49 protein-coding genes are annotated in these 54,367 nt (G+C 69.8%); 25 read left to right on the plus strand and 24 right to left on the minus strand.

The genetic code is table 11. The features are described from left to right. Positions 1-650 precede the first annotated feature (650 nt). The gene (locus tag ABT297_RS30105) at positions 651-992 is read left to right on the plus strand and encodes a PadR family transcriptional regulator (protein ID WP_350555740.1); all 342 of its coding nucleotides are present in this window, start codon (positions 651-653) and stop codon (positions 990-992) included. Between the two features lie 55 nt (positions 993-1,047). Further along, positions 1,048-2,121 (plus strand): hypothetical protein, encoded by a 1,074-nt coding sequence (locus ABT297_RS30110; protein ID WP_350555742.1) that lies wholly within the window; start codon positions 1,048-1,050, stop codon positions 2,119-2,121. A gap of 1 nt (position 2,122) precedes the next feature. Here ABT297_RS30110 and ABT297_RS30115 read toward each other — a convergent pair whose 3' ends face one another. The 3 genes from ABT297_RS30115 to ABT297_RS30125 all read right to left on the minus strand — a co-directional run bounded on the left by ABT297_RS30115 (position 2,123) and on the right by ABT297_RS30125 (position 4,358). Next, positions 2,123-2,449 (minus strand): alpha/beta fold hydrolase, encoded by a 327-nt coding sequence (locus ABT297_RS30115; protein ID WP_350555812.1) that lies wholly within the window; start codon positions 2,447-2,449, stop codon positions 2,123-2,125. Between the two features lie 603 nt (positions 2,450-3,052). Continuing rightward, entirely contained in the window at positions 3,053-3,664 is a 612-nt protein-coding gene (locus ABT297_RS30120) for a hypothetical protein (RefSeq protein WP_350555744.1), read from the minus strand. 58 nt (positions 3,665-3,722) lie between these two features. Beyond that, a complete protein-coding gene (locus ABT297_RS30125) occupies positions 3,723-4,358 on the minus strand; it encodes a C40 family peptidase (protein ID WP_350555746.1) in 636 nt (211 codons plus the stop codon). Positions 4,359-4,906: 548 nt separating this feature from the next. Between ABT297_RS30125 and ABT297_RS30130 the strand changes: the two genes are divergently transcribed. The 3 genes from ABT297_RS30130 (at position 4,907) to ABT297_RS30140 (ending at position 6,533) form a co-directional block, all read left to right on the plus strand. Next, on the plus strand, positions 4,907-5,617 hold the full coding sequence (locus tag ABT297_RS30130) for a histidine phosphatase family protein (protein WP_350555748.1): 711 nt from the start codon (positions 4,907-4,909) through the stop codon (positions 5,615-5,617). Positions 5,618-5,663: 46 nt separating this feature from the next. Then, on the plus strand, positions 5,664-5,984 hold the full coding sequence (locus ABT297_RS30135) for a hypothetical protein (RefSeq protein ID WP_350555750.1): 321 nt from the start codon (positions 5,664-5,666) through the stop codon (positions 5,982-5,984). A 183-nt stretch (positions 5,985-6,167) separates the two neighbouring features. After that, complete coding sequence (locus ABT297_RS30140; protein ID WP_350555752.1) at positions 6,168-6,533, plus strand: M23 family metallopeptidase; 366 nt, start codon at positions 6,168-6,170, stop codon at positions 6,531-6,533. Between the two features lie 39 nt (positions 6,534-6,572). Here the strand turns inward: ABT297_RS30140 and ABT297_RS30145 are convergent, their stop codons facing one another. After that, positions 6,573-7,577 carry a hydroxyacid dehydrogenase gene (locus tag ABT297_RS30145; RefSeq protein ID WP_350555754.1) on the minus strand — a complete coding sequence of 335 codons (1,005 nt, stop codon included), beginning with the start codon at positions 7,575-7,577 and terminating at the stop codon, positions 6,573-6,575. Positions 7,578-7,788: 211 nt separating this feature from the next. Between ABT297_RS30145 and ABT297_RS30150 the strand changes: the two genes are divergently transcribed. The 3 genes from ABT297_RS30150 (at position 7,789) to ABT297_RS30160 (ending at position 11,418) form a co-directional block, all read left to right on the plus strand. Further along, a complete protein-coding gene (locus ABT297_RS30150; protein ID WP_350555756.1) occupies positions 7,789-8,787 on the plus strand; it encodes an ABC transporter permease in 999 nt (332 codons plus the stop codon). Then, positions 8,784-9,701, plus strand: a complete 918-nt coding sequence (locus ABT297_RS30155; protein WP_350555758.1) for a carbohydrate ABC transporter permease — start codon at positions 8,784-8,786, stop codon at positions 9,699-9,701. The genes ABT297_RS30150 and ABT297_RS30155 overlap by 4 nt, the downstream gene beginning before the upstream one ends. A gap of 61 nt (positions 9,702-9,762) precedes the next feature. After that, on the plus strand, positions 9,763-11,418 hold the full coding sequence (locus ABT297_RS30160) for a type 2 periplasmic-binding domain-containing protein (RefSeq protein ID WP_350555760.1): 1,656 nt from the start codon (positions 9,763-9,765) through the stop codon (positions 11,416-11,418). 63 nt (positions 11,419-11,481) lie between these two features. On the opposite strand, the gene ABT297_RS30165 is transcribed toward ABT297_RS30160, so the two are convergent. Then, positions 11,482-12,522 carry a LacI family DNA-binding transcriptional regulator gene (locus ABT297_RS30165; protein WP_350555762.1) on the minus strand — a complete coding sequence of 347 codons (1,041 nt, stop codon included), beginning with the start codon at positions 12,520-12,522 and terminating at the stop codon, positions 11,482-11,484. Between the two features lie 73 nt (positions 12,523-12,595). Here ABT297_RS30165 and ABT297_RS30170 point away from each other — a divergent pair, with 73 nt between their 5' ends. The 3 genes from ABT297_RS30170 (at position 12,596) to ABT297_RS30180 (ending at position 15,717) form a co-directional block, all read left to right on the plus strand. Then, complete coding sequence (locus tag ABT297_RS30170; RefSeq protein WP_350555764.1) at positions 12,596-14,431, plus strand: DUF2264 domain-containing protein; 1,836 nt, start codon at positions 12,596-12,598, stop codon at positions 14,429-14,431. A 285-nt stretch (positions 14,432-14,716) separates the two neighbouring features. Continuing rightward, on the plus strand, positions 14,717-15,397 hold the full coding sequence (locus tag ABT297_RS30175) for an FMN-dependent NADH-azoreductase (RefSeq protein ID WP_350555766.1): 681 nt from the start codon (positions 14,717-14,719) through the stop codon (positions 15,395-15,397). Then, a complete protein-coding gene (locus ABT297_RS30180; protein ID WP_350555768.1) occupies positions 15,394-15,717 on the plus strand; it encodes a DMT family transporter in 324 nt (107 codons plus the stop codon). Before ABT297_RS30175 ends, ABT297_RS30180 begins: the two co-directional genes overlap by 4 nt. A gap of 331 nt (positions 15,718-16,048) precedes the next feature. Here ABT297_RS30180 and ABT297_RS30185 read toward each other — a convergent pair whose 3' ends face one another. The 3 genes from ABT297_RS30185 to ABT297_RS30195 form a co-directional block, all read right to left on the minus strand. Continuing rightward, on the minus strand, positions 16,049-16,675 hold the full coding sequence (locus ABT297_RS30185) for a TetR/AcrR family transcriptional regulator (RefSeq protein ID WP_350555770.1): 627 nt from the start codon (positions 16,673-16,675) through the stop codon (positions 16,049-16,051). A gap of 78 nt (positions 16,676-16,753) precedes the next feature. Further along, positions 16,754-17,611 (minus strand): MBL fold metallo-hydrolase, encoded by an 858-nt coding sequence (locus ABT297_RS30190; RefSeq protein ID WP_350555772.1) that lies wholly within the window; start codon positions 17,609-17,611, stop codon positions 16,754-16,756. Positions 17,612-17,632: 21 nt separating this feature from the next. Further along, complete coding sequence (locus tag ABT297_RS30195; protein ID WP_350555774.1) at positions 17,633-18,085, minus strand: hypothetical protein; 453 nt, start codon at positions 18,083-18,085, stop codon at positions 17,633-17,635. Between the two features lie 84 nt (positions 18,086-18,169). Here ABT297_RS30195 and ABT297_RS30200 point away from each other — a divergent pair, with 84 nt between their 5' ends. Continuing rightward, positions 18,170-18,727, plus strand: a complete 558-nt coding sequence (locus tag ABT297_RS30200; RefSeq protein WP_350555776.1) for a TetR/AcrR family transcriptional regulator — start codon at positions 18,170-18,172, stop codon at positions 18,725-18,727. A gap of 92 nt (positions 18,728-18,819) precedes the next feature. Beyond that, positions 18,820-19,797, plus strand: a complete 978-nt coding sequence (locus ABT297_RS30205) for an RNA polymerase sigma factor (RefSeq protein WP_350555778.1) — start codon at positions 18,820-18,822, stop codon at positions 19,795-19,797. Between the two features lie 14 nt (positions 19,798-19,811). On the opposite strand, the gene ABT297_RS30210 is transcribed toward ABT297_RS30205, so the two are convergent. From ABT297_RS30210 to ABT297_RS30230, 5 genes are all read right to left on the minus strand, one after another. Beyond that, positions 19,812-20,612 (minus strand): sugar phosphate isomerase/epimerase family protein, encoded by an 801-nt coding sequence (locus ABT297_RS30210; RefSeq protein WP_350555780.1) that lies wholly within the window; start codon positions 20,610-20,612, stop codon positions 19,812-19,814. Between the two features lie 32 nt (positions 20,613-20,644). Then, positions 20,645-21,922: a hypothetical protein gene (locus tag ABT297_RS30215; protein WP_350555782.1), complete on the minus strand. Its 1,278-nt coding sequence runs from the start codon at positions 21,920-21,922 to the stop codon at positions 20,645-20,647. A gap of 139 nt (positions 21,923-22,061) precedes the next feature. Next, positions 22,062-27,086 carry a DNA repair ATPase gene (locus tag ABT297_RS30220; RefSeq protein WP_350555784.1) on the minus strand — a complete coding sequence of 1,675 codons (5,025 nt, stop codon included), beginning with the start codon at positions 27,084-27,086 and terminating at the stop codon, positions 22,062-22,064. Next, positions 27,083-29,158 carry a flotillin family protein gene (locus ABT297_RS30225; RefSeq protein WP_350555786.1) on the minus strand — a complete coding sequence of 692 codons (2,076 nt, stop codon included), beginning with the start codon at positions 29,156-29,158 and terminating at the stop codon, positions 27,083-27,085. The genes ABT297_RS30220 and ABT297_RS30225 overlap by 4 nt, the downstream gene beginning before the upstream one ends. Next, complete coding sequence (locus ABT297_RS30230; RefSeq protein ID WP_350555788.1) at positions 29,155-29,781, minus strand: hypothetical protein; 627 nt, start codon at positions 29,779-29,781, stop codon at positions 29,155-29,157. Before ABT297_RS30230 ends, ABT297_RS30225 begins: the two co-directional genes overlap by 4 nt. Positions 29,782-30,174: 393 nt before the next feature. Here ABT297_RS30230 and ABT297_RS30235 point away from each other — a divergent pair, with 393 nt between their 5' ends. From ABT297_RS30235 to ABT297_RS30260, 6 genes are all read left to right on the plus strand, one after another. After that, a complete protein-coding gene (locus tag ABT297_RS30235) occupies positions 30,175-32,055 on the plus strand; it encodes a pectate lyase-like domain-containing protein (RefSeq protein WP_350555789.1) in 1,881 nt (626 codons plus the stop codon). Between the two features lie 780 nt (positions 32,056-32,835). Continuing rightward, positions 32,836-33,552, plus strand: a complete 717-nt coding sequence (locus ABT297_RS30240; protein WP_350555790.1) for an ABC transporter ATP-binding protein — start codon at positions 32,836-32,838, stop codon at positions 33,550-33,552. A 596-nt stretch (positions 33,553-34,148) separates the two neighbouring features. Then, a complete protein-coding gene (locus ABT297_RS30245) occupies positions 34,149-36,278 on the plus strand; it encodes an FtsX-like permease family protein (RefSeq protein ID WP_350555791.1) in 2,130 nt (709 codons plus the stop codon). 196 nt (positions 36,279-36,474) lie between these two features. After that, positions 36,475-36,888, plus strand: a complete 414-nt coding sequence (locus ABT297_RS30250) for a twin-arginine translocase TatA/TatE family subunit (protein WP_350555792.1) — start codon at positions 36,475-36,477, stop codon at positions 36,886-36,888. A gap of 168 nt (positions 36,889-37,056) precedes the next feature. Beyond that, positions 37,057-37,896 carry an undecaprenyl-diphosphate phosphatase gene (locus ABT297_RS30255; RefSeq protein ID WP_350555793.1) on the plus strand — a complete coding sequence of 280 codons (840 nt, stop codon included), beginning with the start codon at positions 37,057-37,059 and terminating at the stop codon, positions 37,894-37,896. Between the two features lie 157 nt (positions 37,897-38,053). Continuing rightward, complete coding sequence (locus ABT297_RS30260; protein WP_350555794.1) at positions 38,054-39,136, plus strand: ParB-like protein; 1,083 nt, start codon at positions 38,054-38,056, stop codon at positions 39,134-39,136. 149 nt (positions 39,137-39,285) lie between these two features. On the opposite strand, the gene ABT297_RS30265 is transcribed toward ABT297_RS30260, so the two are convergent. Both ABT297_RS30265 and ABT297_RS30270 read right to left on the minus strand, forming a co-directional pair. Further along, on the minus strand, positions 39,286-40,692 hold the full coding sequence (locus ABT297_RS30265) for a DEAD/DEAH box helicase (RefSeq protein ID WP_350555795.1): 1,407 nt from the start codon (positions 40,690-40,692) through the stop codon (positions 39,286-39,288). Positions 40,693-40,875: 183 nt separating this feature from the next. Continuing rightward, entirely contained in the window at positions 40,876-41,088 is a 213-nt protein-coding gene (locus ABT297_RS30270; protein WP_350555796.1) for a hypothetical protein, read from the minus strand. A 210-nt stretch (positions 41,089-41,298) separates the two neighbouring features. Between ABT297_RS30270 and ABT297_RS30275 the strand changes: the two genes are divergently transcribed. Then, positions 41,299-41,448: a hypothetical protein gene (locus ABT297_RS30275; protein WP_350555797.1), complete on the plus strand. Its 150-nt coding sequence runs from the start codon at positions 41,299-41,301 to the stop codon at positions 41,446-41,448. Positions 41,449-41,559: 111 nt separating this feature from the next. Here the strand turns inward: ABT297_RS30275 and ABT297_RS30280 are convergent, their stop codons facing one another. The 3 genes from ABT297_RS30280 to ABT297_RS30290 form a co-directional block, all read right to left on the minus strand. Beyond that, positions 41,560-42,291 carry an SRPBCC family protein gene (locus tag ABT297_RS30280; RefSeq protein ID WP_350555798.1) on the minus strand — a complete coding sequence of 244 codons (732 nt, stop codon included), beginning with the start codon at positions 42,289-42,291 and terminating at the stop codon, positions 41,560-41,562. Next, positions 42,288-42,878, minus strand: a complete 591-nt coding sequence (locus ABT297_RS30285) for an ArsR/SmtB family transcription factor (RefSeq protein ID WP_350555799.1) — start codon at positions 42,876-42,878, stop codon at positions 42,288-42,290. Before ABT297_RS30285 ends, ABT297_RS30280 begins: the two co-directional genes overlap by 4 nt. Before the next feature lie 66 nt (positions 42,879-42,944). Next, positions 42,945-44,210, minus strand: a complete 1,266-nt coding sequence (locus tag ABT297_RS30290; RefSeq protein ID WP_350555800.1) for an MFS transporter — start codon at positions 44,208-44,210, stop codon at positions 42,945-42,947. Between the two features lie 148 nt (positions 44,211-44,358). Between ABT297_RS30290 and ABT297_RS30295 the strand changes: the two genes are divergently transcribed. Then, a complete protein-coding gene (locus ABT297_RS30295) occupies positions 44,359-44,847 on the plus strand; it encodes a hypothetical protein (RefSeq protein ID WP_350555801.1) in 489 nt (162 codons plus the stop codon). 21 nt (positions 44,848-44,868) lie between these two features. Here the strand turns inward: ABT297_RS30295 and ABT297_RS30300 are convergent, their stop codons facing one another. After that, positions 44,869-46,089, minus strand: coding sequence for an MFS transporter (locus tag ABT297_RS30300; protein ID WP_350555802.1), 1,221 nt, complete (start codon positions 46,087-46,089; stop codon positions 44,869-44,871). A gap of 83 nt (positions 46,090-46,172) precedes the next feature. Between ABT297_RS30300 and ABT297_RS30305 the strand changes: the two genes are divergently transcribed. Next, entirely contained in the window at positions 46,173-47,054 is an 882-nt protein-coding gene (locus ABT297_RS30305) for a LysR family transcriptional regulator (RefSeq protein WP_350555803.1), read from the plus strand. A 25-nt stretch (positions 47,055-47,079) separates the two neighbouring features. Here ABT297_RS30305 and ABT297_RS30310 read toward each other — a convergent pair whose 3' ends face one another. Further along, entirely contained in the window at positions 47,080-47,562 is a 483-nt protein-coding gene (locus tag ABT297_RS30310; protein ID WP_350555804.1) for an NUDIX domain-containing protein, read from the minus strand. A 104-nt stretch (positions 47,563-47,666) separates the two neighbouring features. On the opposite strand from ABT297_RS30310, the gene ABT297_RS30315 reads away from it, so the two are divergent. After that, positions 47,667-48,176, plus strand: coding sequence for a DUF6221 family protein (locus ABT297_RS30315; RefSeq protein ID WP_350555805.1), 510 nt, complete (start codon positions 47,667-47,669; stop codon positions 48,174-48,176). 213 nt (positions 48,177-48,389) lie between these two features. Beyond that, on the plus strand, positions 48,390-49,040 hold the full coding sequence (locus ABT297_RS30320) for a CBS domain-containing protein (protein ID WP_350555806.1): 651 nt from the start codon (positions 48,390-48,392) through the stop codon (positions 49,038-49,040). A gap of 157 nt (positions 49,041-49,197) precedes the next feature. Here ABT297_RS30320 and ABT297_RS30325 read toward each other — a convergent pair whose 3' ends face one another. The 3 genes from ABT297_RS30325 to ABT297_RS30335 all read right to left on the minus strand — a co-directional run bounded on the left by ABT297_RS30325 (position 49,198) and on the right by ABT297_RS30335 (position 51,737). Next, positions 49,198-49,587 carry a hypothetical protein gene (locus ABT297_RS30325; protein WP_350555807.1) on the minus strand — a complete coding sequence of 130 codons (390 nt, stop codon included), beginning with the start codon at positions 49,585-49,587 and terminating at the stop codon, positions 49,198-49,200. A 17-nt stretch (positions 49,588-49,604) separates the two neighbouring features. After that, the gene (gene glnA, locus ABT297_RS30330; protein ID WP_350555808.1) at positions 49,605-51,029 is read right to left on the minus strand and encodes a type I glutamate--ammonia ligase; all 1,425 of its coding nucleotides are present in this window, start codon (positions 51,027-51,029) and stop codon (positions 49,605-49,607) included. Between the two features lie 93 nt (positions 51,030-51,122). Beyond that, complete coding sequence (locus ABT297_RS30335; protein WP_350555809.1) at positions 51,123-51,737, minus strand: endonuclease III domain-containing protein; 615 nt, start codon at positions 51,735-51,737, stop codon at positions 51,123-51,125. A 6-nt stretch (positions 51,738-51,743) separates the two neighbouring features. Here ABT297_RS30335 and ABT297_RS30340 point away from each other — a divergent pair, with 6 nt between their 5' ends. After that, the gene (locus tag ABT297_RS30340) at positions 51,744-52,121 is read left to right on the plus strand and encodes a hypothetical protein (RefSeq protein WP_350555810.1); all 378 of its coding nucleotides are present in this window, start codon (positions 51,744-51,746) and stop codon (positions 52,119-52,121) included. Between the two features lie 84 nt (positions 52,122-52,205). Here ABT297_RS30340 and ABT297_RS30345 read toward each other — a convergent pair whose 3' ends face one another. Then, on the minus strand, positions 52,206-53,765 hold the full coding sequence (locus ABT297_RS30345) for a protein kinase domain-containing protein (RefSeq protein WP_350555811.1): 1,560 nt from the start codon (positions 53,763-53,765) through the stop codon (positions 52,206-52,208). Positions 53,766-54,367 lie beyond the last annotated feature (602 nt).

The following is a 54,367-nucleotide window of genomic DNA, read 5'->3' on the forward strand; positions in this document are numbered from 1 at the left end:
TCGAGTACTGGAACGACCACTCGTGGGGGTTGTCGATGTAGCCGTCGAGGGTGGCGTAGGTCGAGGCGATGATCTTGCGCACGGAACTCTCCTGCGGGTATCTGTCCGGTCTGACCGGGGTCGCGGGGCTCGCTTCCGTACAGACTTCGAACAGGACAGGGCGACTTCGACAACCGGCCAACAAATTTTTTTCAAGAGCTCTACACCGCGCTGTACTTCCTGCGTGACCTCGCCGGCGTCCGGCCCGGACAGCGGGTCCTGGTCAACGGAGCGGCCGGCAGCGTCGGCGGCTATGCGGTACAGCTGGCCAAGCACCTCGGCGCACATGTCACCGGCGTTTGCGGCGCACGCAACGTGGAGCTGGTGGCGCCGACCGGGTCGTCGACAACGGCGCCGAGGACTTCACCTCGGGGGGAGGGGCGCTACGACGTGGTGTTCGACGCGGTCGGCAAGAGCTCGTTCCGCAAGACCCGGCGGGTGCTCACCCCGATCGGCCCGGGCCGCGGGTGCGCGCCGGCATGTCGGTGCGCAAGCACGAGGCGCACAGATACGTCGAGACGGGACACAGGCGGGGCAACGTCGTCGTGACGGTGTGAGGGGCCGTGTGAGCACGGCTTGTCGATAGTACGATGAACTGTATATTGGTCGCCATGGCAAGCATGCGGCGACCGAGTTTCCTGATCCTGTCGGCGCTCGCCGTGGTCCCGCTGCACGGGTATGCGGTGATCAAGGAGGTGTCGCGGCTGTCGGACGACACGGTGCGCCTCGCCGCCGGCACCCTGTATGCGGCGCTCGACCGGCTGAGCGACGAGGGTCTGGTCGAGGTCGACCGCGAGGAGACCGTCGACGGCAGGCTCCGTCGGTACTACCGGCTCACCGAGCCGGGCGCCTCCGCACTGGCGGCCGAGGCCGAGCAGATGCGCCGCGACGCCCAGATGGTCGCCCAGCGGCTGCGCAGGGCCGGCCCCGCCAGTGCCCCCAGCCCCGCCTGACCGGCCCGGGCGCCTCCGCACCGGCCGACCCTCGACCCCTCGCGAAGGGACCACCATGCCCGAGGACACCCGCACCGCGCGCCTGGCCCGCAGGTACCGTTGGTTGCTGTTGGCCTACCCCCGGACATATCGCCGCGAACGTAGTCCGGAGATCCTCGCGACGCTGCTCGACGCCGCCGGTCCCAGCCAGTCGCGGCCGGCCGCCCGCGAGGCCGCCCAACTGCTCCGGCACGGCCTCGGCCGACGCGTCGCCGAGTTCGGGCGCCGGGCGTTCGTCGTCGCGGCATTCGCCGCCGTGCTCGGCGGGCTGAGCGGTATCGCGCTCGGCTCCTGGCTGGCCTGGCGGAACGTGGATCTGATGGCGCCCGACGGGACCACGGCGATCAGCCTCGCGCGCACGGCCCTGCCCGGCCCCATCGACGACAAAGGCGACTACTCCGCGCGGGAGAACACCTTCTGGAACCCGTACAGCAACAAGACCCTGCACGGCGGCACCGGCGTACGGGTCGGCAGGACCCGCGTCGACGGCACCATGCCCCCGAACGCCGGCTTCGAGCAGGTCGCCGCCGCCGTCCAGGAGCAGATGCGCGCACAGGGCTGGCACGACGTTCACACCACGATCGAACGGTACGAGCCGAACTCTTCGCCCTGGGCGATGGCCGAGGTGACCGGCACGCGTGACGGGTACTTCGCCGGGGTGCAGGTCACCCCGGAAGACGGCAACCCAGCCACCCTGACTTTCGACCTGATGTGGGCCGAGCCGCCCGGCCACCTGCGCGACACCATCCTCGGCGGCCTGGCCGGTGCCCTGCTCGGCGCCCTGCTCGGGCTGTACAGCTCGAAGCGCATGCGCCGCTACGGCCGGGGTATGCAGCGGGCGTACTCGGGGCTCTGCCTGGCCACGCTGCTGATGCTCACCCCGGCCTGCCTGGGCAACATCCCAACCTCGAGCGGCTCCCTGCTGGCCAACACCAATCGCAACGGCGCCGGCCCCTCGGTGTACTGGGGCGGCTTCGTGATCTACGGGGCCGAGCCGCTCGCCATCCTGTCCCTGGTACCGATCCTGGCCGTCCTCGTCGGCTGCGTCTGGCCACGCCCCGCGACCGCCCGCACCACCACCACGGCCTGAATCAGGCGAGGAACGCGTCGATGTGGGCGAGGGTTTCTTTCGGATGCGTGCGGGTGGTGATGTGACCGGCGCCGGGAATGGTCTCGAAGCGGGAGTTCGGGAAGGCGTCGGCGTATGCCCGGCCGAAGGTGGGTGGGACGACGTGGTCGTCTTCGCCCCAGACCAGCAGGGTGGGTGTCGGCACGTGGTGCAGCCGGCGTAGGAGCTGAGGGTCGGCCATGGCGCTGGTGGTGTAGGCCAGCATGGTGGCGACCTGCCCGGGAGGCGGCCCCTGCCGGGGCGGTTCGTGCCCGGTAGGAGCGTCGGGCCGGTGGGCCGGGGGTTCCAGGCACGGCGACGGTGTGGCCGGCGATCTCGGGGCCGATCGCGTCGAGCAGGACGAGCTGCTGGATGGTGCGGGCGCGGTCGCGTACGGCCATTTCCACGGCGACCCAGCCGCCGAACGAGCTGCCGATGACGATGACGGGGTCGAGCTTTTCGCTTGCGATCAGGTCCAGGTAGGTGATGGCGAGGTTGTCGATGCCGGTGAACCAGTCGGGTCGTGCCGTTCCGGCGAATCCTGGGACGGTGGGCGCGACGACGAGGTGGGTGTCGGCGTAGCGAGCCCTGTTCCCACGCAGCGCCCAGGCCGCGCAGGAAGCCGCCACGAACCTCTCCCTCTCCTTCAACGAGACCGCCCCGCAGAGCCTGCTCGCCCAATTCGCTCAAAGCCAGTGAGGGTTGTGCAGCAGGAGTCGCACGCCGCCGCAGCCGCCGAGTGGCGCCGACTTCCGCGCCGGCGCAGCAGCTTCCACCGGTTCAGCGAACCGTTCACGATCCCCGCGGGCGGTGAGCCGCCGGGATCCTCCTCGACGAGGTCGAGCGTGTAGGAACGTGCAGGAACGGCGGCCGGTCGAACCTGCCGACCGGCCGTCGTTCGTCCCTGGGTCGCCTACACCACGATGCCACCCTTCTTGTACGTGAACTTGGCCCAGTCGGGGTGGCTGCTCCACGTGCCGGTCACCTTGATGAGGTTCGGCAGCTGGACGTTCTTGCTCTTGCCACCGTCCTTCTGATGCTGGACCGTGAAGGTGATGGCCAGCGTGATGGAGCGCAGCGACACCGGGGCGACCGGCACCAGCGGCACGTTCGGCGTCTTCTGGGTCAGCTTGGCCACGCCCTTGTACCGAGCGGACGCGGACCTCTTATTGTTTTGCCCGACGCCCTCCAGGCGGACGTCCATGCCTTGCAGCACCCAGCCGATGTTGTCGCCGTTCGCGTTGGTCGTGGCGCCGCCGACCGCGGAGGCCCACGAGCCGGGGCTGTCGTTGCTGCACGGCCTGACCCGGAACGGGACGGAGGCGATCTTGGTCCGTTGGCTCTCGATGTAGGCGACCAGGAGGACGTCCTTGCAGGTCTGCTTGGCCGAAGCGGCGTGCGCGGCGGCGCCGGCGCCGGTGAGGACGAGCCCGATCACCGCTGCCGCGGCGGCGAGCTGCTTGAGCGGCGTGAACCGCGTCTTACGGGCAGTCGGTTCGCCGGACCGGTTTCGTTTGAACAACACGAATGTCTCCTTCAGGTGAGGGATTGGTACGGACCTGCCGAGGGTGGTTCCTCGGCCGTTACGGGCCGATATTGGTGATGATCACGATCGGGTCGGACGCTGCCGAACCCTTGTTGTCGGTGCTCGACTTGTCGTCCTTCTTGGCACCCGTGCTGGGCTTGTTGTCCTCGTTGGCTGGTGGCCGGATGGCCGAGCCGAGCATGTGGCTGGTGTAGTACGAGGTGAGCTTCGTCGTGGTGACCTTGCCCGCGGTCGACGACGCGGCGATCATTTTGCCTTTGCCGGCGTAGATCCCGGTGTGGTCGATGTCGCCGTCGCCGTCCCAGTCGAAGTACAAAAGGTCGCCGGGCTTGAGGTGCGCGGTGGACACCTTCCAGCCCTTCTGCGCCCCGTACTGGTACTGGCCGGCCGCGGTCATGTCACCCCACTGCACGCCGGCCTTCTTGTAGCTGTAGTAGACGAGGCCGGAGCAGTCGAACGACGTCGGGCCGTTGCCGCCCCAGACGTACGGGTCGTCCTGTTGCTGGCCGGCGATGCAGAGCGCCCGCTCGGCCGTGGTGCCAGTGCACTTTCCCGGCCCGGCGCTGACCGGACCGGCCAGACCGAGTGTCAGCCCGCCGATGACGGCCGCGGCCAGGCCCAGCGCGGCGAGCTGGAGGACGGAGAGCCGGCGGAGCGTTGCCAGTAATCGCATCTCGATGACCCCTTTCCCGGTTCGGGACCGGGACCACTCCCGGCGTGGATCTCAGTTGAGCCGTTCGCGTCGAGGTCAGGAAGGGGTAGCAGCGTACGAGACTGATCCGTTGAGATGGCACACGCGCAACCGAGGCAGCAGCTCGCGCGAGGAGGACGTGACGATGCGGTGGGCGACGCGGCCGAGACAGTCCCGACCCGGCCGTGCCACTGGCCGAGGCGCAGGTCGAGGCGCAGGTCGAGGCACGGGGCGGACCGTTCGAGGCTGTACCGAACACCGATGCCGCGGCGACTGAGCCGGCGACTCCCGCGGCGCCCGAGTCCCGGGATCCCGGCGTCGGGTTCGCCGAGGGGCGGCTCGGCGGCGTGGCCAAGACGCGGCAGCGCACCGGTAGTACACCTTTTCCGCTCCGCCGCTGGGGCAGCGCATCCGCGCACTGCGCGACCCTGACACCCAGGACGGCCGGGCATGGCACAGCCCGGGCGATGGGATGGACCCTCAGCCCACCATGGTGAAGGGGTAGACAGGAACCAACGAAGGAGGACCAGATGGGAGATCTTGTGGCGGCACTGACCGTGATCCGCCATGGGCAGAGCACAGCGAACGTCGCGTTCGCCGCGGCCGAAGCCGCGGGCTTGCTCGAGTCCGGGGTGGCCGGCCGTGATGCCGACGTGGAGCTGTCGGCGTTGGGCCGCGCCCAGGCCGAGACGCTGGGCCGGTGGTTGGCCGGCCTACCGGCGCGGCGCCGGCCCGAACGTGTGCTCTGCTCGCCGTATCTGCGGGCACGGCAGACCTGGCGGATCGCCGCCGAGACCGCTGCCGGGCTCGATGCGAAGCTGCCCGACGAGATCCTCGACGATCGTCTCGGTGATCGCTTGATGGGCCAGTTGGAGCTGCTGACCACGGCAGCGATCGCCGCCCGGTTTCCCGCCGAGGCTGCCCGACGGCGTATGGACGGCGAGTTCGGGTACCGCCCGCCCGGCGGCGAATCCTTCGGCGACATCGCTGCACGGCTCTCGGCGGTGCTGCGGGACATCAACGATCTGCATGCTGGGAGGCGGGTGACTCTCGTCGCCCACGACGCCGTGGTGCTGATGACGCGCTACGTCGTGGAAGAGCTCAGCTTCCAGGAACTGGCCACGATCGTGCGGGCCGGGGCGGTGGCGAACGGGTCGATCACCGAGTTCGACGGCTCCTCCGGCCGGCTACGGCTCGCGAAGTACAACGTGGTCGATCACCTCACGGACCACAAGAATTGATCACCAGCGATACGATTGCGGCTACCTTCAACGTGAGGAGCGTGCGGTGACGAGCCCTACACCTGGGCCGGAGGAAGCCAACTCGGTGCTGGCAAACCTGCAGCCGGTGGCGTACGACCCGGACGACCTCGCACAGGTCGACGCCACCCGGGATCTGCTGCTTCAGGTGCTCGCACTGCACTCGGCGCGTCGGCATGAGCTGGAGCGGGCGCAGCCTGTCGACCAGGCGGCGATCGAGGCGGTGGTCGAGCAGCAGCAAGCCGCGGCCAAGCTGCTCGGCATGCTCGACCCGGCCGACGTCGACCAGGTCGCTCAGGTGCGGGCGCAGTGCATCAGCATCCTGCGGGCCGCAGGACGTCACGGTTGACCACACCGGTCAGCTGTGTCATCGGTGTGCCATTGCTGGTGATCACCATGGCGGGGGGCGCAGGCGGCGGCCTGTCAGACCACGTTCCAGCCGGCCCCGTCCGTTCCCCCCAGGCAGAGCTGGGACAGCCGCCAGACCGCCAACGCCGCCGTCATCGTCGCGACCGGCAAGCGGCTCAACGTTGTGCCACGCGGCTACGTCATCGCCCTGGCGACCGCCGCCCACTGCGACCAGAGCACCGGCAACTGCAACATCGACGGCAGCCCCTCCACCCGCGGGTGTGGATGGCTGGTCGACATCGTCCATCCGGGCGGAGTGGTCACCCGCTACTGCCACATGGTCCAGCAGCCGTTCGTCACGGCCGGGCAGACCGTCGCCGCGGGGCAGGTCATCGGCCTGGTCGGTACCTCCGGAAACTCGTCCGGCCCGCCTCTGCACTTCGAGATCCACACGGGGGTGCCCGTCGGCGCCCGACCGGACAAGACCAACAGCGTCGACCCGGTTCCGTTCATGCAGGCTGCGGGGGCACCACTCGGGAAAAAAGAGTGACGATTGCCGGTTCTTCCCAGCCTCCAGGTGCGTCGAGCCTCAGGCGAGCTGGCCGAGCTGGTCGGCGTGGACCGCGCCGCGCAGCGGCTCGCCGGCGACGAACCGTTCGACCTCGGCGACGGCGAACTCGCCCAGCCGGCGCACCTCGCTGCCCTGTACGCCGGCCAGGTGCGGGGTGATCCAGACGTTGGCCAGCTCGAACAGCGGGTGGCCCGCGGGTAGGGGCTCGGGGTCGGTGACATCCAGGCAGGCGTCGATGCGTCCACTCGCGCACGTCCGGGTCAGCGCGTCCGTGTCCACCAGCGAGCCCCGCGCCGTGTTGATCACGAGGGTGCCGTCGCGCAGCAGCGCGAGCCGTCGTTCGTCGATGAGGTGGCGTGTCTCCGGCAGCTGCGGCGCGTGCAGTGTCAACACATCGCAGCGGCGGCACAGCTCGTCGAGATCGGCCAGTTCGGCGCCCAGTTCCGCGGCCCGCGCCCGGTCCAGGAAGGGATCGGCGACCAGCACCTGATACCCGGCGGCGCGCAGCCGGGCGATCACCCGCCGGCCGATCCGCGACGCGCCGACCACGCCGATCACCCGGCCATCGTTGCCGATCCGCTGTTCGAAGGGTGCGTACCGGCCCGCCGCGTACTGGCGCGCCAGCCCGAAGGCGCGCTTGCCCCCCAACGTGATGACCGCGAGCGTGAAGTCCACGACGGGCTCGGCGTTGGCGTCCGCGGCCGAGGACACGACGATCCCTCGAGCGAACACCTCCGGACCCACGTGCCCCTTGACCGACCCTGCGGCGTGCACCACCGCCCGCAGCTTCGGCGCGGTGTCGAGCACCTCTGCGGTCAGTGGCGGGCATGACCACCCGGTCACCAGGACCTCGACCGTCTCCATGCCGCGGCGAGCCGCCGGATCGTCGAAGCTTTCCATCGCCTCGGTCCCGACGAGCCGCAGGACGCCCGCGAGCCGCGCCATGAGGTCCCCTGGCAGGACCGTGGAGGTCACCGCGCGGGACATCGCGATCATTCCGACAGGGCGCTCGGCCTGACCCACGGCGTCTCCGTTCGGTAGAAAACGTCTCCTGTGATGAGCGTGAACGTTAATCAGTCGATGAGACCAGGTCAAGCACCATGCAGGCATGGGAGTGTGTCCGATCGGTATCGGCCTCTTGACATTTCTGTAGAAAAGCTTTTACTTGATCGGGCGTGTGGTCTGGACCACAAGCCGGTCAGCGGGCCGGCGCTTCGTCGGCGAGGAGGTGCGGGTGTCAGTGCAAACCCGAGCGGAGACGGCCGAGCCCGACGCGGCGCGGCCGGCGGGCGGCGCGGTGGGCCGGCCGGGACCGGCCACCCCGTCGCGCCGTGCCAGGTATCAACGGTGGCGTCGCGACCGGATCCTGGTCGCGCTCATGGTCCCCGGGCTGCTCTACTACGCGATCTTCCACTACGGCGCCCTGTTCGGCAGCGTGCTGGCCTTCCTGGACTACGTGCCGTTCCTCGGCCTGTCCGGAAGCCGATGGATCGGGCTGGACAACTTTCAGCGGTTGTTCGGCGACGCGGACTTCTGGCGCGCCACCGTGAACACGCTGGAGATCGCCGTACTGCAGATCGTCTTCTTCTTCCCCGCGCCGCTGGCGCTGGCGCTGCTGCTGCACAGCCTGACCCATACGAGGATCAAGCGCTTCGTCCAGAGCGTGGTGTACCTGCCCCACTTCGTCTCGTGGGTGATCGTCATCGCCCTGTTCCAGCAGGTGCTCGGTGCCACCGGCGTGCTCAACGGGTTTCTCGCCGACGGCGGGCTGCACACCGTGCACATCCTCGGCAACCCGGACGCCTTCAAGCCGATGGTGGTCGCGCAGGTCATCTGGAAGGACACCGGCTGGGGAACGATCATCTTCCTGGCCGCGCTGACCCAGGTCGACGAGCAGTTGTACGAGGCGGCCGCCCTCGACGGCGCCCGCCCGTGGCGCCGCTTCTGGCACGTGACCCTGCCGGCGATCCGCCCGGTGATCGTGCTGCTGCTGGTGCTGCGACTCGGCGAGATCCTCTCGGTCGGCTTCGAGCAGATCCTGCTGCAGCGCGACGCGGTCGGCGCGCGCGCCGCCGAGGTCATCGACACCTTCGTCTACTTCCACGGCATCCAGGACGGCGACTTCGGGCTCGCCGCCGCCGCTGGGCTGTTCAAAGGCGTGGTCGGCGTGGTGCTCGTCTACGCCGCGAACAAGATCTCCCATCGGCTGGGCGAGTCAGGGGTGTACCGGTGAAGCTCCAACGCCGTGACAGCAGGCGCGGTGCGGGCCGTCCCGCCTGGCAGGAGGCTCCGCATCCGCTCACCAGCACCGCCAAGGCGGTGGCGATCGTGGTCGTGCTCGCCCTGGTCGCGGTCCCGTTCCTCGTGGTCATATCCACCAGCCTGGCCGACCCGGCGGACGTCGTGGCCAACGGCGGCTGGGCCATCTGGCCCGAGCATCCGACCCTGGCCGCGTACAAGGAGATCCTCTCCGGCGGCATCGTCGGCCGGGCCACCGTGGTCAGCCTCGGCGTGACCGTGGTCGGCACCGCCCTCAGCCTCGCCGCGACCGTCCTGCTGGCCTACGCGCTGAGCCGGCCGGCGGTGTTCGGCGGCAAGCCGATCATGCTGGTGGTGCTGTTCACGTTCCTCTTCCCGCCCGGCATCATCCCGGCGTACCTGGTGGTCAAGGAGACCGGGCTGCTCAACTCCTACGCGGCCCTCATCGCCCCGGTGCTGGTCAACACGTTCAACCTGGTGGTGATGCGCGGGTTCTTCCAGTCGCTGCCCGCGGAACTCTACGAGGCGGCGCGCATGGACGGCGCGTCCGAGCTGACGATGCTCTGGCGGATAACGATCCCGCTCTCCCGAGCCGTCCTCGCCGTCGTCGGACTGTTCTACGCGGTCTCGTACTGGAACTCGTGGTTCAACGCGCTCATCTACATCGACGAGCCGGCCAGATGGCCGCTGCAACTCGTGCTGCGCACCTACGTGCTGGCCGGCGGGCAACTCGCCGACCCGTCAGCGGGCGAGGCCGGCCTGCTGTCCGCACCGCAAACCGTGCGGATGGCGGTCGTGGTGCTCGCCACCATCCCAATCGTCCTGGTCTACCCGTTCCTCCAGCGCTTCTTCGTCAAGGGCGTGCTGAGCGGGGCCATCAAGAGCTGACCCTCCACGCCAGCGCACCCCCGCCCCTTGGCGCCTGGCTCCAGAGAAAGGAAGCCTTCCCATGACCCGATCCCCTGAACTGTCCAGACGCTCGCTGCTGCGTGCGATCGGGATGGGCGCGACGGCGATCGCCGTGCCGTCGCTGCTCGCCGCGTGCGGAGACGGCAGCAGCGGAGGCTCGGTCAGCAACGCGGGCACCGACAAGGTCCCGTGGCCGACGTACCAGCCCTTCGCCGGTCCCACCCCCGACCTGCCCGGCACCGCCGAGGGCGTGCAGGCCGGCTACACGAAGTACCCGAGCAACCTGGTCAATGCGGTCAAGGCGACGCCGGGCGACAAGACCAAGGTCAAGGCCGTGGCCGTCACGTACGGCACGCCGCCGAAGCCGGCCGACCAGAACAAGCTCTGGAAGGCCATCAACGACGCACTCGGCATCGACCTGGAACTGACCCTCGTGCCGGACGCGGACTTCGACGCGAAGATGGCCACCCTGACGGCGGGCGACGACCTGCCGGACATCATCAGCATCGGCGGCGGCCACCGGCTCCCGCGCGAGCAGGAGTTCGTGTCGGCCAAGTGCGCCGACCTGTCGGAATACCTCGCCGGCGACAAGATCAAGGCATACCCGAACCTGGCCAATCTGCCGCCGTACACCTGGCAGGGCATGGGCCGGATCAAGGGCCGGATCTTCGGCATCCCGCTGGAACGGCCGCTACCGGCCTACGGGATGTTCATCGATCGCAGCGCCTTCGCCTCGGTCGGCGCCAACGACAGCAGCTGGTCGAAGGACGAGTTCGCCACCGCGGTCAAGGCGCTGAGCAAGAACAAGCAGTACGGCCTGGGCGCCCAGAAGGCCAACCAGTTCGGCCTGCGACAGTTCCACGCCGCGGCGTTCGGCGCCCCGAACGACTGGAAGGTCGACGGCGGTAAGTTCATCAGGGCCGACACCCTGCCGGAGTTCAAGGACGCGCTGGCGTTCGTCCGGGAGCTCTTCGCCGCCGGTGCCTACTACCCGGACACCATGTCCCTCAGCGTCACCGACACGAAGACCTTCTTCAACAACGGCACATTCAAGAGCATGACCGACGGGCTGGCCGCGTTCCAGCCCGCGGTGATCGGAGTCAAGGGTGCCTACCCCGTGGATCTCGCACTGCCGTACAACGCCGGTGGCGGCGGGCCGCGCATCATCGCCGGCACCGGCAACTTCGGCTACACGGTGCTGAAGAAGGCGCCGGCGGAACGCATCCAGATGCTGCTGCGGGTGCTGGACTACCTGGCCGCGCCGTTCGGCAGCAAGGAGTACGAGCTCACCCACTTCGGCGTGGAGGGCGTGCACTTCACCCGGGCCGGGGACGGCACACCGACCCCCACGCCGCTGTGGACCAACGGCGAGAACAACGTCAACCTGCCGATCATCTACCTCGCCGAGGCGCCCCGGGTGCTGTACTTCTCCGGCGTCGACGCCGAATCGGTCAAGCGGCTGCACGCGTGGGAGACCAAGACGGTACCCCTCGGGGTGAAGAACCCAGCCGCCGGCCTGGTCTCGGACACCCGCAGCCGCAGCGGCGTCACGCTCGACAAGGTGCTCAACGACGGCATCAACGACATCGTGACCGGGCGCGTGCCGCTGACCAACTGGGACGCCGTCATCAAGAAATGGCGTGACGACGGCGGCGACAAGATGGCCGAGGAGTACGCCAAGGAGTACGCCGGCTAGCTCAGCGTGGAAGGGATTCGCGCCGGGCGACGAGCGGCCATGCCGCGACGCGCCCGGCGCGAATCAGGCGCCGATCTGGCGGACCGAACCGCGCACCACCACGTGGGTTCCGAGCATCACATGTTCGCGCCCGGACGACTCGCTGGAACGCTGCGTCGCCAGCTTCACCGCGGTTCGCCCCAACTCCTCCTGCGGAACCCGCACGGACGTCAGCGGCGGATTGAAGTCGACCGCGTTGGGGATGTCGTCATAGCCGACGATCGAGACGTCGTCGGGAATGCGCCGCCCGACCTCGCGCAGCGCCGCCATCGCGCCGGACGCGACGCCGTCGTTGCCCGCGAAGATGGCGGTGAACCGCTTCCCCGCTGCCAGCAGCGCCCGCGTCCGCCGGTAGCCGCCCTCACGGTCCCAGGGCCCGTGGCTGATCAGCGCCGGGTCGACCGGCCGGCCGTACGCCGTCAAGGCCGTGCGGTAGCCCTCGATGCGCTGGTCGGATGTGGTCAGCCCGACGGGCCCGGCGATCATGAGGATGTCGCGGTGGCCCGCCGTCAGCAGATGCGTGGTGGCCGCGTGCGCCCCGCCGACGTTCTCGTATTCGACGGTGATCGCGGGAAAGTCCGGTCCCAGCGACGGCCGCGCACACAGCACCAGACGGCTGCCGGCGTTCTCCAGCCCCTGGGCATACTGGCGCATCCGTTCGCGGTAGTCGTCGTTCTCCACCACCCCGCCGGCCAGGATGACGGCATCGGCCCGCTGTTCCCGCATCAGCCGCACCACGTCGAGCTCCCGGTCGGGATCGGCGTGGGTGGTGCAGACCAGGCAGAGACGGTGGGCCACGGTCGCCTGCTCCTCGACACCGGCGGCGATGCGGGCGAAGAACGGGGTGGTGACCTCGGCGACCACGAGCGCGACCACCTTCGACGTCGCACCGTGCAGCGCCCGGGCATGGGCGTTCACCACATAGTCCAGCTCGCGCACCGCGAGCTGGACCCGCTGGCGGGTCTCGTCGGCGACCGGGTAGTCACCGGATAGCACCCGGGACACGGTGGCCATCGAGACGCCGGCTCGCGCGGCGACGTCCTTGATGCTCGGCCGCTTGTTCAACCAACACCTTCCCTTGGTCAGACCGGATAGAAACGCTTGCGAAAAGCTTTACCACACACCTACGCTCCGTAAAGTGTCCACGCTGGCGCAACTCCACGGAACACCGGCCCCGGATCTGACCGACACCCACGACGGATGGGCCCAGGCGCTGCTCGCGGTGACCGCACCGGCCACCCGGCTCGCGTCCCTCGGGCCGGACCGCCAACCGGTCAGCGCCTCCTCGAACGACCCGGGCGCGACCTGGCTCGAGCTGGTGGCCCGGCCGCTGTGGGGCCTCGCCGCACACGCGGCCGGCGGCGGCCGCGCCGACGAGCAGTGGCACGACGTCCGGCGCAGCCTCCTCGCGGCACTCGACCCACGCCACGACTGGTACGCTGGGCCGCCCACCGGCCAACGCCTCGTCGAGTCCGCGGCGATCGGCTACGCACTCGCGATCGCGCCGCGGGAGCTCTGGGATCCGCTGACCGGCCGGGACCGCGACGTCCTGGTGCACTGGCTCGGCGACGCGACGCGGGCGACACCGCACGACAACAACTGGCACTTCTTCCCCGTGCTGGCCGGGCTCGGCCTGGAGCGGCTCGGCATCGCCACCGACGCGACCCTGCGGAAGGCGCACCTCGACCGGCTGGAACGGTTCGCGCTGTCCGACGGCTGGTACAGCGACGGCGACGACGGCGGGCGCGACTACTACAACCCCTTCGCGTTCCACTGGTACGGCCTCGTGCTGGCCGGGCTCGGCGCCCTCGAGCCGGAGCGGGCGCAGCGACTCACCGAGCGCAGCCACAGCTTCGCCGAGCAGTTCCAGCACTGGTTCGCCGCCGACGGCTCATCCGTGCCGTTCGGGCGCAGCCTCGGGTACCGCTTCGCGCAGGGTGCGTTCTGGGGCTCGCTGGCCTTCGCCGGCGTACCGGCGCTGCCCTGGCAACGCATCCGCGCCCTGGCCGACCGGCACCTCGCGTGGTGGTGGCGACAGCCGATCGTCAGCGAGGACGGACTGCTCACCGTCGGCTACGGCTATCCGAACAGCGCGGTCGTGGAGCAGTACCTCGGCGCCGGGTCGCCGTACTGGTCGACCAAGTTCTTCCTCCCCCTGGCCCTGCCGGCCGAGCATCCCTTCTGGAACAGCGCAGCGGCCGCGGGATCCGCGCCCCCGGATGCGGACGTGGTGAGCGCGCAGGCCGCGCCACGGGTCGTCATCAGCCGGCATCGGGGGGATGTGGTACTGCTCAACGGGCAGGGATGGCGCGACTGGGCGCGCGGCGGTGCCGCGAAATACGCCAAGTTCGCCTACTCCACCCGGGCCGGATTCAGCGTCCCCGCCGGCGACCGGAGTCTCGCCGCCGGTGCCTTCGACAGCATGCTGGCGCTCAGCGACGACGCCGGGCGGCGCTGGCGGGCCCGCGAAGAGGTGGACGAGTCGCGCGTCGACGGAAACGTCGTCTGGACCAGGTGGTCGCCTTGGGCGGACGTGACCGTGCACACGTACCTGGCGCCGTTCCGCGACGGCTGGCATGTCCGGCTGCATCGGATCACCACCGGCCGGGCGCTGGCCGGCGCCGAGGGCGCGTTCAGCGTGCCGTGGATCACGCTGGGCCAGGATCCGGCAGTGCTGCGCATCACCGACGACGCGGGCGCATGCGGCGCGGCGGCCGGCGGGCTGACCAGTGTCATCCTCGACCTCGGCACTGACCGCGTCCGGACCGGCGAGCTCGTCGCGCCCATCGCCGGCACGAATGTGCTGCACCGACGCACGGTCCTGCCCATGCTCCGCGCCGATTACCCTCCGGGCGAGCACCGCATCCGCACCGCCGTGTACCTCGGCGATGAGCCGCCGCGGATCAACGACGAGACCATCACCGCGTTGCGCGACGCCGCCGCGAATCTTGAGGTACGCATAGCCGCGGAATAGTTCGAGGCGCCGCGGAGCTTGTATGGCAGTCCGGCCATTCGCGACCTTCGACGGCGACCAGTAGTACAGCTCTGACGTCGGTGTTCGGCATGCCCGCGTCCCGGGGGTGTTCGACGGCGTGGGAATAGCCCACGTCACCGGCGGTGAAGTCGCGACCGATTGATCGGTTGGGTCGCTCCCAATGAACGTGATGTACGTAACTGGACGAGGTGTCCAGTTGCTGAGTACATTGGGCGACAGGAACCGGACACGATGTCCAGATAGCGATTCGTATAGGGAGTTGTCATGCCGCACCTGCTGCACCTCGACGCGAGCGCCCGCCGGGAATCGCACTCCCGCGCCTTGAGCGGATCATTCGCCGCCGAATGGCGAGCCGCCCACCCGGACGGCAAGTACACCTATCGGGACCTGGCGGCCCAGCCGGTTCCGGTTATCGGACAAGCCTGGACCGAGATCTGCGACTATGCGCTCCAGCACGGCATCACCGATCCGGATCGCCTGACCGAGGGCGTCCGCACGGCGGCGCAGCAGGCGGCCTGGGCGATCGTGGAGCCATTGCTGACCGAGTTGGTCTCGGCCGACGTGCTACTGATCGGAACTCCGATGTACAACTTCTCGATCCCGGCAACCCTCAAGCTGTGGATCGACCAGGTGACATTCCCGCGCGCGTCGCTGGACGTCAAGGTAGTGGTCGCCTCGGCCCGGGGCGGCACCTACGCGCCGGGCACGCCGCGCGCCTCGGTCGATCACCAGGAGCGCTACCTGCGCGACTTCTTCCTCGGCCACTTCCAGGTGGCTGACGTCACGTTCGTCAACGCCGAGTTGGTGAACTCGACCGTAGACCCCGTCCTGGCGGCGAAGCACGCGGCGTACGAGCAGTCGTATGCCGAGGCCAAGAAGAACGTGGTCGAGCTGGCGCGCACCATCAGCGCGGGCGACAGCGTGACAACTGGGAGGCTGTCATGAGCTGGGTGATGCTGGTCCTGGCCGGGCTCGTCGAGATCGCATGGTCGCAGACCATCAAGCCGACCCAGAATTTCACCCGTCCGCTGCCGACGCTCGTCTGCTTCATCCTTGGAGCTGCCGCCGTCTATCTGTTGTCCCGGGCAATGCAGAACCTGCCGGTTGGCACCGCTTACGCGGTCTTCACGGGCATCGGCACGATCGGCGCGATCGTGCTGGGCATCGTCATCCAAAAGGACCCGATCCAGGTCACACGATTCGCGGCGCTGGCCTTGATCATTTCCGGCGTCATCCTTGCCCGGGTTGCCGATCCGGCCGCGTGACGACCGAGCAGGTCACCGGAAGGCATGTCCGTAACTCGCTCAAGTTGAACGATGGGGAATGCGAGGGCCTCGTCGGGTTCGGATTTGGTACCACACAAGTCCGACCACGACGAGGCCCTCGCCCCGTCTGCGTCCAGCGCACCTGTACGCCAACCTGACCACTGTCCGCCGGATCGGTCGCGCTCGCCGACGACGAAGCCCGCACGTCGCCAACGCCGCGCACCTCTCCATGATCACGGAGCGAACGTGCTGCTCCGTGTGCATTTTTACTCCGTGATGATGGAGAACCTGATGGTCGGTCGACGCGGATCGCCAAGCGCCCAATTGGCGGTCACGGGCGGTCCGGTGCCCTATCGCTCGGCATGACGCGGCGGGCGAGGGTGCGCAGGGCGGCGGTGATCTGTTCGGGCGCATTGCGTTGCCTGCGCTGGAATGCGTACACCTCCGGGGCCAAGGGCGCCAGCAGTACATCGACCAGTGCGTCGATCTCGGGCGCGCCGGACTCGACCAGCAGACCGCGCACGTGCGCTCGCCAGAACCCGTAGGCGCCGGTGGCGAATCGTGCCGGCCCGATCTCGGCGCCGAGGACGAGCGGCAGGTGCTGCTCGAGCAGTTTCACCATCGCCGTGTAGAACGCGGCCAGCCGGTCCGCTGGGTGTGCGCCGGGACCCAGCGGCGGCGGGCCGGAGATGAGCTGCTCCTGCAACGCGCGCTCGTGCTCGTCGAGCAGGGCCCGGGCGACCGACGCCGGATCGGGGTAGCGGCGGTAGAGCGTTGCGCGCCCGACGCCCGCGGCTGTGGCAATGTCCTCCATGGTGACGGTTCGCGCGTCGCGCTCGGCGAACAGCTTCGCCGCGGCGGCCAGCACCTTCGCCCGGTTTCTGGCCGCGTCGGCGCGCTCCCCGCGAGCCGGGGCGTCGATCGGACTGCCCGTCAACAGGTCACGACGACTACTCATGGCTGTAGCCTATCAAACGGACACGTCGTCCAGTTAGGTCGTTTTCAATGCTCACCGCCCAGGTGCTGCACCGGGCAGTCAGGCTCGGTTGGCGACCGCGGCCCGGGCCGAGATCCAGAGCGTGTGGGGGTTGTCGCGGTCGCCGTGCAGTTCCATCATTCCGGCGACCAGGTCCTCGGCGGTGTCTCGCTGGTTGGCGATCCGGGTGAAGTCGCGCAGGTACCGCTGGCTCGCCGCGATGTGCTCCGGGAGATCGGGCGATCCCGCACGCTTGTGACCCGCGACAACGACCTTCGGTCCCAGCGCGGCGATGGCGTCGAGGCTGGCGATCCAGGCCTCTCGTTTCTCCTCGTTGGTTTCGAGCTGCATCATGTGCACGTCGTTGTAGACGATGTCGCCGGCGACGACGGCCCCTGCCGACGGAACATGAAAGAACGCCGAGTGCTCGGTGTCTCCCTGCCCAACCGAGACCGCGCGGACAAGGTGCCCATCGAGCTCGAACTCGGGCTCCGCAAGCGCCTCGGGCACAACGGGAGCTTCGGGCAGTTCGCCCGGGAACCGCGACGTCCAGTATTGGGTCGTCTTGTTCATCTCGGCTTCCCACGCGGCGCGGGCGGCCACTTCCGCGGTCGCGAAGCCGCGCGCCTCGGGAAAGTGTTCGAGGAGTCGCGTGAGGCCGAGCCAGTGGTCCGAGTGTCCGTGGGTGATGTAGATGCCGGTGATGCGCTTGCCGAAACCCTTGGCCCACGCTGCCAATGCGTCTGCCTGACCGTTGGTCATCAAGGCGTCGATGAGGATCGCATCATGCTCGCCGGCGATCAGGGTGCTGCTCATCGGGGCCCAGGTCGGCTCGTCGCCGGGCCCCTGGGATGCGCCGCCCGCGTAGGGGCGAATCGGGGTGACGAAGACGTCGACCGAAAGCGGACTGGTGCTCATCGTTCCTCCTCCTTGGAGTGCTCAGGCCTGCAGCTTTGCGATCTCGGCCCTGGCCGCGGTCACAAGCTCCGCATTCAGGTGCGCGTGACCCCACAGACCCCAGCCACCCTCGGGGGCCTCGGTGAGAAGGACCCAGGTGCGATCCTTGAGCGCCGCGTTGCCGGCCGCGGCGGCGATCAGCTCGGTGAGTTCGCGGACCACGGCGATCTGCTTGTCGCGGTCGAGCGCACCGGAGTTGGTCAGCACCTGGACCCGCACGTAGTCGTGGTCGCCGTCGACGTTCGCGATACCGGCGGCCGGCAGCTCGTGCACGAAGGCTGCCGTGTTCTTGCGGAACATCGGGATGTTGGGAACGCCTTCGACCGTCATCACGGTCGTGGCTGCGTCCTGGGCGAGCTTGGCGGTGTCGGGGAAGGTTCCGGCCGCGGCGTAGATGTCGATCATCGGCATGGTGGCGTCTCCTGGTGAGGTCACGTCTCGTTGGACTATGCAGGTCGTCATAGTTCCTATGCAACCTAACATAGAGGTCACGGGTCGCAACGTAGGAGAGTGAGGCTCTTGGCAGGCGAGGTGCGCCAACGGATGGTCGGCAGCGCGCTCCAGCTGATCGCGGAGCGCGGAGTCCAGGGGACGTCGTTCGCGGACGTGCTCGAGCGCAGCGGTGCGCCGCGGGGCTCGGTCTATCACCACTTCCCGGGCGGCAAGGACGAGATGGTCCGAGCCGCGATGGACTACATGGCAACCGATGGCCGCGCCGCGCTCAAGGCGCTGGCCGGCGCGGACCCGGCCGGGATCGTGACCGGCTTCGTCAACCTGTGGCGGGGCCTGCTCAAGCGGGACGACTTCGCGGTCGGATGCGCGGTGGCCGGGGTGACGGTCACTGCCGAGGCCGACGACCTGCGAGCCGCGGCCAGAACGGTGTTTGAAGCCTGGGTCGAGGACCTCGCCGGCCTGTTCGTCGCTGCCGGAGTTGACGAGACCCGAGCCGAAGCCTTCGCGTGGATGCTCCTGGCTTCAACCGAGGGCGCGGTCGTCATCGCTCGCGCGCAGCGAAGCACGCGTGCCCTGGACATCGCCGAGCAACAACTGCTCATGCTCGCGAGCCATATGGCATAGGGCGCCGGCGAGGCCCGACGGGGGAAAGTATTTGAGCGCCGAGGGAACGCCGGGCCGCCTCGATGCGTGTACGTGCTGTGGGGACATCCCTGATGGCAGGCCGGCGAACGACCGACTTCGAGACGTTCTACCGCTCCGAGGCCGATCGGCTCTACCGCGCGCTCGCCGTAGCCCTCGGCAATCCGCAGCTGGCGCGTGAGGCGGCAGACGAGGCGATGGCCCGTGCCTATGCGCGCTGGAGCCAGGTCCGCGACCACGACAGCCAGAACCCACTGGGCTATCAGCCGCCCCAGGGCCTGCTCGAGCTCTCACCGGAACGCAAGATCATCGCCGTTGCCCCGCCCGACCTCATCGACGGGCTACGGCAGCGCGTGGCGCTCGACGACGGCCGCACTGTCCTGCTGGGCAGCAAGGACCTCCAGCCCGGCGTGCGACGCACGGACGGCGTCAACGTCACCGGCCTGGCGATGCGCCTCGTCGTGCTCGCGCCCGGCGGCGCCGTGGCCCTCACCCGCGAGGTGCGCCTGCAGGGCCAGGACGTCCAGCTCGTCGGCGCGACCGCCACCGCCGCCTATCTGTACCGCACGCCGGGCCGGATCGTGCGGCACGACCTGGCCAGCGGCACAGAGGAACGGCTCGCCGCGCTCGACCCCCTCCCCGCCTGGGACACGAACAACCTCTCGATCCAGAGCGGACTGCTGCTCACCACCTCGCAGGCCGCCTGCGACCTGCGGATCTCCTCGGCCGACACCGGCAAACTGGTCCGCACTGTGCACTTCGACGTGAACCGATGGCACTGCCCTACAGCGGACCGGGTCCGGGTGTCGGCCGACGGCAGGCTGCTCGCCGTCGCGCTCAGGGGCACCGCCGCCAATCCTGACACGTTCGACGTCGTGAACGTGGCCACCGGCGTGACGACGCACAGGCTGCTCTCGCCCACGTCAAGGTCGGGCATCGTGGGCATGGCCTGGCGCGGCACCGTGCTGCGAGTCGCCTGGGTCAACCTGCCCGATCCCGGCAGCGAGGTGTACCCGATGGCCGACGTCCTGCAGACCGTCGACGTCTCGTAGCGACCCAGGGACCGCTACGGCGTGGCAGCGGCGTCGACCGTGTCGAGCCAGTCGCGCCCCGCGATCAGCGCCTCTGCCACGGGGGCGATACCGGGATGCCACTTGCGCTCCCACTCGAGGCTGTACCAGCCGTCGTAGCCGACGGCCTCCAGCGTGTGCAGGATCTCGCGCAGCGGCACGGTGCCGGTGCCCAGGAGCAACGGAGTGCGGTCGGCGGCATCCGCGGAGTCCTTCAGCTGGACGTGCGCGAGCCAGGGGGCCAACGCCCGCGCGGTGCCGGCCACCGGCTCACCCGCGGCCCAGGGATGCCTGACATCCCAGATCGCCCGGACCCGGGCATCTTGCACCTGCGACAGCACCCGTCGCAGGTCCTCGCCGCGCGGATGCGAGTCGTGCGTCTCCAGCCAGATCTCCACCCCGCTCGGCAACCTCGGCGCGGCGGCGCGAAGCCGCCCAATCGCCCGGGCGTCGGCCTGCTCGTCGTCGCCACCGGGGAACACCCGGACCGCCCGAGCCCCCAGATCGGCGGCGAGGCCGGCCTCGGCGAGCAGATCGGCGACGCACTGCTCATCGTCGAGCTGACCGCTGGCGATTTTGACGTACGAGGCGACACAGAGTATGGCCACGCCGTCCAGGGCGTCGAGGGCCGCCTGTCGTCCGGCCTCGGACAACCCCGCGTGCACGGGTTCATCGGGGGCCGAGCGCAGTTCGACACCACGCCACCCGGTGCGCAGCGCCAGCGCGGCAACGTCGTGCAGGGGCATCCCAGAGCAGCCGAGGGTGGAGAACGCCAGCCGGCGGGAGGTCGATGGCATCGACCAACAATAACGACCCACCGCCGCTCAGCCTAGAAGCTTCGGAGCCGCTCGCGGAGCCGCTCGCGGAGGCGGTCGATACGGCTGTACTGCCGCCGCGGCGGCGGGAGGGCTCGGCGCAGCTCGTCGTCGGTGGCCGGACGGGCATCCAGGGCGGCCTGGCGCAGCAGCGTTCTGTCGACCCGCAGTGCACCCGTCACTGACACGTTCACCCGACCGCGACGCACCACGTATCCGTGGGTTTCGGGGTTGCTGGGGCCGAGCATCCGCAGCCGGACGTAGGTGAGGTCGGCACCCTCCGGCTTGCACTCGGTGGCGGCGAGGCAGATGTCGTTGCCGTCCGCGTAGGTGACCTCCATCGTGAAGCCGGTGTCCCCTCCGGAGTCGGTGCGGTCGACCGGGTCGTACCGCATGCCAGGGGGCGCCTCGGTCATCCGCCCGGTGTACCCGGGAATCGTGGCCGCCACGAACAAGCCGGCGTCCTCGCGGTCGCCTCCCATCTCGTCGGCGGAGGCCGGCCGCAGGCTCAGCGCGGCGGCCCTGAGGAGGTCCTGGCCGACCGTCGGGGTCCCGGCGACGGTTACGAAGAACCGGGCGAACGGCACCTGGTAGCCGTGCAGTGGCGGGTTGTGCCGGTAGACCAGACCGTTCGGCTCGATGGTGCAGTCACCCGACGCCAGTTGCGAGTCCTGGGCGGTCGGCTGGCCGCACAGCTGCTCGCCCGGGGCCAGCCGGTCGGACACGGTGATGGTGACGTACCGGGCCGGCGGTTCCGGGTCGGGATGCATGGGGAAGAAGCTCGCACCGCCAAGCCCGTTGCCGTAGTCGCGACCGGCATTGGGCTGGTAGCCGGGGACGGCGACCGCGTAGCTGGTCTCCCTCTGGACGTTGTTGGCCGCCAGCCGCGCTTCGAGATCGTCCGGTGGCTCGCGGCGCAGCACCACCACGGTGGCAACCAGCATCGCCACGATCAGTCCGACCGCGGTGACGCTCACCCACCAACCACGCACGAACAACGCTGCCGCCAAGGCGAACGGGACCCCACCGAGCAGCGATGTCACCAGCGGATCGTTCGTCAGCCACGGCTCAGCCGCGTCAACCAACGACCCCAGGGCCCACCCGACCGTTCCTCCCCCCATGACGAGCAACGCCCAGAACACTCGACGACCCACGCTTCCGCCGAGGATCGACACGTCACGGGTGCCCGCGATCACGACCATCAATCCGGCCAGTACGGCCGCCGCGGCCACCACGCCCGCCAGGACGACACCGGCCGGACTCACACCACCGGCGAGCCCCGCGGCCGCCAACGCCTGCCATAGCATCGACAGTGCGACTGCTCCGACTGCCCACGCCGCGCCGAGCTGGACGGCAACAGTGACACACCGCGATCCGCGCACCCCCATGCGACAAGCATGTCAGGGCCGGCGGCATCGCGCAGTCGGCCACCTACTCAAGTCCGGCTGAGTATGCCTGCTCTGTACCCACCTCCAGCCCGGGCCACGCCGCCGCGGGGCCGGAACGCCGCGTCGTCGCGACCGCCCGGTCGATCGCCGCCTCCACCGCGCCGACCCGGTCCGCGAGCAGCCCCACCGCGCCGACCGCCCGGCTCATCGGATCGTCATCGTCACCGCCGAGCGCCCGTGCCCGCAGGTACGCGGCCTTGACCTCGGCCCACCGCGCCGCCTGCTCGGGCGTCATCCGGCCGCGCAGCTCGGCCAGCTTGAGCAGGTTCGCCTCGGCGCCGGCGGTGAGTGTCTGGGCCTCGCCGACGTAGTGGTCGTCGATGGCGGCCTCCAGCTCGGCGTCGTTCATGACCGGCACGACCCGCTCGGCGAGCTTGTTCATGTTGCGGTACGAGCCCTGCAGCAGGAACGGCGGCTCGGTGCGCGACGCGTCGGCCTGCGCCGCGGACGCGATGTACGCGCGGTTGTTCGCCAGCACCACTTCCTGCACCCGCAGCAGCTTGCGGAGCACGGCCAGCATCTGGTCCACCTCGACCGCCGAGTACGGATGGGCGAGCTGGTCCGTTCGCACGGTGTCGTCGCCCCGGGCCAGCCGGACCAGCAGCTCGACGTCGCCGCGGTCGCGGGTGGACAGCGGGGCGAGGACGGCGTTGGAGGTCAGCGCGTTCTCGATGTAGCTGAGCGCGAACAGCTCGTCCTTGCCGGTCAGGACGTCGCCGAGGTTCCACACGTCGGCACGGTTCGCCAGCATGTCCGGGATCCGGAAGCGTTGCCCCGACTCGGTGTACGGGTTGCCGGCCATGCACACGGCGAACCGCTTGCCGCGCAGGTCATACGTGCGGGTCCGGCCGTTCCAGACGCCCTCCATGCGGCGCTGGGCGTCGCACAGGGAGATGAACTTCTGCAGCAGCTCCGGCGACGTGTGCTGAATGTCGTCGAGGTACAGCAGGACGTTGTTGCCCATCTCGAGCGCAAAGTTGATCTTTTCGACCTCCTGGCGGGCGGTCGCGTTCGGCGCCTCCGCAGGGTCGACCGACGTCACCAGGTGCCCGAGCGAGGGGCCGTTCACCTTGACGAACACCAGCCCCAGGCGGCTGGCGACGTACTCCATCAGCGTCGTCTTGCCATAGCCGGGCGGCGAGATGAGCAGCAGCAGGCCCATCTGGTCGGCCCGCTTCGCATCGCCCACCGCACCCAGCTGCCGGGCCAGGTTGTCCCCGATGAGCGGCAGGTACACCTCATCGAGCAGCCGGTTGCGCACGAACGCGCTCATCACCTTCGGCTTGTACTCCTCGAGCCGCAGCCGCTCCCGTTCGCGGGCGGCCAGCTCGTTGCGGTGCCGCTGGTACTCGCGGAAGGCCGGAACCCGCTCGAGACGGAACCGGCGGGTGCGGTCGAGCACCTCGTCGAGGCGCACCTCCATCCGGCGGCCGACGATCCGCGGATGGGTGCCGAGCAGGCCCTCGACGGTCTCGGTGAGGGCGGCGGAGGACTCGTGGCGCGGCACGTCGGCACCACAGAGCACGATCGCGACCGCCTCCTCCAGGTCACCGTCACCAGGACGATCAACGGTGCCGGCGAAGGAGGTGAGCCACGCGTGGACGAGCTGGCGGCGCGCGCCGAGATCACCGTCGAGGGCGCGGAGGTCCTCGTTGAACTCGCGGGTGGAGCTCGCGTTCGGGCCGCCGAGGGCACGCCAGAACCGATCGAGAAACGTCCGCACGCCGGCGCTGGTGACGAACCCGAACGGCGCGCTGCTCAGCTCCTCGAACAGGTACTCCCCGGCGACCCCGCCCGACCCGGCCGCCGGGGTGAACGTGGCCACCGCCGCCTGCAGCTCGGCGCACAGCTGCCCCACCGCGTCCGAGCGGCCGAACGCGGTCCGTGCCCGGGCGAGCGACCGCGCCCGGGCAGTCCAGGCCGCCTTGGCCGTGCCGTCGGCGCCGAACGTCCAGAACAGCTGCGCCGCCGCCCGGTCCGCCGCTGGGTAGCGCAGGAGGCCGGCGTCGGCGTGCAGCCGCAGCAGCGCATCGAGGACGAGGGCCGCGTCGTGATCGTGGACGCCCCGCTCGTACCCCTCGGCGTAACGACTGTCGGCGACGCGCCGCACAAGGTCGCGAAGGCCGCCGTCGACGGCCGCGGCCTGCTGGAGCGCGTCCAGCGTGAGAACCGGACCGTCCGAAATGGACCGTCCGGCCGATGCGGCGTCGAGCACCACGCAGGCCAGGTGCTCCGCGCGGTACACGTCAGGCGCTTCTGAGACGAGCAGCTGTCCCCAGAAGGGACGGGCGGCGGTGATCACCGGGTCGTCGACCGGCGCGCGGTAGTCGGTCGCCGTCACGCTGAACGCCAGCTCATCGCCGTGCGGGACGAGCGTGAGGTCGATCGCCTGCGTGTTGACGGCGAACTGGTGCCGGCCGAGGCGGATGACGTCGGGCGAGCCGGCGAACAGGTCGAGCCGGTCGCGCAGCACCCGACCGGCCTCGAGCCGGGCCGCCTTGACCCGGCCCTCCAGCTCCTCGGCGCGGACCTGGTCGCCCAGCGCGCGTAGCTCGCCGGCGACGCCGCGCAGCTTCACGACCATCGGGTCCGACGCGAAGTACGTGTTGACGTCGTCGGGTGAGGTCATCGTGCCGACCCGGCGCCCGACGCCGGCGAGGATCCGTTCCGCGGACTCGACGAGCCGGTCGGCGCGGCGGGTCCGCTCGTCGAGCAGCGCCTGCTTGCGCGAGGAGAACGCCTCGTAGACGTCGGTCCGCTTGTCGGCGAGCTGGGCGAGGAAGTCGTCGAAGTCGCCGAAGCGGGACTCGAGGTTTTCCAGCTGGAGCATGAGCCGGCCCAGCTGCTCGTCGCAGCGCTCCGGCGTGTCGGCGACCGCGAGCGCGCCGGTGACCGCCTGCCCGAGCAGCGCGAACTCGGCCGCGAACTCGGCCCGGCCCTCGACCGCGAGCAGTTCGCGGCGACGGGCGCCGAGGGTGGCCCGGGCCCGGTTGACGCCACCGAGGACCTCGCTGATCCGGTCCAGGATGCCGACGCGGACGGTGGCGTCGGCGATCTCGAGGGAGCCGATCACCTCCGTGACGACCTGCAACCCCGCGGCCTGCGCGGCCAGCCGCTCGCCGACCGGCGCGGCCTCGGCCACGGTACGGATCGCCTCGGCGTCCACGGCCAGGCGCTGCACATCGGCGTGGTAGCCGGCGAAGGCGTCGTCGCGCTGGAGGAACGTCACGGCGCGCTTGGCGGCGGCCACGAGCTCCCCGTCGAGCCGCTTCTCCAGGGAGGCGATCCGGTCGGTGTCGACGTAGCGCAGCTCGCGCAGCGGGACGAGGGAGCCCTGCGCGTGGCGGAGGTCGGCGAGCAGACGCACCCAGCCGTCGGTGTCGACCGGCGGCTCGCCCCCGGAGCGGCGGATCAGCGACTCGATCCGCCCGGCCGCCTCGCCGAGCGCGGTGGCCGCCTGCTCGGTGAGCGCCTGCACCTTCTCGAACTCGGCCAGGACCTGCTCGGCGCTGCCGCGCAGCTCGGCGAGCGGACCACGCAGGTCGCCCAGCTCCGGCTCGCCGAGCCAGTGGTAGTGGTCGAACGCGCGGACACACGCCGCGATGATCGCCTCGAACACCGCCGCGGACGGCCCCATCTCCGCGACCATCCGGGCCACCGACAGGCAGTCGGAGATGCCACGGACCAGATCGGCGTTGCCCACCCGGTCCAGCGGCCCGGTCCCGATCGGCTGCGCCGCGGCGTACGTGTCCGACAGGTACGGCGTCTGCCACACCTGCATCGTGTGGACCCGGGTCGGCTCCTCGGACATCGCCCGGAAGACCACCAGCGTCCCGTCGTCGAACAGGGAGTAGCCGTGGCAGACGAACGGGTTCTCGACCGCCTTGCGGATGACGTTGTACGGCAGCAGCAGCGACCGCCCGTCGGCGCGGGCGTGGAAGACGTAGAGCACGTCCTCGCCATTGGTGGACCGGATGACGCGCTCGAACTCGAGGTCGGCCACGTCGGTGTCGAACGTCCGCGCGACGCCGGTGGCCAGGTAGTAGCCGCCCGGAAAGATCAGGCCCTGGTCCTCCGGCAGGCGCTGGCAGCCCTGCCCGATCCCGTCGAGCCGCACGACCGCCCGGGTCCGGGTGTTGAACACCAGAAACCTGAAGACCGTTTCCTTGTACGGGCGGATGCGCAGCAGGACGAGCGGACCGATCCGGGCGTAGCTGACATCGGCGTCGGCGAGGCTCTGCAGCGGCTCGTCGACCGGCTCACAGTAGACGCCCTCGCCCGTCTCGGTGTTGTTCTCCACCTTGACGGTGAGGTCACCGCCGACGGTCTCGACGAACACCACGTCCTCGATGGAGATGTGCGGGTGCCGACCGAGGACATGGTGCTCCCGGCCGACCGGGATCCACTCGAAGTCGTGCGACGGCGGGAACACATGGTCGCGCTCACCACGATTGTCCACATAGGACACAGTCCCGTCGGTGTCCACGGTCCAGCGCAGCACCTTGATGTCATCGGTGCGCGGACCGGTCTGGAACACCGCGAGGAGCTTCCCGTCGAGCCGGCGCAACTGCAGCAGCCGGGTGTCGCGGTAGTACTTGTACACCTCGCCGAAGTCACGCAGCAGCTGCGAGTCGCGCAGCAGGCTGGGCCCGTCGTCCGCGGACGGCTCGTCGAACCGGAACGCGTCGCCGTCCCGGCTGAACCGGTGCAGCGAGAACACGTCGTCGACGGTCGTCTCCGGCTTCAGGCCGATGAAGACGTTGTACCCGAACAGCATCAGCCCGCCGACGGACACGATGTCACGCGGTACGCAATTGTGCTCGGTGCGAATCCGTTCGGTGCCGAGCAGGCGCAGCTCGCTGCCGCCGAACACCTCGGTCCGCCGCGCGTTGAGGGCCTCGGCCCGGCGGGTCAGCTCGGCCGCCTGCGCGGCGAGCCGGTCGCGCAGCACCTCGTAGGTGCCGGCGTCCAGGCTCGCCGCGACGGGCGCCGCCGTGTCGACGGTCACTGCTCGGCCGCCGCCAGGACCGCGACAGGCTTGTCCGCGATGCCGAGCTGGCGGGCGGTCTCGAGCAGCTCACGCAGCTTGTCCCGGTCAGCACCACCGCGCTGCATCTGCTGGGCCAGGAAGGCCGACAGCGTCAGGTTGGACACGTCGGCGGTGCTCATCGAGCCGAGCACCCGCCCGAGATCGCCAGCCAGATCGCCGTTGCCGTTGAGGTAGGAGGCGCCGACGGCCTGCACGACATCGGAGTGCTGGACGAAGCCGTCGACGCTCTTACCGAGGCTGATCGAGCCGAGCAGCTTGTCGAAGAAGACAGTGTCGCCGCCGACGATGTCGATGTTCGCCTTCTCCAGGCCGGCTGCCAGGACGACCGCCTGCTGCTCGGCGACCTGCCGGTGCACGTCGATGCCGGCGAGGCGGACGTCCTTCTCCATCTCCAGACGCAGGCGGAACTCCTCGTGATCGCGGCTCGCCTCGTCCATCGCGGCGAGCGCGGCGGCCTTCTCGGTGAGACCCTCGGCCTCGCCCTTGAGCTTGTCGCGCAGCGCGTCGGCGTGGGCGGTGCCCTTCTCCCGCTCGACCGCGGCCTCGGCGAGTCCGGCCTTCTCGATCGTCTCGGCCTTCGCGATCGCCTTCTCCCGCTCGACGGCCGCCTCGGCCCGGCCGACCTTCTCGATCGCCTCGGCGTTGCGCTCACGGACCTGCACGTCGGCCAGGCCGGCCGCGGCCGCCTCGGCCTGGACCCCCTCGGCCAGCCGGATCTTGGCGCGAGCCTCCAGCTCGGCGGACTGCTGCCGGGCCTCGGCGAGCACCAGCTCCTCGCGGGCCTTGAACTTCGCGGCCTGCTCGGCCGCCTCGGCCGCCTTGATCCCCTTGACCAGGTTCTCCTGCGCCTCGGCCTCCGCCTGGATGACCACCGCCTGGCGGGTACGCTCGGCCTCCTCGACGACGCGGAGCCGCTTGATCTGCTCCTCCTGTTCGGCGACGGTACGCTCGACCGCGATCCGCTCCCGGACCACCTCGGCGATGGCCCGCTTCTCGGCCTCGACCTCCTTGTCCTTGGCGATCGTGCTGAGCTCGGTCTCCCGCTGGCGGGCGATGACCTCGAGCATGCGGTCCTTCTCGATGCGCTCCGACTCGATCGCGATGACCCGCTCGCGGTTCTTCTCGGCGACGGCGATCTCCCGCTGCTTGTTCTCGTGCTGGACGCCGACATGCTCGTCGGTGCGGATCTCGGCGGTCTGCGACTTGAGTCGCTCCTCGGCCCGGACCCGGGCGGTCTCCGCCTCCTCGCGCGCCCGCAGGGTGGCGACCTCCCGCTGCTGCTTGATCTCCGCCTCGGCCTGACGACGCTCCAGCTCCAGGACCGCCTCGCGGGCGTCGACGTCCTGGCGCTTGATCTCCTTCTCCTCGTTACGCCGGAACTCGTTGGTACGCACGTGCTCGATCGCGGTCAGCTCGGTGATCTTCCGGATGCCCTGCGCGTCGAGGATGTTGGCGTTGTCGAGGCTGTGCAGCGGCGTCTGCTCGAGGTAGTCGATCGCGGCGTCCTCGAGGCTGTACCCGTTGAGGTCGGTGCCGATTACCCGGACGATCTGGTCGCGGAACTCGTCGCGCTTGGTGTACAGATCGACGAAGTCCAGCTGCTTGCCGACGGTCTTGAGCGCCTCGGAGAACTTCGCGTTGAACAACTCCTGCAGGGTGTCCTGGTCGCTGGCCCGGACCGTGCCGATCGCCTGGGCCACCTTGATGACATCCTCGACGGTCTTGTTGACCCGCACGAAGAACGTGATCCGGATGTCGGCGCGAATGTTGTCGCGGCAGATCAGCCCCTCCCGGCCGGTCCGCGCGATCTCGATCGTCTTCACCGAGATGTCCATGACCTCAGCCCTGTGCAGGACCGGCAGGACGATGGCGCCGGTGAACGTGACGTCGACCCTGCGGACCTTGGAGATGATCAGCGCCTTGCCCTGTTCGATCTTGCGGAACAGGCGGCTGACGGCGAACAGCACACCGATCACGATGAGCACGGCCACGCCGAGCACAACGAGGAAGCCGGTGGTGATGATGGTCATGGGAGCTCCCTGTGTCCGGGGGTGGGACCAGTAGGTGCGGGGACGACCCAGAAGAACTCGCCGTCCCGGTCGTATTCGTAGATCACCGCCGTGCTGCCCGCGGTGAAGGTGTCGGTGCCGGTCTGGCGAACCTGCACGATCGCGCTGGAGCCGTCGGCGGCGGTGACCTCGGCCTGGCCGAACGTGTCGGTGACGCTGCCGGTGCGGATCACGCACTCGCGGCCGACGAACGCGGTGCGGGAGTCGCCGCTGGTCTCCGGGAAGAGTCGCCGCAGCGGCACCACGAGCAAGCGGGTCGCCAGCCACGCGACGACCAGGGCGACCACCAGCACGGCCACGCTCGGCAGCGCGCCGTCGACGACGGTCGAGCCGGCCAGGCTGACGAACCAGGCGAGCAGCACGAGCACCGACAGCCCAATCGTGGCCGGCACTCCGCCCAGCCCGACGCTGCCCAGGAAGCCACCGAAGCCGCCGGCCGTGCCGCCGTCGACGACGTCGGCGTCGAGCGACTCGGTGTCGGCGCCGCCGAAGAGGACGATCAGCCAGTACGCGAGGACGACGACGAGCAGGACCGTGAACAGGATGGTGGGGAACTCGAGGACCGCATTGAGAAACTCACCCATCGCCCCTGTCCATCCCCCTCACTCGTTAGGGATCATGGTGGCAGGCTCCGTCAAGACCCGCTCGTCCTCGCCGCCGGCTGGGCTAGGGCTCTTACGCGGAAAAGTCAAGAGCTGCGTGGCGTAGCGCCGGGCCCGTTTACGCGGTACAAACATCCCACCCACTTCTTTTCGGTCCTGTTACAAGTCCCGGCTCGGTGAGAGCGCTCTCCTAGTCGGGCTTGCTCATCCGGGCCGCAAGACCCCTGAACAGGCAGGTCGATGAGCACCGCTACACGACGGGGCGAGAGAGCGCTTACCCGTCGGGTCAGCACCTCGGCCGCCTGTTCAAGCCGTCTTGAGCGGGCCGACGTTCTCCGCCAACCGTTTGCCTGTCCAGCAGGAAGGACGAACTGCATGACAATCCAGCCCCCCGGTAGGCTGGGTCTCGCCAGCCCGCGCTTACATCCTCGGCACCTCGGCCGGGCGTTCGTGGTCGGGCTCGTGCTGACCACCGCCGTCGCGACGGCGGGAACGGCCGCCGCCGCGCCGCCCCCCAGCAGCTGGGACCTCGGATCGAACGTCACCGTCTTCGACCCGAGCATGCCGGTCAGCAACATTCAGGCGACCCTCGACGCGGCCCATGCCGCGCAGGTCGACAACGAGATGGGCACCGCGCGCCACGCCTACCTGTTCAAGCCCGGAACATATGGCACCGCGCAGCAACCGCTGCAGATCAAGCTCGGTTACTACACCGAGATCGCCGGCCTCGGCGCGTCGCCCAACGACGTGGTCATCAACGGCAAGGTCGACGTCTACAACCGCTGCCTGGAGAACGGGGGCACGAGCAACTGCCTCGCGCTCGTCAACTTCTGGCGCACGCTGTCCAACCTGTCGATCAACATCAACGCCGCCGGGCAGGACGGCTGCCGGGCCTCGGCGGACTTCTGGGCCGTCTCCCAGGCCGTGTCCATGCGCCGTCTCAACATCAGCGGCGCCAACCTGTCGCTGATGGACTACTGCACCGACGGCCCGCAGTACGCCAGCGGCGGCTTCATCGCCGACTCCAAGCTGCCGTTCGTCATCAGCGGCTCGCAGCAACAGTGGCTGACCCGCAACAGCGAGGTCGCCGGCTGGTCCAACGGCGTGTGGAACCAGGTCTTCTCCGGTGTCGTCGGCGCTCCCAGCGAGGCCGACTTCCCCGACCCGCCCTACACCACGCTGGACACCACCCCGGTGAGCCGCGAGAAGCCGTACCTGTTCGTCGACGCGCAGGGCAAGTACAACGTCCGCGTCCCCGCCGCCCAGCGCAACAGCCGCGGCATCACGTGGGGCAACGGCACGACGCCGGGCCGCACGATCCCGCTCACGAACTTCTACGTCGCGCGTCCGTCGGACTCGGTGCAGGTCATCAACAACCAGCTCGCCCGCGGCCTGAACCTGCTGCTCACCCCGGGCGTGTACGACATCGCGCGCAACATCGAGGTCAAGCGCCCCGACACGGTGGTCCTCGGTATCGGCCACGCCACGCTCACCGCCGTCAACGGGTCCACTCCGATCGACGTCGCTGACGTCCCCGGCGTCGTCATCGCCGGCGTCACGATCGACGCGGGTCTGACCGAGTCGCCGGTCCTGCTGCGCGTCGGCAAGCCGCACGGCAACCGCCCGAGCTCGGCCAGCAACCCGACGACGCTGTCCGACGTGTACTTCCGCGTCGGTGGACCGCACGTGGGCAAGGCCGGCATCGCGCTCGAGGTCAACAGCGACAACGTGCTCATCGACCACACCTGGGTGTGGCGCGGCGACCACGGCGTCGAGGGCTTCACCGACACTCAGCGCTGGAAGACCAACATCGGCCGTAACGGCGTGGTCGTCAACGGCGACAACGTGACCGCACTGGGCCTGTTCGTCGAGCACTTCCAGCAGTACAACACCGTCTGGAACGGCAACAACGGCACGACGATCTTCTACCAGAACGAGCTGCCCTACGACCCGCCGACCCAGGCCGACTGGATGAACGGCAAGGTCAAAGGCTGGGCCGCCTACAAGGTCGCCGACTGCGTGAAGACCCACCGTCTCTACGGCGGCGGCGCCTACGTGTTCAACCAGAACAACCCGTCGATCCAGACTGAGAACGGCTTCGAGGTTCCCAAGACCCCGGGCGTCCAGCTGCACCACATCATGACCGTCAACCTCAGCGCCGGAACGATCAATCACGTCGTCAACGGCGTGGGCGGCCCGGCCGATACGACCAGAATCGGCTCGCCGGTCTTCATCGCGCACTACCCCGCCCCGTAGCACAACAGCACCACCACCGACCGACCGACAGGGCCGCAGCGTTCAGCTGCGGCCCTGTTCGCGCCTCGGACGTGGATACCCAGACGACGATGCTGGTACTGGGCCAAGAGCCCGACATCGACCCCGACCGGCTCAGTTTTTCACCAGCACCTCCGGATCGTCCGCCGCGGCGCCATCGGCTCCGCGGCCACTCCCTTGAGGACTGGACCCAGGCGCTGTCGGCCGCTATATCACCATTTTAGTTCCAATCATCATGATCGACTTGCGTTAAGCAGCACCGGATCTCGGTAGCAATTATGACATTTAGACACATGAATTCCGGATTGGAACAGTGGTGCGATCGTCTGCTCTTGGGCGGCCAGCACAAACGTCAAATCCGTCTGGAACCGAGGCACCTCAACGAGTTCCTGGGCGTGGCTTTCTACCTCAGCACGAACTACAACGACCGCGTCGGGTGCACCACGCAGGGTTCAAGAGGGAACTTGGTCGGCGACTAAAGGTTAAGTACCACCAGTGGGTGGGAGGATTCGGAGCCCACTGCGGCTAAGCTGCGGTAGCGCTCGGTCCTCGGTCTGGCTCGCTCGATGAGTCGGACCGGTGACCGGGTGTTTCATTGTGTTCGCAAATCGTGGCTGCGCGGCGACCTGCGCGAGCTTACATGGTCGACCCCGACCGACGCGACCGAACGGGCACACAATGACCGCGATCTGCATTGCGGTTGATTAATCATGTAAACTGCCGCGATTCAACCGTCTCTGTTAGAAGAGGACGTCCTTCATCTTGCCTGTACTCGAGTTGTGCCAGGTCACGCGGACTCATGGCGGAGGAGAGATCGAGGTCCAAGCGCTCCGGGGCGTTTCTTTGTCGGTCGACGCCGGCCAATTGCTCGCGGTCATGGGGCCGTCCGGCTCGGGAAAGTCGACCCTGTTGAACCTGGCGGGGGGCCTGGACCGTCCGACGACGGGTGACGTGTACGTCGAGGGCCAACGGCTCGGGGACCTATCGCGTGATCAACTGGCCAGGCTGCGGCGGCAGCGGGTGGGTTACGTCTTCCAGGCGTACAACCTGCTTCCGAGCCTGACGGCGGCGGAGAACGTGGCGCTCCCTCTGGAGCTCGACGGCGGGCGGCTTCGCAGAATCCGCCAGATCGCGGTCGAAGCGTTGCGGGAGGTGGGTCTTGCGGGCATGGAGCACCGCTTTCCCGATCAACTCTCCGGCGGCCAGCAGCAACGGGTGGCGATCGCCCGGGCGCTCATCGGCAAGCGCCGGCTCGTCTTGGCCGACGAGCCGACCGGCGCGTTGGACTCGGAGACCGGCGAGGCCGTGATGCGGCTGCTCCGCGCCAGGGTCGAGGCAGGGGCCGCGGCGGTGATCGTCACGCATGAGTCCCGCCTCGCGCGCTGGGCCGACAGGGTCGTCGTGCTTCGCGACGGTCAGGTCGCGGAGACCGCCATGCCGCGTGCGGCGACATCGGCTGTGTATGGGCGGACGACATGAGCGCCTGGCGTGCCGCGTTGCGGATCGCGTACCGGGAGGCGCGCCGTCACAAGGGGCGCTCGGCGTTGGTCATCGGCATGGTGCTGGTGCCGATTCTCGGACTCACCTTCGCGGCGGTGACGTTCGACATGTTCCAGCTGCGCCCTGCCGAGGAGTTCGCGCGGCAGGCGGGAGCGGCTGACGCCGCGGTGGTCTGGCGATCGAACGGGGCTCTGCTGCAAGACTGGCGGGGTAGGAACGTGTCGAGCGAGACCGCCGGTCCACCGCCCGAGGGTGTCGACGCCGCTCGCGTGCTGAAGGTCCTGCCGTCCGGGAGCCGCGTCATTCCGCGTGATCGCGCGGTGGTGACCTTGCGGACGACCGCGGGTGTCGGCGATCTCAACGCGTACGCCGTCGACGCGGCCGACCCGCTCACCGGCGGGCTTGTGCGGGTCCGAGAGGGTGTCGCCCCGCGGACAGCCCAGGAGATCGCGGTCACCGCACGCGCAGGCGAGCGGCTCGGCGTCGGTATCGGCGGAACCGTGCGATCCGCCCGCGGCGAGGACACCTGGCGGGTGACCGCCATCGTCGAGTTTCCAGCGGACCTCGGACAGGTGGTGCTGTTCGGCGCCGCATCGATGCCCGCGGACGCTGAGCGCCGGGAATCGACCCTGTGGCTGTCCGACACCCCACACCCCGTCACATGGAGCGACGTCGAGCGGCTGAACACCAAAGGCCTCGTCGTCATGTCGCGCGCCGTCTACGGCGATCCTCCGCCTCCTGGCCGGACCGCGTACCCAAACGACGGCATCGACGGCGACGCCGGTACTCCGCCACTCAATCTCGCTCTGGTGATCGGCGGTCTCGTGCTGCTCGAGGTCGTGCTCCTGGCCGGTCCGGCGTTCATCGTGGGCGCGCGCCAGCGGCAGCGGGATCTCGCGTTGGTCGCCGTCAACGGCGGCAGGCCGGCTCACCTGCGCAGGATCGTCCTCGCGGACGGCGTGGTCGCCGGCGCGGCCGCGGCGATACTCGGCGTCGGTCTCGGCATAGCGATCGCATTCGCGCTGCGCCCGGTGATGGAGAACGACCTCGTCGGAGCCCGGGCCGGCGGCTACCGGGTCTTTCCGCTCGCCCTCCTGGGCGTCGCCGGGCTCGGCGTCCTCGCCGGTGCCCTAGCCGCGATGGTTCCGGCATTCACGGCCGCCAGGTTCAACCTCGTCGCGGCACTTGCCGGCCGGCGAGGCATCCTGCGCTCCCGGCGGCGCTGGCTCGTCGTGGGCATGGCGATCGTCGGTGCCGGGGCGGCCAGCAGTGCGTACGGCGCGCTCACGGTGAGCCCGAACGCGCTCGTCACCGGCCTGATCATGGTCGAATGCGGCCTGATCTTCTGCATTCCCGCACTGATCGGCCTCCTGTCCCGGCTCGGGCCGTTCACGCCCCCGTCGCTGCGCATCGCCTTGCGCGACATGGCACGCAACCGGGCCTCCGCCGCTCCCGCGATCTCGGCGGTCATGGCGGCGGTGGCCAGCAGCGTGGCGATCGGCGTCTACCTGACCAGCAACGCAGGCCGCGAGGAGGCGATGTACCAGTCGGGCTTGCCAAGCGGATACGTCACGATCGACTACGTCGACGATGCCGAGCGCCTGACCAAGATGGGCGCGGACAATCCGGTGATCGCCGCGGCCAAGTCGACACTTCCAGTGAAGGACCTCACTGAAACGCTCGGTTTCACCTGCGCCGGCACCGTTGCGTCCGGCGACTTCTGCACCATGTTCATGGTCCGGCCGCCTGACCGGCGCTGCTTCATGCTGGATCTCCCCCGGCCCTACACCGCGGAGCAGCAGCGTCGAGCACTGGCCGACCCGCGATGCGATGCCGACGGGGCCGGAGCCCCTCCGGGCAGTTCGCTCATGGGTGTCGTCGACGATCCGCGGCAACTCGGAATCCTCACCCAGGCGTCGGCTGCCGAGTTGGCCGAGGCCGAGAAGATGCTCAAGTCGGGCGGGATCGTCGTGCGGGATCGGAATTATGTGCAGGACGGCAAGGCCACGCTGGCGGTTCTCGATTCGCGTGTGAGCGGCCAATCCCAGCTCCCGGACCAGCTACCGACCGTCGCGGTGCCGGCGTATGTACTGACCACGGGGTACGGTGATGCCGGCCAGATGTTCATCGCATCGTCGGCGGTGACGAAGGCCGGCCTGGCTTTCCGGCCGAACGGGGTTGTCGTGGCGACCACCCGCATGCCGAGCCAGGCCGAGGAGGACCGGCTGAAGCAGGAACTCCTCATCGTCTCGAACGATGTCAGTAAGTACGCTTCGGTCGAGCGCGGATCCCATCGCCGGACCGACCCGAGGGTTGCCATACTCGCGGTGGTCGCCGCGTTCATCACCCTGGGGGCGACCGGCGCGGCGACCGGGCTTGCCGCGGCCGACAGCCGTGCGGACCTCTCAACCCTGGCTGCGGTCGGGGCGAGCGTCCGGATCCGGCGGGCACTCTCGCTCGCCCAATCCGGGCTGATCGGGGGACTGGGCAGCGCACTCGGCCTCATCGTCGGTGCCGGCGCGGCGCTGACCATCCTGATGAGCCACAACCGTTCCACCGCGGGACAGTGGCCGAGGTCGACGCCGTTCTCGCTCCTGGTGCCGTGGGCGACGGTCCTGGTGCTGGTCGCGGTACCGCTGTTCGGAATGCTCGGCGCCGGGCTGCTGACCCGTTCGCGGCTCCCGGTCGAACGGCCCCAGGGGTAGCAGCCGCCGGCGGCGATGATCAGGCCGGCCAGTGGTTCGGCTGGGCGGTGTTGCTCGCGTGCCTCACCCCTGGCCATCAGTCCAGGGGTGAGGCTACTGTCCTCCGTAGCCTGGGCCGGTCGGCAGTGTGCGGGCAGGCGGGACCCGCCAGGTGCGTGGGTAGGGTTGCCGCCACGGGCGCGAGAGGGGCGGCACGATGGGTCTGGAGAACCTGGGCGGCTGGCACCTGGTGGTGATCGTCCTGGTCGGGTTGTTCGTCTTCGGACCCGACCGGCTGCCGAAGGCGATCAGCGACGGGCTGCGGATGCTGCGCACGGTGCGGCAAATGGCCCGCGATGCGACCGGTGACCTCGGCCGGGAACTCGGCACTGACCTGCGGCTGGAAGATCTGCATCCGAAGACGTTCGTGCGCAAGCATCTCCTCAGCGAGGCCGACGAGGCGGCCCTGCGCAAGCCGCTGCAGGACCTTTACGACGACGTACGCGAAACGGCCCAGCACGTACACCGCGACGCGCGGACCGCCGTAGCCGCCGCTAACACCGGCGCCCGGGAGACGGCCGGGCCGGCGGCCCCACCGGCGGCGCGTCCGTCGTGGGACGACGTGACCTGATCCCAACGCCGGCATCACCGACGTTGGCCGCCGCAGGACCGCCGAAATGAGTCCTGAACCCGCCGGAACAAGGCTTCACGCGGGCGACCCGAACGGCTCGGGATCGTACCGACGAAAGGGATACCTGATGGTGATGTCCACTGTGGAACGCTCGATGGGTGGGCTGTGATGGGCTGGTTTCAGGCGGCGGTCCTGGGCCTGGTCCAGGGCCTGACGGAGTTTCTGCCGATCTCATCGAGCGCGCATCTGCGCCTGGTGTCGGCCGGTCTGGGATGGCAAGATCCGGGTGCGGCGTTCACCGCGGTCAGCCAGCTGGGCACCGAGGCCGCGGTACTGATCTACTTCCGCTCTGACATCGCGTCCATCGTCCGCGCGTGGACGGTATCGCTGTACACCCCGCAACGACGCAGAGACCCGCAAGCCCGGCTGGGCTGGTACGTCATCGCCGGCACCATTCCCATCGCGGTCCTGGGCCTGACATTCCAGGACACCATCGAGACCGCATTTCGCGACCTGAGGCTGATCGGCACGACCCTCATCGTCTTCGGGCTGGTGCTGGCCATCGCCGACCGGCTGGCCCGCAACACCAAGCCCCTCAGCGAGCTGACCCTCCCACACGCGCTGGGCTACGGGTTCGCACAAGCGTTGGCCCTGATCCCCGGCGTATCCCGGTCCGGCGGCACCATCAGCGCCGGCCTCGCCCTCGGATACCGGCGCGAAGCCGCCGCCCGCTACTCGTTCCTCCTGGCGATCCCCGCGGTACTGGCCTCGGGACTTCTCGAGCTGACCAAGATCGGCGACGGCGAAGCGAGCCCAGCATGGGGCCCGACAATCCTGGCAACGGTGATCGCCTTCGTCGTCGGCTACGCCGTGATCGCCTGGTTCCTGCGGTACATCTCAACCCACAGCTTCGTCCCGTTCGTCATCTATCGCGTAGCCCTCGGTGCGCTCGTGATCGGGCTGGTCAGCTTCGACGTCCTGGCACCGGACGCAGGCATGATCAACTAGCGGCACCGAATCGCCTGGCATCGGACGGTCTCCGCCGCAGCGGCTGACGCCAGATCGTTCCCTCGGATTCACCCGCATGTCATGGTCGCGCTTTCGCACGTTGGATGATCACCGCCACGCTCGCCGTCAACATCCAAACTGCCAGCGAGGAGCACGCATGATGCGCTTCAGATCGCCGTCGCGCCGTGCCGCGGCACTCGGGGCGGCAATCGCCGTCGCGATCGGGGCCGGGGTCGCCGCGCTCGCGCCGGTCGCGTTCGCCGCCCCGGGAGCGCCGGGCACCCGGCCGGACTTCTGCGGCCACGACCAGCGCAAGACGCCGTTCGCGCAGTACCTGTGCGCCGAGGCCGGAGACCTGCTCGACGTCCGCATCGGCGACGTGCACCCGACGCAGCCGTCACTGGGCTACGACGAGGTCTACTACAAGCTGGGCCGCTACACCCTGGGCAAGGACGCGATCAACAAGAAGTTCGACGACTGGTGCGAGGCCGACGGCCGGATCGCCGCCGCGACGGCCGCGCCCGGCGCGCGGCTGGACGACCCGTCCTCCTTCACGTGCCGGCTCGCGGTCGGCGCCGAGACCGCGGACAGCATCGCCGTGATGAAGACCGTGGTGGTCGGCCCCGGCGGCGAGCCGTTCCTCACCGACGGGCACCACACGCTCACGTCGTTCTACGAGACCCCCGACGGCGGCGCCGACCTGCACGTCCGGCTGCGGGTGCAGGCCAACTACAGCCGCCTCACCCGCCAGGACTTCTGGGCGCAGATGCAGGCACACAAGTGGGTGTACCTGCGTGACCCGCAGGGCAACCCGACCAAGGTGAACAAGCTGCCGACCAGCGTGGGGCTGGCCAACTTCACCAACGACAAGTACCGCAGCCTGCTCTACTTCGGCCGCGACATCGGCTACGCCCAGAACGGGCTGCCGTTCCAGGAGTTCTACTGGGGCGGCTGGGTCCGCGCCGCCAAACCGATCGACCTGACCACCTGGAACGCGAACGATCACGCCAGCTACCTGGCCACCGTCAGGACACTGACCGAGACGATGACCGCGCTGCCCAAGAACACCGCCATCGACAGCGGGTTCACCGCCGCGCAGCTCGGCGCGCTGGACCAGTGGAACGACGGCAAGGCCGCCAACAAGGGCGAGTTCGACAAGCTCAGCAAGCCGTACTCCGACGCCAAGCCGGGCAAACTGGCCTACGCCCTGGAGTACAAGCGGGTGCACGGCCTGGGCTGATGCTCGCCCGGCTCCGACGGGTGAACACCGAACAGCGTCAACTGCGCTTGTAGCCGCTCGGCGACACTGGCTCGCCGAGCGGCTTCCCGTTCCGGCGGTTCGGGGCGTTGACGGTGATACTCCCGGTGCTCGGTCCAGCCGGGTAGCGCTCAGCGGCTTCGGCGGCGAGCGCCCGGCCGGGCCTGGGCGGAGAAGGCCGCCGCACTGGAGGCTCCTGTCGGGGCGGAGCGCGTCGCCGATGCGGCCTGCGCGGGCTTGCCGCCGCGCCGGCCCCGGCTGCCCCGTGCGGGCTGTGTCTCGTGGCGCTGTGTCTCGGGCCGTGGGGCGGCGAGCGTCCGCGCCGACTCGGGGATCAGCGTCCGTTCGCCAGGGGCGAGCTCGCGCAGCAGCGCGTCACCCGGCCTCAGGCGGGTGGTGGTCGCCGCGACACCGGCCCGGCGGGTCAGCTCCCGCACCTCGGGCGCCTGAACGTCCGTCATCAGCGTGACGACCGTCCCGGCCGCGCCGGCCCGGGCGGTGCGCCCCGAGCGGTGCAGGTATGCCTTGTGCTCCGCCGGCGGGTCGGCGTGCACGACCAGGGCCACGTCGTCGACGTCGATGCCGCGAGCGGCGATGTCGGTGGCGACCAGCGTGCGCACATCGCCGTCGGAGAACGCCCGCAGGTTTCGGGTGCGCGCGGCCTGGGCCAGGTTGCCGTGGAGCTCCACGGCGGACACGCCGGCCGCGACGAGCCGGCGAGTGAGGATCTTCGCGCCCCGCTTGGTGCGCGTGAACACGACGGTCCGGCCCGGCGCGGCGGTCAGCTCGACCAGCACGGCGAACCGCTCGTCGGCGTGGACGTGCAGGACGTGGTGCGTCATCGCGGCGACCGGCGAGAGCGTCGAGTCGACGCTGTGCTCGACCGGGTCGGTGAGGAACCGCCGCACCAGGACGTCGACGCCGGCGTCCAGCGTGGCGGAGAACAACAGGCGCTGCCCGCCGCGCGGGGTCTGCTCCAGCAGCCGCTTCACGGTCGGCAGGAAGCCGAGGTCGGCCATGTGGTCGGCCTCGTCGAGGACGGTGATCTCGACGGCGTCCAGGTGCGCGTGGCCGGCCTCGACGTGGTCGGCGAGGCGGCCGGGGCAGGCGACCAGGACGTCGACCCCGGCGCGCAGGCCGGCGATCTGTGGTCCGGTGGCCACGCCGCCGAAGACGGTCATCGTCCGCAGCTTCAGCGCCTTGGCCAGCGGGGCCATCACGGCGTCGATCTGGGCCGCCAGCTCGCGGGTGGGTCCCAGGATCAGCGCCCGAGGCCGCCCGGCCCGCCGTGGCGCCGCGCCCGCGGCCAAGCGGGTGAGCACCGCCAGCACGAAGGCGTAGGTCTTGCCCGATCCGGTGCGGCCCCGGCCGAGCACGTCCCGCCCGGCGAGTGCGTCGGGCAGGGTCGCGGCCTGGATCGGGAACGGCCGGTGCACTCCGGTCGCGGCCAGCACGCGGACGAGCGCGCCGGGCACGCCGAGGTCGGCGAAGGTCGGGGAAGTGGGCGAGGTGGTCTGTTGCGGGCGGCGTGCCGCCATGAAGGCTCCGTACGTCGAAGGGGATGTCCCGCCCGGCGCTGACCGTTTCGGCCGCGGCGCGTGGCGTCGGACATCGAACCCGGCCCGCAACGATGGCCGGGCCGCGCCGTCAGTCTACCTGAATCCGCTACCGGACCTCGGTGCCAGCTTTCTAGCGGTGAGCAGAGTGCCGACGCCGGCCGATCAGGGCGCGACGGCCTGCCATCGGCTCTGCCCGTCCATCCATGCCCCAGCCAGAATCTCCGCCGACTGCCGGCCCGGACACTGATAGATCTTCGACCGGCCGCCGCCGGTTCGGGCCTCGACCTCCCACGACTCACCATCGGTGCGGATGTACACGTCGCGACGTCCTCGTGTGGTGCGGTCGCCGTTCCACCAGTGACTCTCGGTTCTCACCCACCGACCGTATATCACCAGGTCCGAGCAGGGAACGTTCACGATCTTGGCATCATGCGAGCACGTACGGTTACCGCAGGCCGGTTGTCATGGTCAATATCGCACTGCGTGTTCGAATGATCACCAACGATAGTTGGAATGCCGCGTACGAGGAGATCAACACCTCCGCCGAGCGCGGCTGGCTTTGAGACACTTGGATGCGGCGGCGGATTGGCCGGCAAGACGCTCGCGGAGAGCCAGGCGACCGTCGAGGAGATCCAGGGCACGCTCGGCGACGCCACCGCCAACCCGCCGGACGTGACCGGCAAGCTGGCGGTCATCGACGACAACCTCGGCCGGGTGTGCAAGGGAAAGTACTGAGGCTCAGCTGCTGGTCTCGGGAGGGGGCCCTGGCGTGGTCAACCGCGCCAGGGCCCCCTCCGGGCGCACAACCCCCCGTTGCAGTCGGTTGCGCCACCCCGATGAGACCCCTTAGGCGAGCGTGCCCAGCCAGGCCTGCCACGCCTCGGTTTCGGCCGACCGGTCACGGTCGTCGAAGTAGTGCGCGGTCGCGAACATCACGTCGTTGTAGCCGTGGATCAGCACGTACATCGCGTCGTCGGTGCGCATACCGACGAAACTCGGCGAGCCGACGAACTCCACGACGCCGTCGACAGGCTCGATACCGGGCACGGCGAGCCGGGCCGGCTGCCCGTCCGCCGCGTCGGTGCCGGCACCGATGGCCGAGGTCATCGCCGCCCACGAGTCCTTGGTGGTCGGCCCGGGCAGGAACGTCGACTGCTTCGCCGTGCGCGGCGCGAAGTGCGCGAGGTAAACCGCGAGCTTGTTCAGGTAGGCGTGGTCGCCGATCGACAGCGCGTTGTATTCCGCTTCCCAGTCGTCGCCGAGCATCCCGCTGTGCACGAACCGCACCACGGCACCGCCACCGTCGCGCGCCTCGATCAGCCACTCGTACGCCATGAACGTGCCGTCCGGGTTCTTGTCTTCCTGCGTCGCAAACCGTTGCCCCGGCTCCCACGCCGTGATGGCCGAGGTCGACGTGTTGCCGAACATCTCGAACGTGCTGGTCTTGCTGCCACTGTCGATCTCGGTGCGCCCCATGAGCCAGGAGTCGACCCCCGGCCCCGACGCGATCGCGTCCCAGACCTGGTCGGGCGTCGCGTCCACGGTGATTTCGCCGCGGACCTCGAATGGATGCGTCATGACTTGGGCCCCTCTGCTGGCGGGTCGGCATCTTCGGTGATGCTCGGGTGCACCGCGACGACAACGCGGTGCGGACGACCGGTTTCCGAGTGATATTTGCTGATAATTCCGGCGAGCGCGTCGGTCAGTTCACCGATGAACGCGGCGCGGTCGGCCGGCTTGGCGAACCGCACCTCGGCATCGAGCCCGAACGTGGCCACCGGCTTGTTGGCCCGCGCCGCGCCGTTGATGAGCGCGCCGGTCTCCCGGACCAGCCGCGCGGCGAGCGCGAGCAGCCACCGCGCCGACAGCCGGTCGGGTGACCGGGCCGGATCGGGCGCGACCGCGGCGAGCGCCGCCGGCGAGATCACATAGGCCGCGGCCGACGCCCGCACCACGCGTTCGGTCATGTTGCCCTTGCGCCGCTCCTCCACCAACTCCACGAGACCGTGCTGCTCCAGCGTCTTCACGTGGTAGTTGACCTTCTGCCGGGCAAGCCCGAGGCGCGTCGCGAGCGTGGTCGCGGTGTGTGGCTCGGCAAGCTCCGCGAGCATCCGAGCCCGAATGGGATCGAGCGAGACCTCCGCGGTGGCGGCGTCCTCGATCACTGCGACGTCCTGCATGAGTCCAGGCTGTCACCGACAATTTCTCTTGTCAAGGAGGAAATTGTTGTCCTAGGCGGCGTCAGCTGGTTGGGCATGGGCTGTCGCCGGCCCGATGTCCGGTGCGGGTGTGGGATCCGGGCGACGAGGCAGCAGGAGCGGGCTGGCGAGGATGAGCAGCCCCGCGAGCGTGATGGCCGTGCGTGGGCTGGTGGCGCTGGCGAGCAGTCCGCCGAGCGCGCTGAGGATGGCGATGGCGGCGCCGCCGCTGATCGACCAGGCCGACAGGGTGCGGACGATGCGGTCGTTGGGGGTGTGCTGCAGTCGGTAGGTGGCCAGTACCGGGTTGTACAGGCTCATGCTGATGATGATCGCGAGCTCGACGGCGATCACGGTCGCGAGGCCGGCGACCCCGGGCCGGACGAAGGCGAGGCCGATCAGCCAGACCGCGCGCAGCGTGCCGACGGTGCGGAGGATGCGATGCTGGCCGTATCGGGCCACGACCCGAGGAGCCAGGCGTGAACCGATGAGTCCGCCGACGCAGGGTGCGGCGAAGGCGAGGCCGTACTGCCAGGGTGGAAAGCCCAGTTCACCGAGCAGCAGTACCGCCAGCAGCGGCTCGGTGGCCATGATCAGTCCGGCGACGAGCAGCTGGTTGAGGTAGAGCGCCCGCAGGCCGGGATGGCTCAGGAGGTGCCGCCAGCCGTCGAGCAGTTCGCCGGCCCGGACCCGGCTCTGGCCGGCGCGCTGCGGGGGTTCCTCGCGGCCGCGAATCGCCGTGATGCCCAGCGCGGAGAGCAGGTAGCTGAGCGCGTCGGCCACGATCGTGGTCACCGGCCCGAACACGCCGATCGCCGCCCCGCCCAGCGGCGGCCCGACCGCGATGGAGCTCCACGTCGTCGACTCGAACCGCGCGTTGGCCACGAGCAGGTCATCCGGCCGGACGAGGGTCTTGAGGTAGGCGCCGCCGGCGGCGGTGAAGGCGATTTTGGCCGCGGCGGCCACGGCCGAGACGACCAGCAACTGGAAGAAACTGAGCCGGCCGAAGGCGTAGGCGACCGGGATCGTCAGCATGACCGCGAACCGGACCAGATCCATCGCGATCATCACCGGTCGCTTGCGGCGGAACTCCACCCACGGGCCGAGCGGCAACGCGATCAGCGCGCCCACTGCCGGCCCCACCGCCGCCAACGCGGACACCTGCGCGGGACCGGCATGCAAGACCAGCACGGCGATCAGCGGCAACGCGCCGAAGCCCAGCCCGGAGCCGTAGGCGCTGACCGCGTACGCCATCCACAGCCATCCGAACTGCCGACCCAGGGATCGTCTCGCAGCCAAGTTCCACACCCGCCCGATCCGAAACGATTCGCCGTTGTCCACTGCGATCACAGCCAGGCCGGAAATAGGGGAGATGGGCATAGTACGCTCTCGCGGCATGAGTCACGGGGGACTTCTGGTGCGCGGATTGTCAGGCCGATCAACCGCCGTGCGAGCGCTGACGGTCGCCATCGTGCTCATGCTCGTCGCCGGCTGCAGCGACCCGGTCCAGCAGCCCGGTGCGACCCGCTGGACCCCGCCGGGCACACAGGCTCCGGGCGACGCCCGGTGGCCGGACCGAGTTCAAGTCGACCACGACTCAGGCACGCTCGCCGCCCCGGGCTTCAACGCACTCGTCGACTCCGCTGCCCCCGGCTGGGCATCGGCGCCCGACACCACCGCGGCTGAACTGCTGGCACTGAACAACGGGTTCGACGGCCCAGTCGAGGTCTATCTCCACCAGGAGACCGATAAAGGCGAGGCAGTCGTGACCGTGACCCTCACCAGGCTCGGCGATGACTCGGTCAAGGCGATGCGCTACCGCGTTGTGTTCGATCGGGGCGACGACGGGCGGTACCGGTTCGTCTCGGGCAAGCGGACCACGCGCTGCCAGTCCGGGCGGGGACACCAGACCTTCGAGACGAGCCTTTGCTCCTGACGCCGGCCGATCGGTCTCTCGCTATGTGCGGAGCAGGGGGCGGCTCACCGCGGCGGTCAGGGTCACGATGGCGGCGGCGAAGCCCAGCAGTGCCACTGGTGCGCTGATCAGCTGGGTCAGCACGCCGAGGCCGAGGACCGGGATGGCCAGGCCGAGGTACCCGCCGAGGAACAGGCCGGCGAGGGCTTCGCCGCGGATCGCGGGCGGTGCCAGGTCGACCACGGTGGAGATCGCGCCCTTGAGCAGCGCGCCCGCGCCGGCGCCGGCCAGCACGCCGCCCGCCAGGAACGCGGGCAGGGACTCGGCCCACACCGCGGCGGTGAGCGTCGCCAGGCCGAGCGCGACCAGGGCCAGGCCCGCGGCCAGCTGGTCGCGTGTGGCGCGGCGGCGCAGCAGCACCTGGGCGAGGGCGCCGCTGCCGAAGACCAGCGAGGCCACCGCGCCGGCGAGGACGCGCGACGGGTGGTGCAGCGTGCCGGCGACGAAGGCGGGGGCCAGGGAGGTGAACAGGCCCAGGACCGACAGCGACGTGAAGGCGCCGGCGGCCGCGGCGAAGTACCGTGGGCGTGTCTCGGCCGGCACGTCGACGCGCTGCGGGCGGTAGCGGCGCGACCGCACCGCGACGGTCTCCGGTACGAGCGACACGGCCAGCGCGGAGGCGAGCAGCAGTCCCAGGAAGACGAGGTACGGCGTGCGCAGCGGCGCGGACGCGTACTGCGCCAGCAGGCCCGACGTGATGGGTCCCAGCGCGAAGCCGCCCAGGTTGGCCACGGTCGCGACCAGGTCGCCGCGGGCACGGCCGGCGCCGGGACGGGCGGCGGCGTGCAGCTCGGACAGGTGCGCGGTCGCCGTCGCGGTGATCATGCCGATGCCGAGGCCGGACAGCACCCGGGCGGCGATCACCACGCCGAGCGACGTCGAGGTCAGGAACAGCGTCGCGGAGACCGCCTCCAGCAGGACCGCCGGGAGCAGCACGCGGCGGCGGCCCAGCCAGTCCGACACGTGCCCGGCGAGGAACAGGCTGACGATCACGCCGAACGCGTACGCGGCGAACGCGACCGTCACGGCGATCGTCGAGTACCCGTCATGGCGCTGGTACAGCGCCCAGAGCGGGGTCGGCACGACGCTGAACGCCAGCGACGTGGCGAACGCGAGCGCGATCACCCAGAAACCCTGGTCGTGGCTGAACCCGCGGACGCGGGCGGCCCGCGGGACCGCCGGGTGGGACAGGACGGTGGTCATGTCGCCCAATGTCCCCTGCCGATATCAGCACCGACAACGAATCTTCGTGCTGGCCAGCATCACCAAATGCGATGATGCTGGCCGTGGAGCTGCGGCATCTGGTGTACTTCGTGACCGTCGCCGAGGAGCGGAACTTCACGAGGGCGGCGCAGCGGCTGCGCGTGGTGCAGTCGGGGGTCTCCGCCGCCGTCCGCGCCCTGGAGCGTGAGCTCGGTGCGCAGCTGTTCGAGCGCAGCTCGCAGCGGGTCGTCCTCACCGACGCGGGCGCCGCCCTGCTGCCGGCCGCCCGCGCCACCATCGACGCCGCCCAGGCCGCCCGCGACGCCGTCGCCGAGGTGCGCGGCGGTCTGCGCGGCGAGCTGCGCATCGGCACGCTGATCTCGGTGGGCTTCGTCGACCTGCCCGGCCTGCTGGGCCGCTTCCGCGCCGAGCACCCGGCCGTCGACCTGCGCCTGCGCGCGGCCCCGACCGGCTCCGCGGGTCTGGCCGCCGACCTGCTCGGCGGCGAGCTCGATGTGGCGTTCCTGTCGCTGTCCGGCCGCGCGCCGACCGGCCTGTCGGTGCGTACCCTGGCCGCCGAGCCGATCGTCGCCGTGCTGCCGGCCACCCACCCGCTCGCCGGCCGTCCCCGGCTGACCCTCGCCGACCTCGCCGACGAGCCGTTCGTCGACTCGCCGCCCGGGTACGGCAACCGCACCGAGGTCGACCGGGGCTTCGCCGCCGCCGGCCTGAGCCGCCGCGTGGCCCTGGAGGCCGCCGACATCGCCACCGTCCGGCACTACGTCCGCGAGGGCCTCGGCGTGGCGCTCATCCCGCGCTTCTCGGCCGCCGACGAGCCGGGCCTGCGGGTCGTTCCGGTCGATGCCCGGCTGAGCTGGACCTTCGCCGTGGCCACGGCCTCGGCCCGCCGCCCCAGCGCCGCCCTGCGCGCCCTGCTGGACCTCGTCGACGACAACCGCCGCTGACCGTCTTGATGGTCGTCCACACGAATCAGCAGATGCGACTGCCGTCTTCCAGGTAGTACGTCACCGTGTCGGTCGCCGCCAGCAGCGCGGCGGCCGCCCGGCGAGCGAGCAGCGGGGACAACCGTTGCTCCGCCTCGGCGAGCGTGCACCACGCCCAGCCGCGCAGCTCGTCCGCGGGGAACTGGATCTTCGCGGTCGCCTCCGCACCGAGCATGCCGCCGTCGTAGAGGAACATCACGCCCTCGGTACGACCCGGTCGTGGCGGCACCCAGTCGACGACCAGCAGCCGGCCGGGCGACATCGTCAGGCCGAGCTCCTCTTCGACCTCGCGCCGCGCGGCGTCGTACGGCGACTCGTCACCCTCGACGGTACCGCCGGGCAGCTCCCAGTCGTCCTTGTACACCGGTTCGACCAGCAGGATCCGGTCAGCGGCGTCGCGGAACAGCACTCCGGATCCCATCCGCTTGCGCGGGAGCGTGGCTGTGTAGTCGCCGGCGAACGTGCTCACCAACGCAGGCTACGCCGACCCGCGAACCGGGATGGGGCCAAAATCCGGTCTACCGTCGCGGACGGCACCGCCTGAGGAGAATCGAAAATATGACCAACGACCTGGTGGAGTTCATCGAGGCACGGCTTGCCGAGGACGAGTCGATCGCCAGCATCATCTCGGCGGGCGGGTACGCACCGCAGGTGTGGGGCGTGAAACCGGACCAGCCCGGCGGCTGGCGAGAGATCCGAGCGTCCGACCGCACCGGTCCCACGGACCCCGCACAGGTGCACGGAGAGGGGGGTGAGCTGGTCGCGGTCGTGCCGGGCAGCCGCAACCAGCACATCCATATCGCCCATCACGATCCCGCCCGGGTGCTTCGCGAGGTAGCGGCCAAGCGGCGGCGGCTCGAGCGGCACAAGCCGGGCTATGCCAGCGGTCAGGTCGAGTACGGCAGACACCATGAGGTGTACCGGCGCGAAGACGGCAAGACGATCGAGGTGCTGGTGCAAGACGACGAGCCGCGGGAGCCGAACTGGTGCCGGACCTGCGCTGAGCCGGCTCCATGCCGAGAGCTCCGCAACGACGCATCGGTCTGGTCAGACCACCCCGACTTCCCTGAATGGGCCGTCTGAGCCAGGACCGGCTTCGTCGCTCAGCCATATCGCGCCGCTACCGCGGCTGAACCGGCGGCAGGCCCCGGTCCGCCCGGCTTTCATGCCCGGGTCACGCGGCGGGCATCACCCGCGTCGAGGCCGTCTGATCCGGCCGGCGGCGGCGTAGCGTTGCCAGTGGGTACCCATTTTTGGCTCTCGCGCGCTGAGGTTACGCCGGAGAGGGAGGGCATTATGGCCTTCGAGAGAATGAAGGAATCCGCCAAGCGTGGCCTGGCGACGGGCCGGGCGCGAGTGGACGAGACGCGAGCCGAGCGGCAGCGCAGCAAGCTGCTGCAGGAGATCGGCGAAGCGAGCTACGCCGAGCACACCGGCCAGGCGACCCACGAGGCCGTCGCCAGCAAGGTCCGGGTTCTGGGCGAATTCGAGCGCTCGCTTCGCGAGAAGGCGGCGAGTCGCCCGGAGCAGCGGCGGGCGAAAGACATCATGCACCGGGGAGCCGAGTGCGTCGACGAGAACGAGAGCGTCGTGACCGCCGCCCGGAAGATGCGGGAGCTCGGGGTGGGTTCGCTGCCCATCTGCGGCACGGACGACCGGCTGCACGGCATCGTCACCGACCGCGACATCGTCCTGCGGTGCATCGCCGAGGGCCGGGAGCCCGGCCAGGTCAAGGTGCGTGACCTCGCTCAGGGTCCGCTGGCCTGGGTCGACGCCAGCGCCGACCTCAACGAGGTGCTGCGTCAGATGGAAGAGCGTCAGGTCAAGCGGCTGCCGGTCGTCGAGAACCGCCGTCTGGTCGGCATGATCAGCGAAAGCGACCTGGCCCGCAACCTCGACGAACACCGGCTCGCCGAGTTCGTCGAGAAGGTCTACGCGACCTCCTGAAGCATCGGCCGCCGACCTGCGGCGGGCGACGGCGGGAAGGTGTCGGCCTCGGGTCGGCTCATCGGCCGCTACCAGCGACGCCGAACCCGCATCGATCTGCGTGGCGGGCCCCGGGGCCACCACCCCGAAGGCCCGCCGCGTCGCCGGCGGTCACCGGCTAGCCGATGACCTGGTCGCCTAGGATCCGGCGCGCCTCGTCCGGGTTGTCGGTGCAGGTGGCGAAGACCACCTCACCGCCGCAGATCGACATGGGCAGCAAGCCCTCGATGTTGACGTTCCCATCGGTCAGCTTGCGCGCGAACCGGCCCACCTCGCCCGGCCGGTCGGCACACTTCACCTGGATGGCGGGGTGCTCGGTGTACGGGACCCTCCCGGCGTCCAACGCCGCGCGGGCGGTGTCCTCATCGGTCGCGGTGAGGAAGACGAGACCGTGGTCGCCGGCGGTCACGCCACCCAATTCGAGATTGACACCGCGCTGCCCGAGAACCTCGCCGACATGAGCCAGCTCTCCCGGCTGGTTCTTGAGATCGATGGTGAAGATCTTCATGGCAGTACCCCTTCGGGCTAGATGTCGTAGTACATGGCGAACTCGTACGGGGTGGGGCGCAGCAGGACCGGCTCGATCTCGTCGCCGCGCTTCCAGACGGTCCAGGTCTGGATCAGGTCCTGGGTGAAGACGCCGCCGTCGAGCAGGTACTCGTGGTCCGCCTCGAGCGCGTCGAGAACCTCGGGCAGCGAGCCGGGGGTCTGTTCGACATGGGTGAACTCACTCGCTGGCAGGTCGTAGAGGTCCTTGTCGATCGGGTCCGGCGGTTCGCTCTTGTTCTTGATGCCGTCGAGGCCGGCCAGCAGCATCGCGGAGAACGCCAGGTACGGGTTGGCCGCCGGGTCGGGCACCCGGTACTCCACGCGCTTGGCGTTCGGGTTGTCGCCGGTGACCGGGATCCGCGCGCAGGCGGAGCGGTTGCGCTGCGAGTACACGAGGTTGACGGGCGCCTCGAACCCGGGGACCAAGCGGCGGTACGAGTTGACCGTCGGGTTGGTGAACGCGCACAGGCTCGGGGCGTGGCGGAGCAGGCCACCGATGTACCACCGCGCGGTGTCCGACAGCCCGGCGTACCCGGTCTCGTCGTAGAACAGCGGCCGCCCGTTCAGCCACAGGCTCTGGTGGGTGTGCATGCCGGAGCCGTTGTCGCCGAACAGCGGCTTGGGCATGAACGTCACCGTGTGGCCGGCCGCCCACGCGGTGTTCTTCACGATGTACTTGTACAACTGGAGGTTGTCCGCGCAGTGCAACAGTGGCGCGAACCTGAAGTTGATCTCCGCCTGGCCGGCGGTGCCGACCTCGTGGTGCGCCTTCTCCACCGTGAAGCCGGCGTCGGTGAGGTGCGCGACCATCGCGCCGCGCAGGTCCGCGAAATGGTCGACCGGCGGCACCGGGAAGTAACCGCTCTTGTAGGGGGTCTTGTACCCGAGGTTGCCGCCGGGTTCCTCCCGGCCCGTGTTCCACCAGCCCTCGATCGAGTCGATGTGGTGGTACGCCTCATGCGTCGCCGAGGCGAACCGGATCGAGTCGAAGATGTAGAACTCGGCCTCCGGACCGAAGAACGCCGCGTCGGCGATGCCGGTCGTGATGAGGTACGACTCGGCCTTCCTGGCCACGTTGCGCGGATCGCGGCTGTACGGCTCGTGAGTGACCGGGTCGTGGACGAAGCAGTTCAGCGCGAGCGTCTTCTCCGTCCGGAAGGGGTCGACGAACGCGCTCGAGATGTCGGGGTACAGCACCATGTCCGACTCGTGGATCTTCTGGAAGCCCCGGATCGACGAGCCGTCGAAGGGAATCCCGGCGCTGAACACGCTCTCGTCGAACGAACCGGCCGGCACGTTGAAGTGCTGCATGGTGCCCAGCAGGTCGCAGAAGCGCACGTCGACGAGCTGGATGCCTTCGACCTCGAGGTACCGCAATATTTGCGCGGGATCGGTGAACACGGACCCTCCCGGTGTCAGCGCACGCGGCCGACCCCGGTCGCGGCGGTCCGGACAGTCCCTCCACCCCAACAGTACAAGCGACAACCGAGGAGATCAGCCGTACGCCGTAGCGGCCGCGTGGCGGCAGGAATCGGCGAGGAAGCAGCGTCGACAGTCCGGGACACCCACGGTGCACGTATCGAGGGCGACCTGCTGGAGCAACGGATGAACGCGCGCCAGGTCCGGGCCGTAGGCCAGCAGGTCCGCGGCGACCTGGCGGATACCCGGCTTGGTGAGGCCGCCATCGTGATCGGTGAGACCGAGCCGGAACGCGACCCGCAGCAGGTTCTGGTCGATCGGCACCGTCTCCGGGACGTCGTTGATGATCGTCGTCACGATGGCGGCGGTATGTGTGGCGACGCCGGGCAACGACATCAGGAACGTCAGCGCGTGCGGGCCGGAGGCGCCGAACAGCCGGTCGAACGCCGTCTCGCCGCGCCGGTCGAGCATCGCCGCGGTGGCGTGCAGGCGGGCGGCCTTGGCCTCACCGACCAGCCTGACCAACTGGACCAGGTGAGGCAATGGCAGGGCGGCAACTCGCCGCGGCGTGACACCACCGCAGGCGGCGGCGAGCCGGGAAAACACCGTCCGTACGGCGTCGGCGGGGCGGGCCTGGGCCAGGATGGCCAGCACGAGCGTCTCGAACGGCGAGCCGGACAACAGAATCATGCCGCGGTGGTACCGGCGCAGGGCCCGCAATGCCGGATGGCCGTCAAGAGCCAGGCCGCCGACCTGATCACCATTGCGAAAAGCGGCGGTCAGCAGCGCACGCAACGCCTCTTGTTCCGCTCCGGCCCGGAACCGGAAATGCAGTTCGCTGCCGTCGGCCTCGACCCGGACCGGAATGCCTCGTCCGTTCAGGTGAACGATGCGCTGCCAGCCGCCGTCCTCGATCGCTTGCCAGGCCAGGGCAGGGATCTGCAGTCGCATGGTGGCCTCGAGATCCAGGGCGGACTCGCAGGCAATGATCAATTCAGGAGGCATCGGCGCGCCTCCGCGGTGCTATTCGTGCCGATGCCGATACGCATTCGGAAACGCGTCACCGCAGAATAGCGATGCACACGTCCATCGTGTTACACATCTATATCTGATCATGCCCGGCGCATCCTGAGCCGGCCGGTTCGCCGCCGCGGCGGGTCAGTCCCGCCCGCCGTTGTCGCCGGGGACCGGCAGGTTTGCCGCGAGCTGGTCGACCGAGGTGAGCACCGCCGTGTACCCGGTGCTGGACAGAGCGCCGTCCTGGTGCAGCTGGTCGAGCCGGTCACGCAGGTTCGCCAGATCCGTGGCGGCCTGGTCGGCGTTGCCGCGCCTGAGGTCGCGGGCGAGGCTGTCGAGCCGGCGGGTCAGCTCGCGCGCCGTCTGGCCGTCCAGGCTCCCGTCACCGGCCTGGGCCTGCACGGCAGCGCGGGCCGCGGCCAGCACCGCCGCGACCGAGCCGCCCGGGTCGCTCGGCGTGTCACTCGGTTCATCACTCGGCGTGTCACTCGCGGTCTCGCTCGGCTCCGGGCTTGGTTCCTCGCTCGGCGTGTCGACCGGCGCCGCGCTGGACGCGTCCGTGGACGGGACGGCCGGGGTCGTGTGCGCCGGGGTGGGCGCCGCGGCCGGGTCGCCGGAGCGGCCCGGGAGGGTCCCGAGCGCGAACACAAGGGCGGCGACGGCGGTAGCGCCGAGCGCCACCAACGCGATCGCGGCCGAACGGCCCCGTCGCGGCTCCGGTGCCTGCGGCTCGCCGGGCACGGGCAGCGCGCGCGTCGCCGGGCGCACCGCGGCGCGGCCGTGGATCGGCGCCGCACCGCCCAGCGTGGCCGTTCCCTGACCGTGCGCGAGTGCGGCCGGTCCGGGGGCGCGCCCGAGAAGATCCGTCGCATCGCCGCGCGCCGGCCCGGCGATGGCGGCCAGCGCCACGCGGACCTGCGCCGCGCTCGCCGGCCGGTCCGCCGCGCGCTTGGCCAGCAGCGCGCCGACCAGGGCGGTGAGCTGCGCCGGCAATCCGGGCCGCAGGGCCGCCAACGGTACCGGCGTCTCGTGCACCTGCTGCAAGGCGACCTGGACCGGCGAGTCGGCGACGAACGGCGGACGCCCGGCGAGCATCGCGTACAGCACGCAGCCCAGTGCGTACAGATCGCTGCGGGCGTCGGCGGGCTCACCGAGGACCTGCTCGGGCGCCATGTACGCGCTGGTGCCGATCACGGTGGCGGGGGCGGTCAGCGCGGTCTGTGCCCGGTCGGTGACGCGCGCGATGCCGAAGTCGCAGACCTTCACCCGGTCCTCGCCGCCGATGAGGATGTTGGCGGGCTTCACATCCCGGTGCACCACCCCGGCGTCGTGCGCGGCCGCCAGCGCGTCGCACACCTGCTCCGCCAGGCGCACCGCCCGCCGCGGGTCCAGTGGTCCGGCGGCGAGCTCATCGGCGAGGCTGCGCCCCTGGACCAGCTCCATCACGAGGTACGGCGTGCCGTCGTCGACCCCCACGTCGTGCACGGCCACGATGTTCGGGTGCGACAGCCGCGCCACGGTGCGTGCCTCACGCTCGAACCGCTTCGGCAGCGACGGATCGGCGCTGCCCTTGTCATGCAGCAGCTTCACGGCCACGGGCCGGCCCAGCCGCGCGTCGACGGCCTGCCACACCTCGGCCATGCCGCCTCGGCCGATGACCGATCGCAGCTCGTACCGGCCGCTCAACACACGCCCCACCACGGTGCTCAACCCTCGCATAACCGCCCGGTCCTACCGAAGGGGACGTCACGGCGTGTCACGGTGGCGGACCGCACGGTGGCCCTCCGCCCGTTGGGCCGACCCGGGCACGGCCGAGTTCGGTTACAGGTAGACGAAGGCCGTGCCGCGCTGTGGTGGCTGTCACGCGGCCTCGATTTGTTCTTGGTCGCCGAGGTGTCGTAACGTTCCGTCTCGCAAGAAACGGGCGGGACGCCTTGGAGATTCCGGTAGGACACGGATTGACGAGGCGACAACGACCGGGTAGAGTAACTTGGCCCGTAGGGAACCGGACGAGCCGCTGAGCGGTCATCGGCCGGCCTGCAAAGGCCAAGCCAAGCGAATCGAGATCACCCGAATGGGTGAGTATTGGTGCGCCTGGGAAAGTTCGAGCGATGCGGACCGATCCCCGGATTTGGTTTTGCGAAGTCGATCGAGTAGATTAGCGACATCGCCCCGCGAATCGGCGCCTCGAGATGAGGCGAAGATAAACGGTGTGTGTTGGTTGTTTGAGAACTCAACAGGGTGCTTGTTAAGCCAGTGCCAAATGATTATTACCCCGTGGCATGGGCCTCTTGGAGGTTTGT

Source organism: Dactylosporangium sp. NPDC000555, from assembly GCF_040300025.1.
Taxonomy (GTDB): Bacteria; Actinomycetota; Actinomycetes; order Mycobacteriales; family Micromonosporaceae; genus Dactylosporangium.

Bases quoted from the DNA above. Each gene is read 5' to 3' on its own strand.
- ABT297_RS30260 (WP_350555794.1), top strand. From the start codon at position 38,054: ATGATGCGCTTCAGATCGCCGTCGCGCCGTGCCGCGGCACTCGGGGCG.
- ABT297_RS30235 (WP_350555789.1), top strand. From the start codon at position 30,175: ATGACAATCCAGCCCCCCGGTAGGCTGGGTCTCGCCAGCCCGCGCTTA.
- ABT297_RS30320 (WP_350555806.1), top strand. From the start codon at position 48,390: ATGGCCTTCGAGAGAATGAAGGAATCCGCCAAGCGTGGCCTGGCGACG.
- ABT297_RS30175 (WP_350555766.1), top strand. From the start codon at position 14,717: ATGCCGCACCTGCTGCACCTCGACGCGAGCGCCCGCCGGGAATCGCAC.
- ABT297_RS30125 (WP_350555746.1), bottom strand. From the start codon at position 4,358: ATGCGATTACTGGCAACGCTCCGCCGGCTCTCCGTCCTCCAGCTCGCC.
- ABT297_RS30130 (WP_350555748.1), top strand. From the start codon at position 4,907: ATGGGAGATCTTGTGGCGGCACTGACCGTGATCCGCCATGGGCAGAGC.
- ABT297_RS30335 (WP_350555809.1), bottom strand. From the start codon at position 51,737: ATGATTCTGTTGTCCGGCTCGCCGTTCGAGACGCTCGTGCTGGCCATC.
- ABT297_RS30280 (WP_350555798.1), bottom strand. From the start codon at position 42,291: ATGACGCATCCATTCGAGGTCCGCGGCGAAATCACCGTGGACGCGACG.
- ABT297_RS30210 (WP_350555780.1), bottom strand. From the start codon at position 20,612: ATGCCATCGACCTCCCGCCGGCTGGCGTTCTCCACCCTCGGCTGCTCT.
- ABT297_RS30265 (WP_350555795.1), bottom strand. From the start codon at position 40,692: ATGGCGGCACGCCGCCCGCAACAGACCACCTCGCCCACTTCCCCGACC.
- ABT297_RS30105 (WP_350555740.1), top strand. From the start codon at position 651: ATGGCAAGCATGCGGCGACCGAGTTTCCTGATCCTGTCGGCGCTCGCC.
- ABT297_RS30110 (WP_350555742.1), top strand. From the start codon at position 1,048: ATGCCCGAGGACACCCGCACCGCGCGCCTGGCCCGCAGGTACCGTTGG.
- ABT297_RS30325 (WP_350555807.1), bottom strand. From the start codon at position 49,587: ATGAAGATCTTCACCATCGATCTCAAGAACCAGCCGGGAGAGCTGGCT.
- ABT297_RS30190 (WP_350555772.1), bottom strand. From the start codon at position 17,611: ATGAGCACCAGTCCGCTTTCGGTCGACGTCTTCGTCACCCCGATTCGC.
- ABT297_RS30250 (WP_350555792.1), top strand. From the start codon at position 36,475: ATGGGTCTGGAGAACCTGGGCGGCTGGCACCTGGTGGTGATCGTCCTG.
- ABT297_RS30160 (WP_350555760.1), top strand. From the start codon at position 9,763: ATGACCCGATCCCCTGAACTGTCCAGACGCTCGCTGCTGCGTGCGATC.
- ABT297_RS30225 (WP_350555786.1), bottom strand. From the start codon at position 29,158: ATGACCATCATCACCACCGGCTTCCTCGTTGTGCTCGGCGTGGCCGTG.
- ABT297_RS30180 (WP_350555768.1), top strand. From the start codon at position 15,394: ATGAGCTGGGTGATGCTGGTCCTGGCCGGGCTCGTCGAGATCGCATGG.
- ABT297_RS30255 (WP_350555793.1), top strand. From the start codon at position 37,057: ATGGGCTGGTTTCAGGCGGCGGTCCTGGGCCTGGTCCAGGGCCTGACG.
- ABT297_RS30230 (WP_350555788.1), bottom strand. From the start codon at position 29,781: ATGGGTGAGTTTCTCAATGCGGTCCTCGAGTTCCCCACCATCCTGTTC.
- ABT297_RS30205 (WP_350555778.1), top strand. From the start codon at position 18,820: ATGGCAGGCCGGCGAACGACCGACTTCGAGACGTTCTACCGCTCCGAG.
- ABT297_RS30300 (WP_350555802.1), bottom strand. From the start codon at position 46,089: ATGACCACCGTCCTGTCCCACCCGGCGGTCCCGCGGGCCGCCCGCGTC.
- ABT297_RS30185 (WP_350555770.1), bottom strand. From the start codon at position 16,675: ATGAGTAGTCGTCGTGACCTGTTGACGGGCAGTCCGATCGACGCCCCG.